The organism is Pseudomonas sp. FP2294 (genome assembly GCF_030687625.1).
Classification (GTDB): Bacteria; Pseudomonadota; Gammaproteobacteria; order Pseudomonadales; family Pseudomonadaceae; genus Aquipseudomonas; species Aquipseudomonas shahriarae.
Genome location: NZ_CP117441.1, coordinates 3263474 through 3320483, shown reverse-complemented (window position 1 = coordinate 3320483; position 57010 = coordinate 3263474). Strand labels below are relative to the sequence as shown.

Sequence of the window (57010 nt, the reverse complement as noted above, 5' to 3'; positions counted from 1 at the left end):
CACTGAGCTGATCCATGCAATTTCTATCCAATACCTACGGCTGTGACGGTTGGGGCGGTGAAATGGCCCAAAGGATTCGTGCCTTTGACTGGTCCACCACTGACCTGGGCCCCATTGACACCTGGTCCACCAGCCTGACCTGCGCGGTGCAGATGCTCCTCGCTTCGCCAGTGCCGATGGTGATGCTCTGGGGCCGCGCCGGGTACATGATCTACAACGACAGCTATTCGGTGTTTGCCGGCGGGCGCCACCCGTTTTTGCTGGGGGTGCCGGTCGAGCAGGGCTGGCCGGAAGTGGCCGAGTTCAACCGGCATGTCATGGACACCTGCCTGGCCGGTGGCACCTTGTCCTATCGCAACAAGGCCTTGATGCTGCTGCGCAATGGCCGCCCCGAGGATTTGTGGCTGGACCTCTATTACAGCCCGGTGGCCGGCGACGACCAGCATCCGGCCGGCGTGTTGGCGATCGTTGTGGAAACCACCGAGCATGTGCTGTCCGAGCGTTTGCGCCAGGAAGCCGAGGGGGCTTACCGGGTGGCGGACGAACGCTTGCAACTGGCCCTCAATGCCGGGGCGTTGCTGGGGTCGTTTGTCTGGGATGTGCTGCCGGATCGCCTCTCGGGCGACGAGCGCTTCGCCCGTACCCTGGGCCTGTCCATGGACGACGTGGAGCGGGGTGTTTCCATTGCAGTCGCCACCCAGGCCATCCACCCCGACGACTTGGCGCGGGTCAACCGCCTGATTGCCCAGACCCTGGCGACGGGTGGGCCATATAACGTCGAGTTTCGCGTGCGACGCCCGGACGCCAGCTATCTGTGGGTACTGGCCAGCGGGCGTTGCGAGCTGGACGCGGGCGGCCAGCCGTTGCGCTTTCCCGGGGTGATCATTGATATCCATGTGCGCAAGATCGCTGAAGAGTCTCTGCTCAAGCTCACCCATAACCTGGAGCAGCGCGTCGCCGCCGAAGTCCAGGCGCGCTCGGCCGCCGAGGAGCAGTTACGCCAGTCGCAAAAGCTCGAGGCCATTGGCGGGCTGACGGGGGGCGTGGCCCATGACTTCAATAATCTGCTGCAGGTGATTGCCGGCAACCTGCACCTGCTGGCCCGCCATGAGCGCGATAACGCCCAGGTCCAACGGCGCGTCGGTGCTGCCCTGGCGGCCGTCGAGCGCGGTGCCAAGCTGTCCTCGCAACTGCTGGCCTTTGCCCGGCGCCAGCCACTGTCACCGGCGGTGTTCAACCCGCGGCGCATTTATGAAGGCCTGGGTGAGTTGCTGCAGCGGGCCCTGGGGGAAACCATCCAGATTGATGTGCAGTTGCCGCAAGACCCGTGGTGCATTCATGTCGATCGCAATCAACTGGAAAACGCCGTGCTCAACCTGGCGATCAACGCCCGGGATGCGATGAAGGGCGAGGGGGTGATCCGCATCACCGGTGAAAACATCACGTTGTCGCCCGAAGATGGCAGCCGCAGCGGGATTGCCCCTGGCGAATATGTGCGCCTGTCGGTCAGCGACACGGGGGCCGGCATGTCGCCGGCGGTGCTGCAGCGGGTCTTCGAGCCGTTCTTTACCACCAAGCCTGACGGTCACGGCACCGGCCTGGGCTTGAGCATGGTGTTTGGCTTCGTCAAGCAAAGTGGCGGGCATGTGCAGATCAGCAGCGAGCCAGGCCAGGGCACCCTGGTGCAGATGTACTTCCCCCACAGCCTTGAGCCGGAAAGCCAGGAAGCGCCCGACCAAGTGGAGCAGCAGGAAGGCGGCCGGGAAACCATCCTGGTGGTGGAGGACAACGAAGGCGTCCGCGGCGCCGCGGTGGAACTGCTGCAACAGGCCGGCTACACGGTACTCACTGCCACCGATGGCGATGACGCCATGCTGATGCTGCGCACCGGCTTGCGGCCGGACCTGATCTTCACCGATGTGGTCATGCCGGGGCGGATCAAAAGTACCGACCTGGCCACTTGGGCCAAGGCGCAACAGCCGCCCATTGCAGTACTGTTCACCTCCGGGCATACCCGTGACATTCTTTCCAGCGACCACCTGCTGGGCAACGACATTCATCTGCTGGGCAAGCCCTACAGCCCCGAGGAACTGGCGCGACAGGTACGCTCGGTATTGACCACGCAGGTGAGCTACTGCGATTGAACGTTTACCCCTGTTGCCGGATCCACCCCTGGACCGCTGACTCTTATAAGGTTGACCATGACTTCATCGCGCCACTTGCCGCCTGCCACTGATCTTCTGGCCGCGCGCCCCGGTTTTGTCCGGGTGCGCGGCGCCCGGGAACATAACCTGCGCAATGTCGATGTGGACATCCCACGGGATGCTCTGGTGGTGTTCACCGGGGTGTCGGGGTCGGGCAAATCATCCCTGGCGTTTTCCACGTTGTACGCCGAGGCGCAGCGGCGTTACTTCGAGTCGGTCGCGCCTTATGCCCGGCGCCTGATTGACCAGGTGGGCGTGCCGGATGTGGACTCCATCGAGGGGCTGCCGCCGGCCGTGGCCCTGCAACAGCAGCGGGGCACGCCGAGCACGCGCTCGTCGGTGGGCAGCGTGACCACCTTGTCCAGCCTGATCCGTATGCTCTATTCCCGTGCCGGCAGTTATCCGCCGGGGCAGCCGATGCTGTATGCCGAAGACTTTTCGCCGAACCTGCCCCAGGGCGCCTGCCCGCAGTGCCACGGCCTGGGCCGCGTGTATGAAGTGACCGAGGCACTGATGGTGCCCGATCCGTCCCTGACCATCCGCCAGCGGGCGGTCGCCGCCTGGCCGCTGGCCTGGCAGGGGCAAAACCTGCGGGACATCCTTGTGACCCTGGGTTACGACGTCGATATCCCCTGGCGCGAGCTGCCGAAAAAACAGCGCGACTGGATCCTCTTCACCGAGGACACGCCCACGGTGCCGGTGTATGCCGGCTTGACCCCGGAGCAGACCCGCGACGCCCTCAAGCGCAAACTCGAACCCAGCTACCAGGGTACTTTCAGCGGCGCCCGTCGCTACATTCTGCATACCTTCACCCACACCCAGAGCGCGCTGATGAAAAAGCGTGTCGCGCAATTTATGCAAGGCAGCCCGTGCCCCTTGTGCGAGGGCAAGCGCCTGACCAAGGCCGCGTTGTCGGTGAAGTTTGCCGGGGTGGATATTGGCGAGCTGTCGCAACTGACATTGTTGCAACTGGCGCAGCTCCTGCGCCCGGTGGCCGAGGGCAAGGGTCGGGTAAAACTCTCGGTGGAAAAACGCCTGGCCGCCCAGCGCATCGCCCAGGATTTGCTGGAGCGGGTCAGCACCCTGACCGACCTGGGCCTGGGCTATCTGTCCCTGGAGCGCAGCACGCCAACCCTGTCCTCTGGCGAATTGCAGCGCCTACGCCTGGCGACGCAACTGGGCTCGCAACTGTTCGGCGTGATCTATGTGCTGGACGAACCGTCGGCCGGCTTGCATCCGGCGGATGGCGAAGCCCTGTTCACGGCGTTGGAGCGCCTGAAAGCCGCCGGCAACTCACTGTTTGTGGTGGAGCACGACCTGGAAACCATGCGCCGTGCCGACTGGTTGATCGACGTCGGCCCGGCGGCGGGCGAGCAGGGTGGCCAGGTCCTGTACAGCGGCCCACCGGCAGGCCTGGCACAGATTGCAGCGTCACAGACCCGCGAATACCTGTTTGCCGAGCCGCGCCCGCTGAACACCTCGCGCCGTGCGCCGAGCGGCTGGCTCAGCCTGGAAGGGGTCAGCCGCAATAACCTCGACGAGGTGAGCGTGGACTTTCCCCTGGGCTGTTTTACTGCTGTGACGGGGATTTCCGGCTCGGGTAAATCCAGCCTGGTCAGCCAGGCCCTGCTGGACCTGGTGGGTGAGGGGCTGGGTCGGGTGGTGGTCAGCGACGACGAGCCCGACCTCGAAGACCCGGCGCCGCAAACCAGCAGTGGCCGCATCCGCGCGGGCCTGGAGCAGATCCGCCGCCTGGTGCAGGTGGACCAGAAGCCCATCGGCCGCACCCCGCGCTCCAACCTCGCGACCTACACTGGCCTGTTCGATAACGTGCGCAAGCTGTTCGCCGCTACCCCAGCGGCGAAAAAACACCACTACGATGCCGGGCAGTTCTCCTTCAACGTCGCCAAGGGTCGTTGCCCGAAGTGCGAGGGTGAGGGGTTTGTCAGCGTCGAATTGTTGTTTATGCCCAGCGTCTACGCACCTTGCCCGACCTGCCACGGCGCGCGCTACAACCCCCAGACCCTGGCGATTACCTGGCAGGGCCTGAACATTGCCCAGGTGCTGGGCTTGACCGTTGAGCAGGCGGTGGACGTCTTCGCCGAACAACCCAGCGTGCTGCGCGCGTTGCGGGTCCTGCGCGACATCGGCCTGGGCTACCTGCGCCTGGGCCAGCCGGCCACCGAGCTGTCCGGTGGCGAGGCCCAGCGGATCAAACTGGCCACCGAACTGCAACGTACCGCACGGGGCGCAACCCTGTATGTCCTCGACGAGCCCACCACCGGCCTGCACCCCCGTGATGTCGACCGCCTGCTGCTGCAACTCAACCACCTGGTGGATGCCGGTCACACAGTGATCGTGGTCGAACACGAAATGCGCGTGGTGGCCCAGAGCGACTGGGTCATCGACATCGGCCCAGGCGCCGGCGACCAGGGCGGCAACGTCGTCGCCAGCGGCACGCCCCAGCACCTCGCCCAGAACCAAACCAGCCGCACTGCCCCCTTCCTCGCACGCGAGCTGGGGCAAGGGAATTGACCTTGGGCATGACAAGAGGCCCCTGGATGGGCTAGCTTCAAGGTGGACCAGTCATTGATTAACTTGCGGAGGTACTTCATGCCAGTGAAACATGATCTTTATCAGGATTTGGGGTTGAGCAAGGAGGATGTCCAGCAGCGTCGGGCAAGCCACCATCGGTTGGATGTATTGCTCACCCAGTATGACGTTGCCGACAAGGAGGTGCTGGAGGCTGAATCTGCAAGTGCCAATGACGATGATGTGGAGAACCTGAAGAAGAAACGCCTGTTGATCAAAGATAAAATCGTCGAACAACTGGAGCAGACCAAGGGGCGTTAGCCAACGCTGGGGAGGGGGGGCCATATTTGTTCAGAATTGCCCCAAGGACAACAACCCCGCCACTGCCTATTATCCCAGCCGTTCGCCCGACCCTGGGGCACGTTGACTGCGCATGGAATGCGTTGTGGTGTCGGGCGAACTCTTTTTCTAGGTGCGCAGCGCCTGCAGGCAGGCGTCGATCGAGCGCTGCTGGGTGTCTGCATACAGCTGCAACTCATCAAGGGTCTGGCGGCCCAGGGCCTGTTCAAACTCAGCCTGGTTGGCGTTGGCCGCGTAGTGACTCTGCGCCGCATCGCCCAGGTTAGACTGGAAAATCCCCGCCGCGCTGACCGGCAAAAAATCTTCATACACCAACGGTTCGATATCGACGTAACCCGCCTCGATCAACGCGTCCAGACTCTGTGGCGCGTCCTTCTCGGCGGCACGGCCCTTGTCGGTCACTCGGTAGCGAAAGTACGCCAAACCTTGCTCGCGCATGGCCCGATGGTTATCCGGGAAGGCCTGGAAGTGCTGTGCCATCAGTTCGGTATAGCGCTGGGCGTTGGCTTCATTGGGAAAGGCACCCAGTTCGTCCCGCGCGGCGTTGAGCAGTTGGTCATAGAGCGCCCGGCCCTTGGGTGTCAGGGCCACGCCACGTTGTTCGATTTCGCCAAAGCGTGCGCTGTGGCTGCCCCTGGCATCGGTAAAGGCAATGGCTTCGTCGAGGGCCTTGAAACTGGTCTGGCGCAGCAGGATCGGGCATTGGCGGCGGGGTGGGCCTTCGATCACGGCTTTGGGGGTGATGCCTTTGCCGGGCATGTCGGCTTGTACGCGGTCGATGTCCAGGGTGCGTGGGGTCAGGTGATTGATATGCGGGCCCTTGAAGGCCACCACGTCGGCAATCAGCCGGTGCTGGTCGCTGAGTTGCTGGTACTGGGCCGCGCTGACCGTGGCGGTGTGGTGCCAGCGAAAGGTTTCCAGGGCTTGCTGGATAAAGGCCTGGGCATCGCTGGTATTCAGGCCGCCGTCGGCTTCGGCCTGTTCGATCAGGGCCAGGGCCCGTGGGGTGAAGATGGAGCGCTTGGCCAGGGCTGATTCGGCAAAGGCCCGCAGTTCAAGGTTTTCGATCAGCTCCAGGCGCAGCAGCGAGGTGAAGACCCGGAACGGGCTGGTCTGCAAGGCGCTTTCATGCACGGCGCGAAAGGCCGTGGAATGCACCGGCACGCCGGCCGGGGTGAGGTCGTAGTAACCCACCGGGTGCATGCCCATTACTGCAAACAGGCGGCTGATGGTTGCCAGCTCATAGGCGCTGCCCAGGCGGATGGCGCCGTGGCGCTCCATGTCCAGGCGCTGGATTTCGCCAGTGTGCTGCAGTTGCTGCGCCAGGTCTGGATCGCTCGCCAGCACCCGGGCATTGGTTTCGGCCACCAACTCCAGCAGCGCGCCATACAGCGGCACTTCCTCGCGGTACATGTCGGACATGGCCTTGGAGAAGTCTTTGCGGATGGCATCGGGGCTGATAAAGCGCGGGGTAGGCATAGAAAAATTCCTGGCTGCGGTAACGGTGGTGTGGGCCGTAAGCCAGATTTTGTTGGGCGCTGCCCGAGGGCGCAAACGAAGATTCCTCTGGACTTCATTCTGCAAATGAATGAGCGCCACAGGCACACACAAAAATCCCGCCTGGGTAGGCGGGATTGGTCAACCCAGGTTGCCCTGGATCAGGCCGGGAACAGTTCGCTCAGTTTCATCGCCAGCATCATGTCGCCTTCGGCGCGCAGTTTGCCGCCCATGAAGGCCTGCATGCCGTCGGTTTCGCCGCTGACGATACCTTTCATGGTTTCAGCGTCCATCACCAGAGTCACCTGGGCGTCAGGGTTCACGCCTTCTTGCAGTTCGCAGGTGTTGTCCTTGACGATCAGGGAGAAGTTCTGGCTCTCGTCGATACGGAAACCGAACACCAGGTCCAGGCCGTCGGCAGCGGCTGGGTTGAATTTGGCTTTCATTGCTTCTACGGCTTTAGCTACGTCAGTCATGGTTCGATCCTTTTATGGGTGGTGCCAGTGACCTTGGGGTCACGGTTGGCCGCAATTCATCGGAAGGTGATGAGCTGCGGCGCCTTCAACAGTTGCAAGTGGGTATGGCTGTTGAAGGAAGCCAGTGCCACTTCGCGTCCACGGAACTTCAAGTGGTTGAGCGAAGTGTTGACAATCTGCCAGTTCAGCTCGAAAGCCTGGGTGGCAGGTATGCGGGTAATCAGGTGGAGCAGGGCGGTGATGGTGCCGCCAGAAGTAAATACGGCGATCTTGTGGGAACTGTCGGCAGTCTCTAGCAGGCGCTGCAGACCACCCTGGACGCGCTCGACAAACCCCAGCCAGCTTTCCAGGCCAGGAGTGTCGTAGGTGCCGCTCAGCCAGCGTTCGATGATCAGGGCGAAGATACGCTGGAACTCGCCACGGTTATTCTGGGCGTTGCGCAGGATATCCAGGGCTTCGGGCTCGCTGTCGAGCAGGTCCGGGAGCAGGGCGCGGATGATCGCGTCGGCGTCGAATTCGTTGAAGGCACTGTCGATTTCCAGGGGCGGCACCGGCAAGCCCTGGGCGCCGATGGACTCGAGCGTGGCATTGGCCGTGTGCTGCTGGCGCCGCAGGTCGCCCGACACACAGCGGTCGAACGTCAGGCCCAGGTCTGCCAGATGGCTGCCCAGTATCTGCGCCTGCTGCACACCCACGGGCGACAGGACATCATAGTCGTCTGCACCGAAGGAGGCCTGGCCATGTCGAATCAAATAGATGCTGCCCACGTCCGTCACCCGGTACGTTGAAAGTCTGGCGAGGTTATGAGGATGCCGGGAAGCTGTCAATGAAAAAACATACGCTTGTTTTAAAAGCCCGTTAGAGGCCGATATCCGTGTGGGAGCTGTCGAGCCTTGGCGAGGCTGCGATGGCAGCGGCACTGTCAGCAGAGATGTTGCCTGGCCCACCGCTATCGCAGCCTCGCCAAGGCTCGACAGCTCCCACAGGGTTTAGCGGTGTTTGTTGGATCCTTTCACGAGCATGAGCCTTGAGAGGCCCGTTTCAAGGGGTTTCAGCTCTGGCTCACCGGCCGTCCCATCGGTATGCTGGGGCAATCGCGCCTGGCGCACCGTTTCTGTAAGGAGTCCCATGGAGTTTTTGGCTGAGTATGCAAGTTTTCTGGCTAAAACCGTCACGTTGGTCGTCGCCATCCTGGTGGTGCTGATCAGTTTTGCGGCGTTGCGCAGCAAGGGCCGGCGCAAGAATGCCGGGCAGTTGCAGGTCAGCAAGCTCAATGACTTTTACAAAGGCCTGCGCGAGCGCCTGGAGCAGACCCTGCTCGACAAGGATCAGCTCAAGGCCCTGCGCAAGTCCCAGGGCAAGGCCGAGAAAAAACAGAAGAAAACCCCCGAAGCCAAGCCACGGGTGTTTGTGCTGGATTTTGACGGGGACATCAAGGCGTCGGCCACCGACAGCCTGCGCCACGAAATCACTGCGCTGCTGAGCCTGGCCACGCCCAAGGATGAAGTGGTACTGCGCCTGGAAAGCGGCGGTGGCATGGTCCACAGCTATGGCCTGGCGTCCTCGCAATTGGCGCGGATCCGCGAGGCGGGCGTGCCGTTGACGGTGTGCATCGACAAGGTCGCGGCCAGCGGCGGCTACATGATGGCGTGCATCGGCGAGAAGATCATCAGCGCACCGTTTGCCATCCTCGGCTCGATTGGCGTGGTGGCCCAGTTGCCCAACGTCAACCGCCTGCTGAAAAAGCACGATATCGACTTTGAAGTACTCACCGCTGGCGAGTACAAGCGCACCCTGACGGTGTTTGGCGAAAACACCGAGAAGGGCCGGGAGAAGTTCCAGGAAGACCTGGATATCACCCATCAACTGTTCAAGAACTTCGTGTCGCGCTATCGCCCGCAACTGGCGATTGATGAAGTGGCTACCGGCGAAGTCTGGTTGGGCGTCGCGGCGCTGGACAAGCAGTTGGTAGACGCGCTGCAGACCAGTGACGAATACCTGGCCACCAAGGCCAAGACCGCCGAGTTGTTCCACCTGCACTATGCCGAGCGTAAAAGCCTGCAGGAGCGGGTGGGCCTGGCGGCCAGCGGCTCGGTGGACCGGGTGCTGCTGACCTGGTGGAGCCGCCTGACTCAACAGCGTTTCTGGTAACTCACCCACCCTGTAGGCGCCGGCAAGCCGGCACCTACAGGGGATCGCGTCGATCCTGCAGCAGTGGAATCGGATGCCTCATCAGCAGGCCCACCACCAGCGCCCCCAGCAGCCCCAATAGCCCCGCCACCCACAACACCCTGGCAAACCCGCCGACAAACGCTTGCCACGCCAAGGGTTGCACCCATCCCTGCGCCGATTCCGGCAGCAGTGCCATGGCCGCTGGCATATCCCCGGCCACCACCCGCGAGGCAATCCCCGGTACCTGGGCCTGCCATTGCGTACCAAGGCTGGTTTGCAGCAGATACTCGCTATGGCTGGCCAATAGCGCGCCATACACCCCAATCGCCAACATGATCGCGCTGAAACGCATCGTGGTGCTCATGCCCGATGCCATGCCCGCGCGGTCCCTTGGCACGCAGGCCATGATGTTTTTCTGGGTGTCGCCATTGAGCAGGCCGGCCCCGGCGCCAGTCACTGCAATCGCCAGGGCGAACGGCAGATAACCGCCGACATTCACCGCCCAGGCGCTGAGCAGGTTGCCGCTGCCCACCAGGGCCAGGCCGGCCGCCATCATGGTCGCGGGGGCGAAGCGGCTGGCCAGGCGTGCGCCGATCCGCGGGCAGATCAGCATGGTCAGGGCAAACGGCAACATCCCCAAGCCCGAAGCAATCGCGGAAAACCCCAGGCCGTTTTGCAGGTAGAACGGCAGCAGCGTCATCATCACCTGGGCACACCCGGCATAGGCAAACATCCCCAGCAAGGCCCCGATAAACCGTGGGTACTGGAACAGTTGCAGGTCCACCATGGGCCGGCGCTGCAAGCGCTCCACCCACACAAACAGGCCCAGCAGCAACGCGCCGCCGAGCAGCCGCGCATAGGTCAGCGGGTTGTCCCAGCCGATGCGATTGGCTTCGATCAGGCCCCAGATCAGGCACAGCAGGCTGGCGCTGAAGGTCAGGCTGCCCCAGGGGTCGAGGCGCGCCGATTGGCTGTCGCGCGATTCCGGGATGGCGTGCAGGACCAGTGCGAGCAAGGCCAGGCCCACTGGCAGGTTGAGGTAGAAAATCCAGCGCCAGCCCATGTAGTGGGTAATCAGGCCGCCAAGGGTCGGCGCGGCGGTCATCGCCACGCCCATGCAGGCGCCCCAGAATGCCCAGGCCTTGGCCCGTTCCAGGTCATCGTGAAAGGCATGGCCGATGGAGGCCAGGGCCGAGGTCAGCAGCAACGCTGCACCGACACCCTTCACGGCGCGGGCGATATCCAGCAGCAGCACGCTGGGCGCGGCGCCACAGCCCAGGGAGGCGAGAATAAAAATCCCCAGGCCCCACACCAGGGTTTTCTTGCGGCCGAAGCGGTCGGCAATGCTCCCGGCTGGCAGCAGCAGGGCGGCGAATGCCAGCATATAGGCGCTGACTACCCATTCGATATCGGCGAAATTGGCGCCCAGGTCGCGAGCAATGGTCGGCAGGGTCACGGCGACGATGTTGGTGTCGAGGACAATCAACGAACAGACCCCGGAGGCGGTCAACAGGGTAAGGCGGGGGCTGACCCGGCTCATGGCAGGATTACCTGGCAGGCAACAGGAAAGACGGATTTGACGGGCATCAGGTGGACTCTCTACTGTGGGTGTTCTGTGAGCTTATCGTCGGCGCCCAGTGATTCTGTTAGCCGAGGCGAAGCACATCATTACCTTTGAGCTAATCCTGTGATGGAAATACGTCATTTCCGCTACTTCCTGGCCGTTGCCCGGCACCGCAACTTCACGCGGGCCGCCGAGCAACTGGATATTGCCCCACCCACCTTGAGCCGACAGATCCAGGATATGGAGCGCGCCCTGGGTACCCGCCTGTTTATCCGGCGTCAGCGGGATGTCAGCCTGACCGAGGCGGGCAGCGCGTTGCTGGGTGAAGCTGAAGCCACCGTGCGCCAGTTCGAGTTCGCCCAGCGCAATGCCCAGCGCGCCGGGCGTGGCGAGATCGGCCATATCGAGTTGGGCTATGTGGCGTCGGCGGTGTATTCCGGCGTGTTGCAACGCCAGGTGCAGGGGTTTTGCGCGGAGTTTGCCGATGTCAGCCTCAGCGTGCGGGAAAGCCCCATGGCCCTGTTGCCGGGGCTGGTGGCCGAAGGGCGCTACGACATTGGCTACATTCGCTCACCCATGACCCTGCCCGACGGCGTGGAGGCCCTACGCCTGGGCAGTGAGGGGTTTGTCCTGGCGCTGCCACAGGGCTCGTGGCTGCTGGGCTTGAAGGCGATCACCTGCGAGCATTTGCAGAACGAGACCTTCATCCTGCCCGAGCAAATCAGCGGCACCTTGCAGGTGGCCGCGCAAGGCGGGTATGCCCCGCGCCTGGGGCCGCAGCCGGGAGGCCTGGTGGCGGTGATTGCCCTGGTATCCCTGGGGCAGGGCGTGGCGGTGGTGCCGGAGTCGGTGGTGGGGCATGTCAGCTTGCCGGGTGTGCACTACCGCACCCTCCAGGGCAGCGATGCGTCGTCGTGGCTGTCGCTGATCTACCGGCGCTTTGAAAAAGCCCCGGCGGTGGCGCGGTATATCCAGCACATCAAACACAACCCCACCCCGTAGCAACTGGCACCTACCGGGTCAGGCGGGGCTGTATCGAGTCTGCCAGCTGCGTGAGGATCAGGCAGCATGACACCGCCCCCGCATCCAGCACCCCCAGCGAGCGTTCGCCCAAACGGCTGGCCCGGCCGATCTTGGCCACCAGGTCCTTGGTCGAGTCGCGGCCCTGGGAGGCGGCGCTTTTCATCGCGTCCAGGGCGTCGCTGAAGGACGCACTCGCCGCCTGTGCCTGCTCAAACGCCTCCACCGCCGGGATCAGGGTGTCCATCAGGCACTTATCGCCGACGCCGGCTTCGGTGATGTCCTGCAGGGAGGTGAGGCCGCCGCGCAGTAGATGGGCGAAGGTCGCGGCGTCGATATTTTCGCTGCCGCGCACTTCATCGGCCATGCCGATAAACAGGCTGCCATACAGCGGGCCCATGGAGCCGCCGATGCCTTCCATCAGGCTCAGGGTCAGTTCATCCAGGGCCTCGGCCAGGGTCAGTTGCCGGCCTTCGAGGGTGCGGCCGCAATGGGCGAAGCCCTTGGCCATGTTGATGCCGTGGTCGCCATCGCCAATCGCGCCATCGACTTCGCTGAGGTATTCACGGTTGGCGACGATCACGCTGACCAGGTCGGTGACAATCGCACTGCCGTCGTGGGTAGAAAAATGCTGGCTCATGGTCTATTCCGCCTGGGTCATGCCGATGGAGCGGCAAGGTTGGTCGATCAGGGTTTTCAGTTCGGCATCCAGGCCCAGCAGGGTCAGGGTCACGCCCATCATTTCCAGGGAAGTGAAGTAGTTGCCGACGTAGCAGCGATGGATCTTCAGGCCCTTGGCCTTGAGCTGGCTTTCGACTTCGGCGTAAAAGATGTACAGCTCCATTACCGGCGTCGCGCCCAGGCCCGAGACCAGCACCACCACGCTGTCATCCTGGCTGAAATCGCGGTCGGCGAGAATCGGTGCCAGCATGCGTTCAGCCATGGCCGCTGCAGACTCGATCGGGATCACCTCGATCCCGGGTTCGCCGTGGTGGCCGATCCCCAACTCCATCTGGCCGTCCGGGATCTGGAAGTTCGGCTTGCCCACCGCGGCAATGGTGCAGGGCGTCAGGCCGATGCCGATGGAGCGGCAGTGATCGACCGCCTTCTGTGCGACGCGGATCACTCCATCCAGGTCATAGTGCTGCGCGGCGGCGGCCCCGCCGATCTTCCACATGAAGATTTCCCCGGCGACCCCGCGGCGCTTGGCGATATCGGCCTTGGGTGCCGACGCCACGTCATCGTTGGCGACCACGGTGCGGATCTGCATGTCCTTGCTGGCGGCCATTTTCATCGCCAGCTTCACGTTCATATTGTCGCCGGCATAGTTGCCGTACAGACAGGCCACGCCGGCGCCGTGATCGGCGACACGAAACGCGTCGAAGAAACTCTTGGCGGTGGGCGACGAGAAGATTTCGCCGACGGCCACCGCGTCCACCAGGCCGGGGCCGACGTAGCCGAGAAACGCCGGCTCATGGCCGGAACCGCCGCCGGTGACGATGCCCACGCGGCCTGGGCCGGAAGGCTTGGCCTTGCTGATCACGCGGGGGTTGCTGTCGCATTGGCGCAGCTCGGGATGGGCGACCAGAATGCCGCGCAGCATGTCCTCGACCACTTGGTCCGGATCGTTGATGACTCGATTCATAACGCGGGTTCCTGTTCTTGTTGTCTTGGGCGCAGTCGTTCAAGTGTGGGAGCGGGCAGGCCCGCTTCCACATTTGGATATGTGTTGGGTTCAGGGCTCGAGCACGACCTTCAAGGACTTGTCCCCGCGCTCCATTACCGCAAACGCCTCCTTGAAATCCGCCAGCGCAAACTTGTGGGTCACCACGTCGCGCATGTCGATCTTGCGCTTGCCGATAAAGTCGATGGCCCGTGGGTACATGTACGGGCCCAGGTGCGAGCCGAGTACGTCCAGCTCCTTGCGGTCGCCGATGATCGACCAATCTACCGTGGCCTCGTCGTTGAACACGCTGAATTCGACGAAACGCCCCAGCTTGCGCAGCATCGCCAGGCCCTGGTTCACCGCTTTGTGGTGCCCGGTGGCTTCGATATAGATATCGCAGCCATAGCCGTCGGTGATTTCGCGGATTTTCGCCAGTACATCAACCTCGGCCGGGTTCCAGACTTCGTCGGCGCCCATGCGCAGGGCCAGTTCGGCGCGTTCGGGTTTCATGTCGAGCACGATCAGGCGTTTGGGGTTGCGCATGCGCACCGCGCCGATGATCCCCAGGCCGAGGGTGCCGGCGCCGGCCACGACCACCACATCGTCGAAATCCACATTGGCCCGTTCCGCCGCGTGCAGCGAGCAGGCCAGCGGCTCGATCAGGATCGCTTCGTCCGGCGCGATGGAGTCCGGCACCTGGTGGATGATGCCTTCCTTGGTGAAAATCATGTACTGGGCCATGGCGCCCTGTACGTTGTTCTGGAAGCCATAGAGGTCGTGCTTCTGGCACATCCAGTACTGGCCGTGGTTGCAGAAACGGCAGCCCCAGCAGGGCACGATCTGCTCGGAAATCACCCGGTCGCCGACCTTCACCCCGCGCTTTTCAGCGCCTGGGCCCAGGGCGACCACGCGGCACACAAACTCATGCCCGGGAATCATCGGCGGCTTGACGTAGCGCGGCTGCTCGGCGTCGCCCCAGAACGACGGCGCGCCGCGATAGGTCTTGATATCGCCCATGCAGATGCCGCACAGCTCGACCTTGGTCAGGATCTCGTCGGGGCCTGGCGTCGGTACATCGACGGTTTCCAGGCGATAGTCTTCCGGGCCATGGCAGACCACGGCCTGCATGGTCTTGGGGATCACTGGGTGGAGGTGTTCGGCGGTACGTTCGGTAGCGATGGACATGACAAACCTCACGACGAATAGAAGGATTACTGAATGCTGTAGCCGCCGTCGATCACCATATTGGCGCCGGTGATCATCTGGGCTGCGTCGCTGAGCAGGTACAACGCCAGCCCGGCGATTTCATCCGGCTGGGCAAAACGGCCCGCCGGGATCTGCAATTTGGCCCGTTCGCCCACTTCGCCGGCCCAGGCTTTTTTGCCCAGGGCGGTCTCGACGATGGTGGGGGAGATGGCATTTACATTAATGTGCGGCGCCCATTCCATGGCCAGGACCTTGGTCATGCCGACAATCGCGGCCTTGCTCGCGCAATAGGCCACATGCCGATCCAGGCCGATCACCGCCGCCTGGGACGCCAGGTTGACGATGCGCCCGCTGCCCTGGGCGAGCATGTGCCGGGCGCAGGCCTGGGCCACGAAAAAACTGGCCTTGAGGTTGATATCCAGGGTGATGTCCCAGGCGTTTTCGCTGACGTCGATGGCCTTGTCCAGCATCACCACGCCGGCGCTGTTGATCAGATAATCCAGACGTTTGAAGTGCGCGAACATGTAGTCGATGCTGCTCTGCACCTGATCGAGCTGGCGCAGGTCGACGGCCAGGCCAAGATGCCCGGCACCGAGGCTGGCGGCTACTTCCACCACGGCCGGATCGCGGTCGAGCAGCGCCACACGCGCGCCACGCTCCACCAGCAGGCTGGCACATGCCAGACCAATCCCCGCAGCCCCACCGGTGATCACGGCGCAGCGGCCGCTGAGGTCGAAGGCTTGGTTCCAGAATCCAGACATTGGTTTAACTCCATTCTCAAAAACAGTGGAGATCGGATGTGGGAGCTGGCTTGCCTGCGATGCGCGCATCTCGGTCTGTCAGGGATTCCGAGGTGAGGCAATCGCAGGCAAGCCAGCTTCCACATTGACCGCGTTGCTATTTAGTGCCGCTGACCTGCTGGTACAGCGCATCCGCATTGGCATTGGTGACCGGCACCCACGGCAGGATGTAGTTCTTCGCGGTGCCGTCGGCCCATTTCACGTCCTTGGCATAGCGCTCCCAAATCACCGACTTGGGCTTGTAGTCTTCGCCCGCCAGTTGCCGCAGGGCTACGTCCAGTGCGCCCTGGGACTGGGCCTGGGCGTCTTGCAGGAAGGTGGTGACTTCATCTCGTTTCGCTGCCTGAATCGCGTCCGGCATGCCGTCGATGGAGGTGACAGGCACCTCCTTGGAGGTCAGTCCATGGGACTTGAGGGCCTGCACGGCGCCGAGGGCCATGTCGTCGTTTTGCGCGATCACCCCATTGATGCCCTTGGGGTGGGCGTTCAGCCAGTCTTCAGTCAGGGTCAGGGCCTGGGCGCGGTCCCAGTTGGCAGTCTTCTTCTCGATGATCTTGATCCCGGGGTGTTTGCCCAGCACTTCCAGCTCGCCTTTTTCCCGGTCGATCTGCGCCGACTGGCCAATCGGGCCCTGGATGATCACCACATTGCCCTTGCCCTGGAGTTTGTCGACCATGGCCTGGGCCTGCAGGCGACCACCCTCGACATCGTCGTTGCCCACGTACGGCACGCTGGCGTCGGCGACCTTGGTGTTGGAGGCGATCACCACCACATCATTGGACATTGCCTGCTTCACCGTGCCGACACCGGCCTTGGTGTCGATGGGCACGAAGAGGATCGCGTCGTAGCGCTGGGTGACCATGTTTTCGATCTGGTTGTTCTGGGTCAGCGCGTCATAGTTGCCGTCGAAGACAGTCAACTGCACGGTGCCATCCTTGACCGCCGGATGCTCCTTCAGCTCGCGCACCCAGTTCTGCATGAACTGGCCCTTGAGCCCGTATACGGCGGCGCCGATTTTGTAGGTCTTGCCATCGGCGGCCAGGGTGATGCTGCTGGCGAGCAGGGAGAGGGCCGCCACGGCGGCAAACGATGTAGCGAATTTCATAATGAGAACCCCGTTTATTGTTGTGGTCGTTCAGTTCGGTTCAGAGCAAAAGCGACTAGCGTTTTTTCTTGCGCCACACGTCAATCAACACCGCGAGTACGATGATCAAGCCCTTGGCGACCTGCTGGTAATAGGAGGACACGCCAAGCAGGTTCAGGCCGTTGTTGATCACCCCGATCAGCAGGGCGCCGAACAGCGTGCCGACGATGGTGCCGACGCCGCCGGACAGGCTGGTGCCGCCGATCACCACGGCGGCAATCGCATCCAGCTCATAGGACATGCCGGCCTGGGGCAGGGCGGAGGTGGTGCGCGCGGACAGCACCACGCCCGCCAGGCCGGCGAGCAAGCCCGAGACCACGTACACCGAGAACGTCACCTTGCGCACACCGATCCCCGAGGTGCGTGCGCTTTTTTCGTTGCCGCCCACCGCGTACACATAGCGCCCGTAGGTGGTGTAGCGCAGCACCATCCAGAAGATCAGCGCGACCACCGCAAAGATAATGACCGGTATGCCAATCGGCCCGAGCTTGCCGATGCCCAGGGCCAGGTAGGCGTCCGGCAGATCGGTGACCGGGCTGCCGTCGTTGAGGATAAAGGTCATGCCCCGGGCCACACTCAGCATGCCCAGCGTGGCAACAAAAGGCGGGATCGACAGGTTGGCCACCATGAAGCCGTTGACCATCCCCAGCATCGCTCCGGCGAACATCCCGGCACTGACGGCGGCGAGCAGTCCGTAGCCCTGGGTCGCGACCAGGGCGCTGCACAGCCCGGCGAAGGCGAGGATCGAACCTACCGACAGGTCGATGCCCTTGGTCAGGATCACGTAGGTCATGCCCACTGCCAGGATGCCGTTGATCGAGGTCTGGCGCAGGATGTCCATCCAGTTGCGCCAGGTCATGAAGTATTCGCTGGAAAACGCCATGACCACGCACAGCAGGATAAACACCAGTGGCAGGCCAAAGCGGTCGAGGGAAAGGCGCAGACGGCTGCGCGCGGGGGGGGTCAGTGGCGTGGCAAGGGTTTTGGCATTCATGAGGCAAGACTCAACAAGGCTTCCTGGGAAAGAGCGGTGTCGCTGCTGATAGTCACCAGCCGGCCGCCCTTGAAGACCGCGATACGGTCACTCAGGTGCAGCAGTTCCGGGGCTTCGGACGACACCACGATGGCCGCGCCACCGGCGCGCACGAACTGGTCGAGCAAGTGATAGATCTCCTGCTTGGCACCTTCGTCGATGCCCCGGGTCGGTTCATCGCACAGCAGGCACACCGGTTGGGTCGACAGGCATTTGGCGAGCACTACCTTTTGCTGGTTGCCGCCGCTCATGGACGCCACTGGCAGATCGAGGGAGGTGGTCTTGATCTGCAGGCGCTTGACCATGTCCTCGGCCAGTTGGGTTTCCTTGCGCGCATTGATCAACGACCAACTCGACAGTTGCTTGTACGCCGACAGCGCGATGTTCGAGAGGATGCTGGAGCTGAGTACCAGGCCGCTTTCCTTGCGGTCTTCGGTGACCAGGGACATGCCGGCGCGGATGGTCGCCTTGGGCAGGCCGATGGGCATCGGCTTGCCTTGCAGGGTGACGCTGCCAGCGTCCGGGGTGGTCAGGCCATAGATGCAGTTGAGGAACTCGCTGCGCCCCGAGCCCATCAGCCCGTAGATGCCGAGGATTTCGCCCTGGCGCACTTGCAGGCTGATGTCCTGGAACTCGCCGCTGCGGCTCAGGCCCTGGACGTCCAGGCAGCAGTCGGCGGCGCTTTCGCGGCAGACCTTGTGGTCGATGCGCGTCAATTCCTGGCCGACGATGCCGCGCACCAGGTGGGCGCGGTCGATATCGGCCATGCGCCCGCTTTCGACGAAGGCGCCATCGCGGAAGATGCTGTAGTCGTCGGCTATCTGCGCAAGCTCGCTGAGGCGATGGGACACATACACGATCCCGGCGCCACGGGCGGTGAGGCGGCGGATGGCCTTGAACAGGGTTTCGGCTTCGCGCTCGCCGATGGCGGACGTGGGCTCGTCCATGATCATCACCTGGCAGTCATGGCTGAACGCCTTGGCGATCTCCACCAGTTGGATCTGCGCCACGCTCAGGCGATGCATGGGGGCGCTGGCGTCGACCTCGAACTCCAGGCTTTCCAGGAGCTCGCGGGTACGCCGGTGCAGTTCCTTGCTGTCGACGATGCAGCCGGCGCGCCGTGGTTCGCGGCCCAGCCAGATGTTTTCGGCGACGCTCATGTAGGGGATCGGTTCCAGCTCCTGGGTGATCATCGCGACCCCCGCCGCCAGCGCTTCGCTGGGACGATTGAAATGTACGGGAGCGCCATTGAGCAGGATGTTGCCGGCATCACGCTGGGTGATGCCCATCAAGATACTGAGGAAGGTGGATTTGCCCGCGCCATTGCCGCCGCACAGGGCGTGCACGCTACCGGCCCGCAGCGAGAGGCGGCCGTCACGCAGGGCAGGGATGCCGGCGTAGGCCTTGGCGACGTGTTCAGCCTGGAGCAGTAATGGCGTGGCCATCGGCGTGTCCTCGTGCTGTGAATTCTTATTAGGTACACAGTCGTGTTGCTGCGTGATCATATGTGTACCAAATGAAATTCTGATCAGTCAATCTCTTTCACTGGAAACTTGTAATCGCCGGCAATTTCTTAATTTTTGGCGTTTTAGAGGGGTTTGACTGGAAGGTCAGTTAAAACGTGCTTGACAGTTGCGAGGGAATATCCGAGAAATGCCTGATCGAAATTTCACTGAGTGATCATATGATCAGTCTTAAGTTTCACCACGGCAGCGGAGCCTAATGCCATGAACACACCTTTTCCGGTGGCTATCGGATGTGACGAAGCGGGTTTTGAGCTCAAGGAGCTGTTGAAGCGCCATATCGAGACGCTGGGGTATCCGGTGACCGACTTTGGTACCCATTCCACGGCGCCGGTGCTGTACCCGGATATTGCGCTGGCGGTGGCCACGGCCATCAACGGCGGGCAGCAGCGCCTGGGAGTGCTGGTGTGTGGCACGGGCATCGGCATGGCCATCTCGGCCAATAAAGTCTTGGGTATTCGCGCGGCTCAGGCCCATGACACCTATTCGGCGGAGCGGGCGCGCAAGAGCAACGATGCGCAGATCCTGTCCATCGGTGCACGGGTGGTGGGGGCGGAGCTGGCCAAGAGCATCGTCACCGCGTTTCTGGCCTCGGAGTTCGAGGCGGCGCGTTCCGGGGCCAAGGTCGAGCGCATCAACGCCATTGAGCGTGATGGGCATCAGTAGTGGACGTAGCGGGGCAAGAGTCGGGAGAATGCGCCTTTGACGCCGAAACGGAAGCCCGTCCCCATGAGTGACAGTACCCTGCGCACCGCCAGCGATATCGATCTGATGACCGAAGTGGCGATGCTCTATTACCTTGAGAACGTCACTCAGGAAGCCATCGCCAAGCGCTTTGACCTGTCCCGGGCCAAAGTCAGCCGGCTGCTCAAGCGTGCGCGCGATGAAGGGATTGTCGAGGTGCGGGTACTGCAGCATCCGGCGATGAACAACGAATTGGAACAGGCGTTGGTGGAGCGCTTCCAGCTGGACCGTGCGTTGATCGCGGTCGATCACAGTGACGCCGACACCCAGCGCTCCGCCGTGGCCAGCCTGGTGGCCAACTACCTGAACAAGACCCTGGGCGACGGCATGATTGTCGCTGTGGGCATGGGGCGCAATGTGGGGGCGGTAGCCGATAACGTGTTTTTGCCGGTGACGCGCAACTGCACATTTGTCTGCGCCATTGGCGGTTCGCTCAAGGCGGGCGAATACATGAACCCCGACCATATCTGCCGACGCCTGGCCCTGCGTTTTGGCGGCGAGAGCGAAAGCCTGTACGCCCCGGCGCTGGTGGCCAACCCGGAACTGCGCAGCGTGTTGATCAGCAACGACACCGTACGCTCCACCCTCGACCGCGCACGGCGCGCCGATATGGCGCTGATCGGCATCGGCGACATGAGCGAGAACAGCAATATGGTGCGCATGGGCTGGTTCTCACCCCAGGAAATCGCCCAGGCGCGCTTGTCCGGCACGGTGGGTGACATGATGGGTTACGACTTTATCGACATTCATGGCCAGCCGGCGGTCAACGCCATCCAGGGGCGGGTGATCGGCTTGACGGTGCAGGAGTTATTCCGCATTCCCGATGTGGTGGCGATTGCCAGTGAAAACACCAAGGCGGCGGCGACCCTGGGGGCGTTGCGCTCGGGGGTGATCAATACGCTGGCGACCACGGTAACCAATGCCCACACCATCCTGGCGCTGGACGACGCTACCCGCAAAACCTGACCTGTCGCCTCTCAAAATATGGGCACTGGCGTGTGGGGGGGGCTGGCTTGTGTGGGAGCTGGCTTGCCTGCGATAGCATCGCCTCGATCTAACTGATACACCGAGGTGCCTGCATCGCAGGCAAGCCAGCTCCCACACAAGCCACCACGCAAGACCACGGCACAGGCTTTCGAGGGGCGGCTTTTACAGATCTTGTAATGGTTTTAAATTGTAGGGAATTTGTATTTTTCATGTAGGATTAACGTCCTTTTCTCACTGCAGGATTTGCATGAACACCCTCTCGGAGCCCCCCAGTCGTCTTTCTCCAAGACCGCTACTGCCGACGTTCCCGCTGAAACATCCTCTATTTAGGCTGCTAACCTTTTCCCGGTCATCGGACCGCGTTTTGTTGTGCCCGGCATTCTGAAAATCAATAAAGAGACAGAGACTTCTATATGGAATGGTTAGCGGATCCAACGGCCTGGCTCGGCCTGTTGACCTTGATTGTGTTGGAACTGGTACTGGGTATAGACAACCTGGTGTTTATCGCGATCCTGGCGGACAAGCTGCCACCGGAGCAGCGTGACCGTGCGCGGTTGATCGGCCTGTCCCTGGCGTTGATCATGCGCCTGGGCCTGTTGGCGAGTATTTCCTGGTTGGTGACCCTGACCCAGCCGTTGTTCGAGGTGTTCGACAAGAGCTTCTCCGGACGTGACCTGATCATGCTGTTTGGTGGTGTGTTCCTGTTGTTCAAGGCCACCATGGAGTTGCATGAGCGGCTCGAAGGGCATGTCACCGAGCGCACCGGCAATGCCGCCTACGCGATGTTCTGGCCGATTGTGGCGCAGATCGTGGTGCTGGACGCTGTGTTCTCCCTCGACGCGGTGATTACTGCGGTCGGCATGGTTGACGAGCTGGCGGTGATGATGATCGCGGTAATCGTGTCCATCGGCGTAATGATCGTGGCCAGCAAGCCGCTGACTCGCTTCGTCAATGCGCACCCGACGGTGATCATGCTGTGCCTGGGCTTCTTGATGATGATCGGTTTCGCCCTGACCGCCGAAGGTCTGGGCTTCCACATCCCGAAAGGCTACCTGTACGCGGCCATCGGCTTCTCGATCCTGATCGAGGTGTTCAACCAGATCGCCCGGGCGCGCCGCAAGAAGTCGGCGCAAGGCCTGCGGCCGATCCGTGAGCGCACTGCTCATGCGGTGATGCGTCTGCTGGGCGGTCGCAGCCTGGCGGTGGAAGAAGTGGGTGAGGACGTTACGGACCTGTTGGGCGACTCGCAGGACCATCAAGGCCCGCTGTTCGACCGTCGCGAACGGATCATGATCAGTGGTGTGCTGCAACTGGCCGAGCGGCCGATCCGCACCTTGATGACCCCGCGGGCGAATGTCGACTACATCGACTTGGCCGACGACCCTGAGACGATCCGCCTGAAACTGATGCACTCGTCCTACTCGCGCTTGCCGTTGATCCGTAACGGCGCGGTGGATGAGCCCCTGGGCTTCGTGCATAAGAAGGAGTTGCTCAAGGAGTACCTGGCCGGCAATGAGCCGAACCTGGAACACCTGGCGCGGCGGGCGATCAACCTGCTGGACAGCTTCTCGATCCTCAACGCCCTGGAGCAGATGCGCCAGGAGTCGACGCACATTGCCTTTGTGATCAACGAATTTGGCGATTTCATGGGGGTGTTGAGCATGACCGACATCCTTGAGTCCATCGCCGGTGAGTTGCCCGATGCCAGTGAAGTCGAAGGTCCGGACATCGTCGAAGAGCAGGGCGGTTATCGCGCCAATGGTGCGTTGAACCTGAACCTGATTCGCCAGCGCACCGGGTTCAAGGCTGTGGCCACCGAGGATTACCAGACCCTCGCCGGCCTGGTCATGAGCCTGTTGGATCGCCTGCCAGTGGTCGGTGACAGCCTGGAATACGAAGGCTGGCGCCTGACCGTGGCGGCGGTGGAGGAGCGGCGGGTGACGCAGGTACTGCTGATCCCTGTCGCGCTGGGTTAACGGGGCTTTGCCCGTTTGGTCGGCACACCCCGGGTGTGCCGCTCGAAGGTTCTTTTCAGGGTCTGCTCCTGGGTCTCCCAGGGGCCGAACCCCTTGAGCTTCTCTACCAGCCTGCCGTTTTTCAAGATCAGCAGCGTCGGCGTGCCGGTCACCTCGGGATGCCGTGGGGTCTGGCTGGTGTCCAGTACATAAAGCGCCGCCTGGCGTCGATAGCGACCGGCCACTTTGCTGAACAGTGGCTTGGCCGCGCCGCACGCCGCGCACTGGGGCGATACAAACAGCATAAACACCGTGCGGGGCGTCTGCAGCGCACGTCTATACGCCTGTGCGTCGTCGATCACCGTGTTGATCGGTCCCATGACAGTCTCCTTGTAGGCACTTGGCCAAACCCTAAGTCGGGTGGGCCGGACGGTCTACTGTGAGAATTCACAGGTAACGCACCCAAATGGGATGGACCGCAACGGATTGTGGCGCACGGTAGCAGTGTGTCTGCCGGCGCTGGCGGCGCGGTGATTCGTCGGTGCCTTCTTATCTCTCTGATTTAAAAACACTTGCGCGCTTCAATAGGCTTCTGCTGCTGGCTGTGGCACACTTTCTGCTGTCTATTCCGTTGTTACATACCTGATTCCGGTATAGCGGAATACACAACTTCTGGAGTGCTTGCCATGCATCGCCGACCTTCCGTGTTTAAAGCCTGTGTTTTTCTCTTCGCCGCATCGGCTTGCCTCGCCAGCCAAGTGCAGGCGGACAGCAAGCTCGATGAAGTGCTCAAACGTGGGCATCTGCTCGTCGGTACAGGCAGTACCAATGCGCCGTGGCACTTCCAGGGAGCGGATGGCAAGTTGCAGGGGTTTGATATTGATATCGGGCGCATCGTCGCCAAAGGCCTGTTCAACGACCCGAGCAAGGTCGAGTTTGTGGTGCAGTCGTCCGATGCGCGGATTCCCAACCTGTTGACCAACAAAGTCGATATGAGCTGCCAGTTCATCACCGTCACCGCCAGCCGCGCGCAGCAGGTGGCGTTCACCCTGCCGTACTACCGCGAAGGTGTGGGCCTGTTGTTGCCGGCCAACAGCAAATACCAGCAAATCGAAGACCTGCAGGCAGCGGGGGATGACGTCACTGTGGCGGTGCTGCAAAACGTCTACGCCGAAGAGCTGGTGCACCAGGCGCTGCCCAAGGCCAAGGTGGATCAATACGACAGCGTCGACCTGATGTACCAGGCGGTGAACTCCGGGCGTGCCGACGCGGCGGCCACCGACCAGTCCTCGGTCAAGTACCTGATGGTGCAGAACCCCGGCCGCTACCGCAGCCCGAGCTACGCCTGGAGCCCGCAAACCTATGCGTGCGCGGTCAAACGTGGCGATCAGGACTGGCTGAACTTCGTCAACACCGCCCTGCACGAGGCGATGACCGGCGTCGAGTTTCCGACCTATGCAGCCTCGTTCAAGCAGTGGTTTGGCGTTGATCTGCCGACCCCGGCGATTGGTTTTCCGGTGGAATTCAAATGATTGTTGAGCGCGGGGCGTCGCAGCGGGCGCCCCAATCAAGGTAGTGCCGACCATGAACTATCAGCTGAATTTTGCCGCAGTCTGGCGCGATTTCGACACCTTGCTGGCGGGCCTCGGCCTGGGCCTGCAACTGGCCTTGCTGTCGATTGCCATCGGCTGCGTGATCGGCCTTTTGATGGCTTTTGCCATGCTGTCCAGGCACCGTGCGCTGCGGATTCTGGCCTCGGTGTATGTGACGGTGGTGCGCAACACGCCGATCCTGGTGCTGATCCTGTTGATCTACTTTGCCTTGCCCAGCCTGGGCATCCGCCTGGACAAGATCCCCTCGTTCATCATCACCCTGTCGTTGTACGCCGGGGCCTACTTGACCGAAGTGTTCCGTGCCGGCCTGTTGAATATTCCCAAGGGCCTGCGCGAAGCCGGCCTGGCGATTGGCCTGGGGGAGTGGCAGATCCGCGCCTACATCACGGTGCCGGTGATGCTGCGCAACGTGCTGCCGGCGCTGTCGAACAACTTTATCTCGCTGTTCAAGGACACCTCTCTGGCGGCGGCGATTGCCGTGCCGGAACTGACCTATTACGCCCGCAAGATCAACGTCGAAAGCTACCGGGTGATTGAAACCTGGCTGGTGACGACCGCGCTCTACGTGGCGGCCTGCTACCTCATCGCCATGCTGCTGCGTTACCTGGAGCAGCGCCTGGCGATTCGTCGATAAGAGGGGTTTTCCATGTATTGGCTGCATGAGTTGTGGATCGCCCGGGCAACCCTGTGGGCAGGGTTCCAGACCAGCGTGTATTGCTCGGTGCTGGCGATTATCTTCGGCACCCTGATCGGCATCGTCGCCGGGTTGGTGCTGACCTACGGCAAGTTCTGGATGCGCGCGCCGTTTCGTCTGTACGTTGACCTGATCCGTGGCACCCCGGTGTTTGTGCTGGTACTGGCCTGCTTCTACATGGCCCCGGCGCTGGGTTGGCAGATCAGTGCGTTCCAGGCCGGTGCCCTGGGCCTCACGCTGTTTTGCGGCTCTCATGTCGCCGAGATTGTGCGCGGTGCGTTGCAAGCCATTCCCCGTGGGCAACTGGAAGCGGGCAAGGCCATCGGCCTGACCTTCTATCAGTCCCTGGGCTATGTGTTGCTGCCCCAGGCACTGCGGCAGATTTTGCCGACCTGGGTCAATTCCTCCACCGAGATCGTCAAGGCCTCGACCCTGCTGTCGGTGATTGGTGTTGCCGAGTTGCTGTTGAGCACCCAGCAAGTGATCGCCCGGACCTTTATGACCCTGGAGTTCTACCTGTTTGCCGGCTTTCTGTTCTTTGTCATCAACTACGCCATCGAGTTATTCGGGCGCTACATTGAAAAGCGGGTGGCCTTGCCATGAATCAACCATTGCTCAACATCAGCGGCCTGCGCAAGCAATACGGTGCGGTGGAAGTCCTCAAGGGCGTTGACCTGTCGCTGCAGCGCGGCAACGTGGTGACCTTGATCGGCTCCAGCGGCTCGGGCAAGACCACGCTACTGCGCTGCGTCAACCTGCTGGAAGAGTTCCAGGGCGGGCAGATCACCCTCGACGGCGAGTCCATTGGCTATGCCGATGTTGCCGGCAAGCGCGTGCGTCACCCGGAAAAACTCATTGCCCAACACCGCGCCATGACTGGCATGGCGTTCCAGCAATTCAACCTGTTCCCCCATCTGACGGCGTTGCAGAACATCACCCTGGGCCTGCTCAAGGTCAAGCATATGGGCAAGGACGAGGCGGTGGCCCTCGCGGAAAAATGGCTGGAGCGCGTCGGCCTGCTGGAACGGCGCAACCACTTCCCCGGTCAGTTGTCCGGCGGCCAGCAACAGCGGGTGGCGATTGCCCGGGCGATTGCAATGAACCCCAGTCTGATGCTGTTCGACGAAGTGACCTCAGCGCTGGACCCGGAGTTGGTCGGCGAGGTGCTCAGTGTGATCAAGGGCCTGGCGCAAGAGGGCATGACCATGTTGCTGGTGACCCACGAAATGCGCTTTGCCTACGAGGTTTCGGACAACATCGTGTTTATGAACCAGGGGCGGATTGAAGAGCAGGGCCCGCCCAAAGCGGTCTTTGAGCGCCCGCAATCGCCACGCCTGGCGGAATTTCTGAAAAATATTCGTTTTTAATCAAGGAGCAACTTTATGAGCATTACTCGTTACGGCGCCGGCAGCACTGCCGGCGGTGGCCAACCCCGCCCATTTGCCCGTGCAGTGGAGGCTGATGGCTGGTTGTACGTGTCGGGCCAGGTGCCGGCGGTGGATGGCGAGATTATCAACGGCGGGATTGTCGAGCAGACCCACCAGACCATGAAGAACGTGGTAGCGATCCTTGAAGAGGCCGGCTACGGGCTTGAAGACGTGGTCCGGGTCGGCGTATGGCTGGAAGACCCGCGGGATTTCTGGAGTTTCAACAAAGTCTTCGGCGAATACTTCACCCCCGAACACGCCCCGGCGCGGGCCTGTGTGCAGGCGAATATGATGGTCGATTGCAAGGTTGAGATTGATTGCGTGGCCTACAAGAAAAAAGGCTAAATGCCCGATCTCAAGACCACTAAAAATTCAATGTGAGAGTGAATTCGGGTGGGAGCTGGCTTGCTCGCGAAAGCGGTGTATCAGTGCCAGATTTGTTGGCTGGCACGCCGCTTTCGCGAGCAAGCCCGCTCCCACACAAAGCGACTCTTACATGGACCTCTTACGCTGATGAAGACCGCCATGACCGAAGACACCATCAAGCGCCGCGCAAAAGGCCTGGACCGAGCGTTCGATATCCTCGATTTTCTCAAGGAAGTCGGCCAGCCCCTGCGCCCCAATGATATTGCCAGTGGCATCGGCAGCCCTAAGTCCACGGTCTATGAACTGGTCGCCTCCCTGCTGGAGCGGCGGATTCTCGAAACCGTGGGCAAGGATGGGCACGTGTACCTGGGGCGCCAGCTGTACTTCCTCGGCCAGGCCCACTTGCGCCATTTCGACCTGACCCGCGAGGCCGATCACGCCTTGCAGGAGATCGTCAGCCAAACCCACGAGACGGCGCAGATGTGCCTGCTCAACGGGCGCAAGTACACGGTGGCGCTGATGCGCGAGGGCGAGCGGCACTTCCGGATTTCTTCGGATATCGGTGAAAACGCGCCCATCCCCTGGACTGCGTCCGGGCGCCTGTTGCTGGGGCATTTGAGCGACCAGCAGATCATCGACCTGATCGACCACGACGACTTTATCCTGCCGGACGGCCAGCGTTTACCCCTGGACACCTTCCTCGGGCAGATCCGCCAGGCCAGCGTCGATGGCTTCTTTTCCTTCGATAGTGTTGCCGACACCTTTACCCACTGCTTTGCCGCCCCGGTGCGTGACGCCCAGGGTGTCGCCATTGCGACCCTGTGCATCGTCGCCCCACGGGCCGACGCCAAGAACAATTACGACGACTACCGCCGGGTGCTGATCGAAAGCGCCAATAACCTGGCCCGTCGCATCAATGAATAGCGAAACGGAGTAACCCCATGTCTGCCTTCAATGCCGTTGAAAAAGGCGCCGCCGCCAGCGGTGCCCACCTGGTACGCGACGTCAGCCTGCCCGCCCTGGTGCTGCACCGCGCGGCCCTGGAACACAACATCCGCTGGATGCAGGACTTTGTCAGCAACAGCGGCGCGCAACTGGCGCCCCATGGCAAGACCAGCATGATGCCGGCGCTGTTTCAGCGTCAGTTGGCACAAGGCGCCTGGGGCATCACCCTGGCTACCGCAGTGCAGACCCGCGCGGCCTATGCCGGTGGCGTGCGCCGGGTATTGATGGCCAACCAACTGGTGGGCGGGCCGAACATGGCGCTGATCGCCGAGCTGCTGGCTGACCCCGAGTTTGACTTCCATTGCCTGGTCGATCACCCGGACAACGTCGCTGACCTGGGCGCATTCTTCGCCGCCCGTGGCCTGCGCCTGAACGTGATGATCGAATACGGCGTGGTCGGCGGCCGCTGCGGTTGCCGCAGCGAGCAAGAGGTGCTGGACCTGGCGCGGGCAATCAAGGCCCAGCCGGCCCTGGCACTTACCGGGATCGAAGGTTATGAAGGGGTGATCCACGGCGAGCATGCCATCAGCGGAATCCGCGAGTTTGCTGCGTCCCTGGTGCGCCTGGCGGTGGATATGCAGAACAGCGGGGCCTTTGACCTGGGCAAGCCGATCATCACCGCGTCGGGTTCGGCCTGGTATGACCTGATCGCCGAGTCTTTCGCCGCGCAAAACGCCGAAGGGCGCTTCCTCAGCGTGCTGCGCCCCGGCAGCTATGTGGCCCACGACCACGGCATCTACAAGGAGGCGCAATGCTGCGTGCTGGACCGGCGCAGCGACCTCACGGAGGGCCTGCGCCCGGCCCTGGAAGTCTGGGCCCATGTGCAGTCGTTGCCGCAGCCGGGGTTTGCAGTGATCGCCCTGGGCAAGCGCGACGTGGCCTACGACGCCGGCCTGCCGGTGCCCCTCAAGCGCTACAAGGCTGGCGTGCTGCCGGCGGTGGGCGATGACGTGAGTGCCTGCAAGGTCACGGCGGTGATGGACCAGCATGCCTTCATGAGCGTGGCGGCGGGGGTTGAACTGCGTATTGGCGACATCATCTCGTTTGGCACCTCGCACCCGTGCCTGACCTTTGATAAGTGGCAGGTGGGGTGTTTGGTGGATGAGCAGTTGCAGGTGATCGGGACATTGCACACCTGTTTCTAGACCGCGTCGCGGCCATCGCGGGCAAGCCAGCTCCCACATTGGGATTTGTGAACACATTCAAATGTGGGAGCTGGCGGGCCTGGGATGAGGCCCCAAAACCCAGCCGAGAATCCAAATATGACCCCACACCCGCGCATCGCCCTGATCGGCGAATGCATGATCGAACTGCAACACCGCGCCGACGGCAGCCTGCAACAGAGCTTCGGTGGCGACACCCTGAACACCGCCGTCTACCTGCGCCGCGAGCTGGGGGCCAGCAGCACGGTGGATTACGTCACCGCCCTGGGCGATGACAGTTTCAGCGATGCCATGTGCCAGCAATGGGCCGCCGAAGGCCTTGGCCTGGACCGGGTCCAGCGCTTGCCGGGGCGCCTGCCGGGTTTGTACTGCATCCAGACCGATGCCCACGGCGAGCGCAAATTCCTCTATTGGCGCAACGAAGCGGCGGTGCGCGATTGCTTCACCACGCTAGGGGCCGAGCCGGTCCTGGCGGCCTTGCCGTGTTATGACGTGCTGTATTTCAGCGGTATCACCCTGGCTGTATTGGGCGAAGTGGGGCGCGTGCGCCTGTTGGCCGCGTTGCTGGAAGCCCGCCAGCGTGGCGCCCGGGTGGTGTTCGACAACAACTACCGGCCGCGTCTGTGGGCCAGTGTCGAAGCCGCTCGTGAGGCCTATCAGCAGGTGTTGGCGCAGGTGGATATGGCCTTGCTCACCGAAGACGACGAGCGTGCCCTGTTTGGCTATGCCGACAGTGAGCAGGTGTTCGCCGCTTATCCAGGGATCGAGGAAGTGGTGCTCAAGCGCGGCGCGGATGACTGCCTGATTCGCCAGGGCGGCGAGCGTTTTGCGGTGCCGGCGCAGGTAGTCGAAAAGGTGGTGGACACCACGGCAGCGGGGGATTCGTTCAGTGCGGCGTATCTGGCCAGCCGGCTCAGGGGTGGTTCGCCGCAAGAGGCGGCCTTGGCGGGGCATCGGTTGGCCAGCCGGGTGATCCAGATTCCGGGTGCGCTGATTCCCAGGGACTGATCGTTCCCACGCGGAGCGTGGGAACGATCAGGGTGCTCTAGTCGCGGTAGAACACCTGCACCAGGTGATACCCAAACTTGCTCTTGATCGGCCCATGCACCACCCGCAGCGGTTTCTTGAAAATCACCGCATCAATCACCCCGACCATCTGCCCCGGCCGCACTTCACCCAGATCGCCGCCGCGCTTGCCGGACGGGCAGGTGGAGAACTTCTTGGCCAGCACATCAAAGGCTTCGCCCTTGGCAATACGCTGCTTGAGTTGTTCGGCTTCTTCGCTGGTCTTGACCAGGATATGGCGGGCTTGGGCTTTCATCGGGCAGTTACCTTGCAACGGTCGGGCTTGAAGGCGCGGGATTATGCATCAACTTGGCCTTTGACGCCGATCATGCTGCGGATTTTCGTGGCCAACTGGTCAATGGAAAACGGCTTGGCCACCATGTCCATGCCGTCCTCCAGAAAACCCTGGCGCTCGGCGGCGGTCTCGGCGTAGCCGGTCATGAACAGCACCTTGAGTGTCGGGCGGTGCTGGCGAGCGATTTCCGCCAGTTGTCGGCCGTTCATGCCGGGCAGGCCGACATCGGTCACCAGCAAGTCCACCCGCAGGTCAGACTCCAGCAGTGGCAGGGCTGCGCGTGCGTCGGCCGCCTGGTGGGCGGTGTAGCCCAATTCATCCAGCAGGTTGACCACCAGCATGCGCACCGCCGCATCGTCCTCGACCACCACCACGGCTTCGCCGTCCAGCGCCAGGGGGGCTTCCACGGGGACCTGCGGCGGGACTTTTTCCAGGGCGGTGCCATGCAGGCGCGGCAGGTACAGGCGCACGCAGGTGCCCCGGCCCGGTTCACTGTGGATCGTGACGTGGCCGCCCGATTGCTGGGCAAAACCATAGATCATCGACAACCCCAGGCCGGTGCCCTGGCCGATGGGCTTGGTGGTAAAGAACGGGTCGAAGGCCTTGGCCAGGATTTTCGGGGTCATGCCGGCGCCGTTGTCGCACACGCCGAGCATCACGTAGTCGCCGGCCTTGACCGGCTCCAGGGTGGTGATGTCGGTGCCGTCGAGGTAGCTGTTGGCGGTCTCGATGCTCAGTAGCCCACCATCAGGCATGGCATCGCGGGCGTTGATCACCAGGTTGAGCAGGGCGTTTTCCAGTTGGCTGGCGTCGGTGTTTACCGGCCAGATATCGCTGCCCAGCTGCACCTTCAGTTCGATATGGGCGCCTTTGGTACGGCGGAACAGGTCTTCCAGGGACGCGACCAACTGGTTCGGGTCCAGGGGCCGGCGGTCCAGGGACTGGCGCCGGGAGAAGGCCAGCAGGCGATGGGTCAGGGCGGCGGCGCGATGGGCCGAGGACACGGCGGCGTCGGTGAAGTGGCCGATCTCATCGCTACGGCCGGCGGCGATGTAGCGCTGCATCAGGTCCAGGCTGCCGATGATCCCGGTGAGCATATTGTTGAAGTCATGGGCGATCCCACCGGTAAGCTGGCCGACCGCTTCCATTTTTTGCGCATGGCGCAGCGCGTCTTCGGCACGTTCGCGCTCGAACATCTCGTTTTGCAGGCGCTGGTTGGCTTCGGCCAGGGCCTGGGTACGCTGGGCCACGCGTTCTTCGAGGTTGTCGTTGAGGTGGCGCAGGGCTTCCTCGGTGAGTTTGCGTTCGGTCTCATCAATCACAAAGATGTAGAAACCATTGACCGAGCCATCGGCGCTGAAGCGTGGCAGGTACTTCATCAGCGCATGCCGGGGCCGGCCATCGCGATGGGGGGTGACGGTAATGAAGCTGCAGGCCTTGCCCTTGAGTGCGGCGGCGATCTTATCGGCGCGCCCGGCATAGATCTCGGCGCCGATCACTTCGCGGATGGTCTTGCCATACAGCTCTTGCGGGGTCAGGCCATACCAGTCGAGGTAGGCGCTGTTGTTCAGGCGAAAGCGCTCTTCGTGATCGACATAACCGATCAGCACCGGCATCGCGTTGATGATCAACTGCAGCTCGGTCTGGCTCTGGCGCAGGGCTTGCTCGGTGTGCTTGCGTTCGGTCAGGTCCAGGGCCGCCCCGAGAAAGCGCGTCGGCCGGCCGTGGTGATCCTTGTAGCAGCGGCCACGGGCAAACACCCAGCGCACCTGGCCGTCGGCCTGGAGCAGGCGATATTCCTCGGCGTACTCGGAGCCATGGCTGATGCAATGCTTGATGCTGCGGGCCACCATGCCACGGTCTTCCGGGTGCACGCCTTGCAGGTAGTCACTGATGGGCAACTGCCGGGATTTAGCCGGATCAACCCCATGCAGCTGGGCAAAATGGCTGTCGGCGATAAAGCGGTCTTCGCTGATATCCCAGTCCCAGGTGCCCACTGCATCGGTGGCGGCCAGGGCCAGTTGCAAGCGTTGCTCGGTATCGTGCTGGGCCTTGAGGCTGGCCTCGGAGCGTTGTTGCAGCTCCTGGGCGAGTTGCCGGCGCTCGTTGGTTTCAATCGCCGTCACCAGGACCCCGGCGACCTGGCCGCGTTCGTCGCGGATCGGGCTGTAGGTCAGGTCCAGCCAGATTTCCGTATCACGGTGATTGCGCTGCAGGATAAAACGCTGCTCGCTGAAGGTGCGCACCTGGCCGGACAGTACGGCGCTGTAGATCGGGGCGGTGAAGTGTTGCATCTCCGGCCAGACCTGGTGGGTCGGCTGGCCGAAGGCCTGGGGGTGCTTGTTGCCGGCCAGCAGGGCGAAGCCATCGTTGTAGATCTGCGTGAGTTCGTCGCCCCACAGCAACAGCATCGGCATCGGTGAGTGGATGACGATATCGACTGCCGTGCGCAGGCTTTGTGGCCAATGGCTGGCATCACCGAGGGGGCTTGTGGCCCAGTCCAGCCGTGCGATCAGGGCCGCGGCCTGGCTGCCGGTGGGTGATCCGTTCATGTGTAAGTGTCCCGCGCGTAACGCTTGAAGAATGACAGAGGCCGATTATCCCGTGCTGCGGAAACGGCTGCCTACCCCTCGAAAAATAGCATGCTTGAGGGGTTTATCTTCAAATGAGTGTGTGGGCGCTGAAACCTTTCATCCTTTATGCCAGCTCAGGGCGGTCGCGAAACTGCTCCAGGGCTTCGGGGTTGGCCAGGGCATCGGTGTTTTTCACCGGTTCGCCATGCACGACATTCCTTACCGCCAACTCGACGATCTTGCCGCTGATGGTGCGCGGGATGTCGCTGACACTCAGGATCTTCGCCGGCACATGGCGCGGCGTGGTGTTGGCGCGGATCACCTCGCGGATCTGCTGCTCAAGCGCGGCGTCCAGGTGTTCGCCGTCATTGAGGCGCACAAACAGCACCACGCGCACATCGTCCTGCCAGCGTTGGCCGATGGCCAGGCTTTCCAGGACCTGGGGGACTTTTTCCACCTGGCGGTAGATTTCCGCCGTACCGATGCGCACGCCACCGGGGTTGAGCACCGCATCCGAACGGCCATGGATCAGCAGGCTGCCATTGGCGCGTTGCTCGGCATAGTCGCCCTGGGCCCAGACGCCGGGGAACTGGCTGAAATACGAGGCGCGCAGTTTTTCCCCCTGTGGGTCATTCCACAGGCCAATGGGCATGGCCGGGAAGTGCCGGGTGCACACCAGTTCGCCTTTTTCACCGACCAGCGCCTGGCCCTGGTCGTCCCACACTTCGATGGCCATCGCCAGGCTCTTGCACTGCATTTCGCCGCGCCGTACCGGCAGCACCGGGTTGCCGATGACAAAGCAGGAGACGATATCGGTCCCGCCCGACATCGACGACAGGCACAGCTCCTGTTTGATGTCGCGGTACACGTAGTCGTAGCTCTGGGGCGACAGTGGCGAGCCGGTCGAGATCAGGCCCTTGAGGCTACCCAGGTCATGGCTACGACGCGGTTGCAGGCCGGCCTTTTCCAGGGTGGCGAGGAATTTCGGGCTGGTGCCGAACACGCTGATGCGCTCCTGGTCGATCAGGTCAATCAGACGCTCCGGCCCCGGATGAAACGGTGAGCCGTCGTACAGCACTACCGTGGCGCCGATGGCCAGGACCGAGACCAGCCAGTTCCACATCATCCAGCCGCAGGTGGTGTAGTAAAACAGGCAGTCGTCGCGTGACAGGTCGGCGTGCAGGCCATGTTCCTTGAGGTGAGTCAGCAGCACGCCGCCGGTACCGTGGATGATGCATTTGGGCACGCCGGTGGTGCCGCTGGAGTAGAGGATGTACAACGGATGGTCGAAGGGTACGGCGACAAACTGCGGTTCGCCGCCGGGGCGGTAGAAGTCATCCCACAGGGCGACGTTGGCCTGGGTCGGGTAATCCTCGACGCGCGCCTCGGGTCGGGCGTAGGGCACGATGATCAGGTGTTGCAGGGACGGCAGGCGGTCGAGGATTTCATTGAGCTTGGCGCTCTGGTCGATCAGCTTGCCGGCATAGCGATAACCGGCGCAGGTGATCAGCACCTTGGGCTCGATCTGGCCGAAGCGGTCGATCACCCCTTGGGTGCCGAAGTCCGGCGAGGAACACGACCAGATCGCCCCGAGGCTGGTAGTGGCAAGCATGCCCACCAGGGTTTGCCAGGTATTGGGCATGCACGCCGCCACCCGATCACCCAGGCCCACGCCCGCCGCTTGCAGGCTGCGTTGCAGGCCGGCGACGTGGCGGGCCAGTTCGGCATAGCTCAGTTGTTCGCGCTGGCCGTCTTCGCCGATAGCGACCACGGCGGGGTGGTCATCGCGGCGGCGCAGCAGGTGCTCGGCAAAGTTCAGGGTGGCGCCGGGAAACCACTGGGCGCTGGGCATCGGCGTGCCTTCCACCAGCACGGTGCTGGGTGGCGTACGAAACTGCACGTCGAAGAACTCGACAATCGCCGCCCAGAAATCCGGGCGCTGGTCGATGCTCCATTGGTGCAGGGTGGGGTAATCGTTGATCTGCAAGGCGTGGCGATCATTGATAAAGCGCCGGAACTGGTCCATCCGGGTGGTGTGGATGCGTTCCGGGCTGGGTTGCCAGAGGATATCGGACATGGCGCACTCTCTTGTTCTTGTATGAAATCTGCCAGGCACCACACATCCAAACTGTGGGCGCAGGCTTGCCTGCGCCTACAGGGGATTTGCGATGTTTGGGTTACTGGGCCAACCACCCACCATCAATGTTCCACGCCGCGCCACGCACCTGGCTGCCGGCTTCACTGCACAGGAACAGTACCAGTTCACCCAGTTGCGGTGGGGTGACGAACTCCAGGGAGGGCTGCTTCTCGGCCAGCAGATCATGCTGGGCCTGTTGCGGGTCTACGCCTGTAGCAATGCGATCGTCGATCTGCTTTTGCACCAGCGGGGTCAGGACCCAGCCGGGGCAGATGGCATTGCAGGTCACATTGCTGGTGGCGGTTTCCAGGCCGACCACTTTGGTCAGGCCGATCACCCCGTGCTTGGCCGCGACGTACGCGGCCTTGCCGACCGAGCCGACCTGGCCGTGTACCGAGGCGATATTGACGATCCGCCCCCAGCCCTTGGCCTTCATGCCCGGCAGGCTCAGGCGCGTGCTGTGGAACACCGACGACAGGTTGATCGCGATGATCGAGTCCCAGCGCTCCACCGGGAAGTCTTCCACTGCCGCCACATGCTGAATGCCCGCGTTGTTCACCAGGATGTCGATGCCGCCGAACTCGCGCTCGGCGTAGGCGACCATCTCGGCGATTTGCGCCGGGTCGCTGACATCCGCCGGGTGATGGCCGACTTTTCCGCCGAAGGCTTGCACCTGGGCGATCACCGCGCTGGCATCGCCGAACCCATTGAGGATCAGATTGGCGCCGGCCTTGGCCAGGCTCAGGGCAATCCCCAGGCCGATGCCGCTGGTGGAGCCGGTGACCAGGGCGGTCTTGCCGTTCAATGTCGTCATGAAAACCTCACACAATGCCGGTGGCGTAGAAAGTACCGATCACCACGAACACCGCGAGGGTCTTGATGATCGTGATGCCGAAAATATCCTTGTAGGCTTCGCGGTGGGTCAGCCCGGTGACCGCCAACAGGGTGATGACCGCGCCGTTGTGCGGCAGGGTGTCCATGCCGCCGCTGGCCATGGCCGCGACCCGGTGCAGCACTTCCAGGGGGATATTGGCGGCATGGGCCGCGGAAATAAAGCTCTCGGACATGGCCGCCAGGGCGATGCTCATGCCGCCGGACGCCGAGCCGGTGATGCCGGCCAGCAGGGTCACGGTAATCGCTTCATTGACCAGCGGGTTGGGGATGCCCTTGAGCCAGTCCGCCAGCACCAGGAAGCCTGGCAACGAGGCGATGACCGCGCCGAAGCCGTATTCCGAAGCGGTGTTCATCGCCGCCAGCAGCGCGCCGCTGACTGCGCTTTTACTGCCTTCGGCCAGCTTGCTCTTGATCGCCTGGAAGCCGAACACCAGGACCATGATGATCCCCACCAGCAAGGCCGCCTGCACCGCCCAGATCGCGGTGAGCTTGGCGATTTCGGTGGTCACCGGTGCGCTCATGCCCGGCAGGGCGAGGCTGTGGGTCTTGCCGTACCACTGCGGGATCCAGTGGGTGAACAGCAGGTTCATCACCCCCACCAGAATCAGCGGCGACAGGGCGATCCACGGGTTGGGCAGGCTCAGGTCTTCGGCGGTTTCCGGCTCGTTGCGCAAGTCGGTGCCATAGCCTTCACCGGCACGCTGGGCCTTGTTGCGCTGGCGCGCCAGGTACAGCATGCCGGCGCAGAACACAAAGATCGTGCCGATCACGCCCAGCCAGGGCGCAGCCCAGGCGGTGGTGTTGAAAAAGGTGCTGGGGATGATGTTCTGAATCTGCGGCGTGCCGGGCAGGGCGTCCATGGTGAACGAGAACGCGCCCAGGGCAATGGTCGCCGGGATCAGGCGCTTGGGGATATTGCTCTGGCGGAACATCTCGGCGGCGAACGGGTACACCGCAAACACCACCACAAACAGCGACACGCCGCCGTAGGTCAGCAAGGCACACACCAGCACGATCACCAGCATCGCCTGGCGGGTGCCGAGCAAGCGGATGGCGGCCGCGACAATCGAGCGCGAAAAGCCCGACAGCTCGATCAGCTTGCCGAACACCGCGCCGAGCAGGAACACCGGGAAATACAGTTTGATAAAGCCGACCATTTTTTCCATGAACACCCCGGTAAAGGCTGGGGCGACGGCGGAAGGGTCAGTGAGCAACACCGCGCCGAGGGCGGCGATAGGGGCAAACAGGATGACGCTATAGCCACGGTAGGCAGCCAGCATCAGCAGCGCGAGCGCCGCCAGGGCAATGATCACACTCATGGTGTGTCTCCATCGGATTGTTATTGTTGTGGGGTGTAGCTGTAGGAAGGGGCTATAGCGGGAAGCGTGCCAAGTTTGTAACTTATTGATATATATGGATATTTATAATTACTGTGCGATGGCTTTCATACTGAGTCTCTATTTCAAGACAGATGAAATTCCAATGTGGGAGCGGGCTTGCTCGCGAAGGCGCTGTGTCAGGCAATGATTTTGTTGCTGATAGACCGCATTCGCGGGCAAGCCCGCTCCCACATGGAGGTGTCTTTGTTGTGAGATTTATGTCTCTTTATTGAGATTGCTCGATGCCCAGCGCCACCATCTTCTTGTACAGCGTCGAACGCCCGAGCCCCAATTGCTTGGCGGCCTCGATCACATTGCCCCCGCATTGGCGCAACGCTGCACCAATCAACTGCCGGTCAAACCGCTCCCGCGCCACGCTGAAGGTTTCGACCTCTACGGGCGCCACAGCGCTACGCTCCACCGGGCTGAAGGTGCCGATCGCCGCACGAATCTCCTGCGCATCCAACACCAGGTCATCACTGAGCAACGCGGCGCGCTCCAGTACGTTGCGCAGCTCGCGGATATTCCCTGGCCAGGCATGCTGGGCCAGCAGTGCCAGGGCTTCGCGGTCCAGTTCATGCTGGCTGCGCAGTTCTTCGAGGATTGCTTCACTCAACGCCGGGATATCGTCCAGGCGTTCGCGCAGGGGCGGGACCTGGATCGGCAACACGTTGAGGCGGTAATACAAGTCGGCGCGAAACTCGCCACGCTTGATCGCCGCTTCCAGGTCGGTGGAGGTCGCGGCAATCACCCGCACGTCGCTGTGGATCATCTCGTTGGAGCCCACCGGCTCAAATTCTTTCTCCTGCAGCACCCGCAGCAGTTTGCTTTGCAGGGGCAATGGCATGTCGCCGATTTCATCGAGGAACAACGTCCCGCCCTGGGCGATTTGCAATTTGCCGGGGCGGCCCTTGCGGTCGGCGCCGGTGAAGGCGCCGGGCGCGGTGCCGAAGAACTCGGCTTCCAGAAGGTCATGGGGGATGGCGGCGCTGTTGATGCTGACAAACGCTTTGTTGGCTCGGGGTGACGCACCATGGATGGCCTGGGCCAGCAGCTCCTTGCCGGTGCCGGTCTCGCCCAGCAGCAACACCGGCGACTCGGCACTCGCGCTGCGCCGCGCCCGGCGCTTGACCTCGAGGCTGGCAGCGCTGGTGCCGATAAAGTGCGCGAAGTTGTACTTGCTCTGGCGTGAGCGCAGCAGCGAACGGGTCGAAGCCAGTTCCTGTTGCATGCTCAGGTAGCGCTCGATCATCGGCGAGAGGTTGCGCAACTCATCGAACAGGGCAAAGCCGATGGCGCCGATGACCTTGCCGGCATCGTCGTGGATCGGCAGGCGCATCACCACCAACGGGCCTTTGGGCGTGTCCTGGATATCCAGGAGGATCGGCTGGTCACTGCGCACCACCTGGCGTAACAGGCTGTTGGAGATCACCTGCTCGCAAGGTTGGCCGATGGCCTGGTCGGCGCTTTTCAGGCCGAAGCGCTTGGCGTAGCGCTCGTTCATCCACACGATGTTGGCGTCGCGGTCGACAATCACCGTGCCTTCGCTGGACTGCTCGATGATCTCGAACAGGGACTGGATCGCCAGGCCGCGAACGTGCGGGTAGTCCTTGAGGCTTTCGGTGGTGTTCATGGTCGGGGCGCCAAAAATAAAGGATGAGTTCAATGGTAGGAGCCGGCTCCTACAGGGGAGCGTGCGCGGCAGCAAGCAGCTCTTGAGTGTAGGGGTGCTGTGGCGCGGCAAAGACGTCAGCGCATGGCCCGCGCTCAACCACCTGGCCATCCTTGATCACGATCATATCGTGGGCCATGGCCCGTACCACGGCCAGGTCATGGCTGATAAACAGGTAGGTCAGTGCGTATTTTTCCTGCAGTTCACGCAGCAGCGCCACCACTTGTTTTTGCACGGTGCGGTCCAGGGCCGAAGTCGGCTCGTCCAGCAGCATCAAGGCCGGGCGCAGCACCAGGGCGCGGGCGATGGCGATGCGTTGGCGCTGGCCGCCGGAAAATTCGTGGGGGTAGCGGTGACGGCTGGCCGGGTCGAGCCCCACATCCTGCAGCACTTTGATCACCTGGGCGTCACGCTCCTGTGGGCTGCATGGCGCGTGTACTTCCAGGCCTTCGCTGATGATCTGCTGCACCGACATGCGCGGGCTGAGGCTGCCGTAGGGGTCCTGGAATACCACCTGCATCTGCTTGCGCCACGGGCGCATCTGTTTCTGGCTGAGGCTGTCGAGGGCCTCGCCCTGGAAGCGGATGCTGCCGCTGGAGTCGAGCAGACGCAGGATCGCCTGGCCCAGGGTGGACTTGCCGGAGCCGGACTCGCCGACGATCCCCAGGGTCTTGCCCCGTTGTAGGTCCAGGCTGATGCCGTCCACCGCCTGCAGGTACTGCTTGCGCCGGAACAGCCCGCCACCGATGGGGAAGCGCACACTCAGGCCGGCGACCTGCAACACCGTCTCGCGCTGATCCTGGCACAGCGCGGTACCGACCGGTTCGGCATCCAGCAGCAGGCGGCTGTAGGGATGTTGCGGGGCATTGAACAGGGTTTGGCAGTCGGCCTGCTCGACAATTTCCCCGGCCTGCATCACGCACACGCGCTGGGCAATGCTGCGCACCAGGTTGAGGTCGTGGCTGATCAGCAGCAGCGACATGCCCAGGCGTTGCTGCAAGGATTTGAGCAGCAGCAGAATCTTGCGTTGCACCGTCACATCCAGGGCGGTGGTCGGCTCATCGGCGATCAGCAGTTCCGGTTCGCAGGCCAGGGCCATGGCAATCATCACCCGCTGGCGCTGGCCACCCGATAACTGGTGGGGGTAGGACTTGAGGCGTTCCTGGGGGTTGCGGATGCCCACCAGGTCCAGCAGTTCGAGGATGCGTGCCTGCGCCGCCTTGCCGCCCAGGCCCTTGTGCAGCAGCAGGGTTTCGCCGATCTGCTTTTCGATGCTATGCAAGGGGTTGAGGGAGGTCATCGGCTCCTGGAAGATCATCGCGATGCGGTTGCCGCGCAGCTTTTGCAGGGTGCCGGCCTCGGCGCCGATCAGCTCCTGGCCGCGATAGCGCACCGACCCTGTGGTAACGGTGCCGGCCTGAGGCAGCAGTTGCAGGATCGAATGGGCGGTCACCGACTTGCCCGAGCCCGACTCGCCCACCAGTGCCAGGCACTCGCCGGGGCGCACATCCAGGCTCAGGTTGCGCACCACGGTCTGGCCGCTGAAGGCGACGCACAGGTCGCGGATCTCGATCAGGTTGTCAGTCATGGATGCATCGCCCTTCATGATCGTGGGTCGAAGGCGTCACGCAGCGCCTCGCCGATAAATACCAGCAGTGACAGAATCAGCGCCAGGGTGAAAAAGGCCGTGAGCCCGAGCCACGGTGCTTGCAGGTTCTGCTTGCCCTGGGCGATCAACTCACCGAGGGACGCGCTGCCCGCCGGCATGCCGAAGCCGAGAAAGTCCAGGGCGCTGAGGGTGGAAATCGCCCCGGTCAGGATAAAAGGCAGGTAGCTCAGGGTGGCGGTCATCGCGTTCGGCAGGATGTGCCGGCGAATGATCTTGCCGTCGCCCAGGCCCAGGGCGCGTGCGGCTTTCACGTACTCCAGGTTGCGCCCGCGCAGGAACTCGGCACGCACCACATCCACCAGGGCCAGCCAGGAAAACAGCGCCATGATCCCCAGCAGCCACCAGAAGTTCGGCTCGACAAACCCCGAGAGGATGATCAGCAGGTACAGGACCGGCAGCCCCGACCACACTTCAAGAATGCGCTGGCCGAGCAGGTCGACCCAGCCGCCGTAATAGCCCTGCAAGGCGCCGGCGGCAATGCCGATGACGGCGCTGATCAGGGTCAGGCCGAGGGCGAACAGGATCGACACCCGCGCGCCGAAGATCACCCGCGCCAGCACATCGCGGGACTGGTCGTCGGTGCCCAGCCAGTTCACCGTGGACGGCGGGCTGGGGGCTGGGCGGGTCAGCTCGTAGTTGGGCGTGTCGTCGCTGAAGGGGATCGGCGGGAACAGCATCCAGCCGCCGTCTTGCTTGATCAGTTGCTGCACGTAGTCACTGCGGTAGTCGGCCTGGAATGGCAGTTGCCCGCCGAACTGCTGCTCGGTGTAGCGCTTGAACACCGGGAAATACAACTGGTCCTGATAGCTGAGCACCAGGGGTTTGTCGTTGGCGATCAACTCGCCGCCCAGGGTCAGGATAAACAGGCCGATAAACAGCCACAGCGACCACCAGCCCCGGCGGTTTTGCTTGAAACGTTCGAAGCGGCGACGGGCCACGGGAGACAGATTGAGCATCAGGCGTTCCTCGCGGCGAAGTCGATACGCGGGTCCACCAGGGTGTAGCAGAGGTCGCCGATCAGTTTTATCAGCAGGCCAAACAGGGTGAAGATAAACAGCGAACCAAACACCACCGGATAGTCCCGCGACACCGCCGCTTCGTAGCTCATGCGGCCCAGACCGTCGAGGGAGAAGATCACCTCGATCAGCAGCGAGCCGGCGAAGAACACACTGATAAACGCCTGGGGGATCCCGGAGATCACCAGCAGCATGGCGTTGCGAAACACATGGCAGTAGAGCACGCGCCGCTCGCTCAGGCCTTTGGCGCGTGCCGTGACCACGTACTGACGCGTGATTTCATTGAGGAACGAGTTTTTGGTGAGGATGGTCAAGGTGGCGAAACCACCGATCACCAGGGCGCTGACCGGCAGCACAAGGTGCCAGAAGTAATCGGCGATCTTGCCCAGGGTGCTCAGTTGCTCGAAGTTCTCCGACACCAGGCCGCGCACCGGGAACCAGTTCAAGGTGCTGCCGCCGGCAAAGACCACGATCAAAAACATCGCAAACAGGAAGGCCGGCATCGCGTAGCCAATGACGATGGCGGTGCTGCTCCATACATCGAAACTGCTGCCGTGGCGCACCGCCTTGCGGATCCCCAGGGGGATCGACACCAGGTAGGTGATCAGGGTTGCCCAGAGGCCGAGGGAAAGGGTCACCGGCAACTTTTCCAGGATCAGGTCGATCACCGTGGCGCCGCGAAAGAAGCTGTTGCCGAAATCCAGCTGGGCATAGTTCTTGAGCATCAGCCACAGGCGTTCGGGGGCGGACTTGTCGAAGCCGTATTGTTTTTCGATGTCTTTGATCAGCTTGGGGTCAAGGCCGCGACTGGCGCGGGAGCCACTGCTGACGCCGTCGCCGGCCGAGCCGCCGACGCCCCCGCCGCCAATCCCCTGCAAGTGGGCGATGGCTTGCTCCACCGGCCCGCCGGGCGCGGCCTGGACGATCACAAAGTTCACCAGCAGGATAATCACCAGGGTCGGGATGATCAGCAGCAGGCGCCGCACGATATAGGCAAACATCAGTGGGCACCTCGCGGCTTGCTCAGTTCGGCTTTCATCTGCTCATTGGTCAGTGGCGTGGGGCTGACTTCCCACCACGATTCCAGTGCTTCGTCGTTGCTGGCCTCGATGGCCGGGCGACCGAAGCGGTTCCACCACGCGGCCGAGGTGCCGGGCGGGTAGTAATTGGGGATCCAGTAGTAATTCCATTGCAGCACCCGGTCCAGGGCATGGGCGTAGCTGAGCATCTGTGCCTGGGTGGTGGCGCGTACCAGGCCGGTGACCAGGGTATCGACCGCCGGGTTTTGCAGGACGATGTAGTTGTTGCTGCCCGGGTCGAACGCCGACGACGAACCGAAGTAGTTGTACAGCTCCATGCCCGGCGAGGTGGTGACCGGGAAGCCGGTGACGATCATGTCGTAGTCCCGGGTCATCAGGCGGTTGACGTACTGGGACGAGTCGATGCGCCGGATGTTGAGGGTGATGCCGATCTGCGCCAGGTTGCGTTTATAGGGCAGCAGCAGGCGTTCCAGGCCGTTTTGCACATTGAGGAAGGTGAACTCCAGGGGCTCGCCGGCGGCATTCACCAGTTTGTCGCCCTTGGGCGTCCAGCCGGCGTCTTCCAGCAGGGCCAGGGCTTGTAGCTGCTTGTCGCGGATCATGCCGCTGCCGTCGGTGGTCGGCGCCTTGAACACCTGGGTAAAGACTTCGTCGGGGATCTGCCCGCGCAGGGGCTCGAGAATCGCCAGCTCCTGGGCGTCGGGCAATTGAGTGGCGGCCAGTGGGCTGTTGGAAAAGTAGCTTTGCTGGCGGATATACAGGTTGCGCATCATCTGCCGGTTGGCCCACTCGAAATCCCAGAGCATGGCCAGGGCCTGGCGCACGCGGCGGTCCTGGAACATCGGTTTTTGCACATTGAACACATAGCCCTGGGCTGTTTGCGGGGCGTGTTTGGCCAGGTGCGCGCGTTGCAGGCGGCCATCGTCCAGGGCCGGGCCGTTGTAGCCGATGGAATAGCCGGTGGCGGAGAACTCGCGATTGAAGTCGTAGGCACCGCCGCGCAGGACCTGGCGCGCGACTTCGGTATCGCCGAAGTACTCCAGACTCAGGCGGTCGAAGTTGTACAGGCCGCGGCTGACGGGCAAGTCCTTGCCCCACCAGTCGGGATCGCGCTGGAAGGTGATGGTACTGCCGGCATTGATTTTGCTGACCTTGTACGGGCCGCTGCCCAGAGGCGCTTCATAGTCGCCACCATTGGCAAAGTCGCGGCTCTTCCACCAATGCTCGGGGAACACCGGCAGGGTCGCGAGATCCAGGGGCAGGGTGCGGTTTTCATTGCTGGCGAAGTCAAAGCGCACTTGCAGCGGGCCTTCGACCTCGACGTGCTTGACGTCGGCAAACAGTGTGCGAAAGCGCAGGCTGCCCTGGGTCATCAGCAGGTTGTAGCTGTAGCGCACATCTTCTGCGGTGATCGGCTTGCCGTCGGCAAAACGTGCCTTGGGGTTGAGGAAAAATCGCAGGTACAGGCCGTCCTCGGCGCGCTCCATCTTTTGCGCGACCAGGCCGTAGACGGTATAGGGTTCATCCAGTGAGCGGTAGGCCAGGGGCGAATACACCCAGCCGTCCAACTGGCTGACGCCGATGCCTTTGTCGATATACGGCAGCACATGGTCGAAGCGACCGACCTCGAGGGCCGAGCGCTTGAGGCTGCCGCCCTTGGGGGCGTCGGGGTTTACATAGTCAAAATGGCTGAAGCCGGCAGGGTACTTGGCTGGCTCGCCGTAGACGGTCAATGCATGTTGCGGGGCTGCGAACGAGGCGGTACTCGCCAGCAGCAGGGCCAGGGTAGAGCCAACGAACGTGAGGAAATCCAGTCGCATTATCAGCCTTGAGCACCGGGTGAAGAAGGAAGGGGACTTGTACCCTAACCGTGCGCGGGTCGCCAGTCACCTGGTGACCCCGCAAACACAACGGCCCACCAAAAGGCGGGCCGTTGAGTGCTGCGAAGACGTAGATCAGTCCTGGCGGCTGGTCACTTCCAGCAGGTGATAACCGAACTGGGTTTTCACTGGGCCTTGCACGGTATTGACCGGTGCGCTGAATACGACCGCGTCGAATTCCTTGACCATCTGGCCAGGACCGAACGAACCCAGGTTGCCGCCGTCGCGGCTCGATGGGCAGCTGGAGTTGGCTTTGGCGACTACTGCGAAATCAGCGCCGCCTTCGATCTGGACTTTCAGTTCGTTGCACTTGTCTTCGGTGGCAACCAGGATGTGACGGGCGGTGGCTTTGGCCATGGTGGGTAACTCCTTGAATAAAAAAGGTGAGCGTACCGGATTCAGGCGGTTATTTCCCGGCAAAGTTCCGCTGATTTACGTCAGGCTTGATCGCGCAGACGTGCGGCTGCTTCACGCAGCAACTGCTCAGTCCCGTCCCAACCCAGGCAGCCGTCGGTCACCGAGACGCCGTAGCGCATCGACGGGCTGAGGGGCTGGCAGCCTTCGAACAAATGACTCTCCAGCATCATGCCGATCAGCGAGGTGTCGCCCTGCAAGCGTTGCTCCAGCACGTCATTGAATACCGCCGGTTGGCGCATCGGGTCCTTGCCGCTGTTGGCGTGGCTGCAATCGACCATGATCCGCGTGGCCACTTTGCTTTTGGCCAGGTCGGTCTTGACTTGGGCCACGCTCTGGCGATCGTAGTTCGGGCCACGGTGGCCGCCGCGCAACACCAGGTGGGTGTCGGCGTTGCCCGGGGTCTGGATGATCGCCGGATGGCCCTGGCTGTCGACGCCGAAGTGGCGGTGCGGGTGGGCCGCCGAACGCATGGCGTCACAGGCGATGGCTACGCCGCCGTCGGTACCGTTCTTGAAGCCGACGGGCATGCCCAGGCCGCTGGCCATTTCCCGGTGGATCTGCGATTCGGTGGTGCGGGCGCCAATGGCCACCCAACTGAGCACATCGTCGAAGTAGCCGGCGGCCATCGGTTGCAACAGTTCGGTGGCGACCGGCAGGCCCAGGCGCAGCATTTCGCGCATCAGTTCCCGCGACAGCGTGAGGCCGGCGGCCATGTCATCGCTGCCATCCAGGTGCGGGTCGTAGGCCAGGCCTTTCCAGCCGATGGTGGTGCGCGGTTTTTCGACGTAGGCGCGGATCACCAGCAGCATCTGGTCACTGACGTCATTGGCCAGCTTCTTCAGATTGCGCGCGTATTCCATGGCGGATTCGGGATCATGGATCGAGCAGGGGCCGACGATGACGAGCAGGCGGGAGTCTTGACCATTGAGAATCGCGCGGATGGCCTGGCGATGAGCGTTGACTTGCTCGGTCAGGAACGGGCTCAGGGGCAATTGGTGCTTGAGCTCAAGGGCGCTGGGCAAACGCTGGGTCAGCGCTTCATTGGCGCTGGACAGGGTGGTAACGGGCAGTGCGGCGATAGAGGAGTTCATGATTTCTGCTTCCTGGGCAAGCGGCGGGCTGTTCCCGCGCGCTCTGCCCTACTGGGGTGTTCGACAATTGGCCGTATTGGCTGCGTGTGTTGGCTTGCCACCAATAGGTGACCGATCGGAGGCGGCAGGCTGTCCCGAACGGAGCTTGCTAAATCGCCAGGCGGTGCAGGTGTCGTAACGGTAATAAGTGGTGAAGTTCATGGTGTGATTTCCTTTAAGTTCGGTGTGTAGCAAAAATTGTTCAGGGCTGGAAAAACAAAACCCCCGGTCGGGGAGCCGACCGGGGGTTAGATTTCTCTGGCAGGCGACCCCTTGAGTAGTGGGCGCCGATTTCAGGTATCAGGCGCGCCAGTGGCTAAACCAATACCCAAAATAAAAGCTGACCAGTGCGCTCAAACCGTTCACGCGGGTAGCCACGACCGAACGCTGGGCGTTGGCAGTAGGGCAGGCCTGGGTGAGGGTGAGTGGCAACATGGTGTTTCTCCAAATGATGGGGTGGAGCTTAACTGAGGGATGCCGCTGGATTCAATCAGTAATTTCTATCGCGATGAGCGACTTAGCGCTATGGCGCAAGTCCCGATATGCTGGATGGATAGTCCCAATGATTGCCAGGATGCGAGCATGACCGCTTTGATTATTGCCAGTGCCCAGACCTGTTCCATTGCTGGCGACCTGGCGGCCAATATCCAGCGTCACCTGGCGTTGATGGTTGCGGCCGCCGAGCACGGCGTACAACTGCTGGTGTTTGCGGAGTTGTCCCTGACCGGTTACGAGCCCGCGCTGGCGCGGGAGCTGGCGATTGCGCCGGACGATACGGTGCTTGCGCCCCTGCGAGAGCTGGCGCGTGAGCTGCAGATGACGGTGGTGGTGGGTATGCCGATTCGCTTGGCGTCGAGCAGCGGGGTGCTGATTGGTGCGCTGGTGTTGGCGGCGGATGGCTCATTGGCGGTGTACAGCAAGCAGCATCTGCACCCCGGTGAAGACGCGGCATTTGTGCCGGGCTCGGGTGGCAAGGCGTTGGTGTGGGGCGAGGACCGGATTGCCCTGGCGGTTTGCGCTGACTTTTCCCACGCCAGCCATCCGCGTGATGCGGCGGCGCTTGGGGCTACAGTCTATGCAGCGGGTGTATTGATCAGCGAGGGCGGTTACGCCGCAGATAGTGCGTTGCTTCAGGGGTACGCCAGCGAACACTCGATGGTGGTGCTGATGGCCAATCATGGCGGGCCGTCCGGTGGCTGGGTGTGTGCCGGGCGCAGCGCAATCTGGGGGCCTGATGGCGAGTTGATTGCGGCTGCGCCGGGGGTGGGCGACGCCTTGGTAATAGCCCGCAGGGAGGCCGGCAACTGGAGTGGTTGGCAGGTCATGCTGTAACGCAATGGAGTACGCCGCGATGGCATTCACCCTCAAGGCCGCATCGGATCAGCACTTGGCCTTTGCACGCAGCCTGACGCATCAGGCGATGGGCCATTACTATCGGCAGTACGATCTGACATGGTCCGACAAAGGCTTCGACACCGCCTGGGCCGGGCGGGAAAACTGGTTGATTTGCCAAGAGGACAGGCTGGTGGGGTTCGTCAGTCTGAGCCGCGATGACAACGCGCTGTATATTCGCGAGCTGCACATACTCGAGGATTTTCGCCGCCAGGGCGCTGGCAGTTGGGTGCTGGAGCAGATGTTCGCCAAGGCTCGGGCCGAAAGCCGGGGTTATTTGCGATTGACGGTGTTCAAGACCAATCCGGCAAAAAGGCTGTATCAGCGTCGGGGCCTGAGTATTGTCGGTGAGGAGGGCTGTTTCTGGCGGATGGAGTCTGTTTGTCTGTCAGCGCAGTCGTCCCGGTAAACCTCGCGCTCAACTTGAATCGGTGCATACTGCTCTTTAGGAGCCGATCTCCTGATCATTGCACAGGCTTTGCGCCTCGTTAAGGATGATCCCCTCTTTCATGCCCAGAAGGACCGCCACCTTATGGGCTTCTCCACGCCGCCCCTTTTTGCGCCCAGCGAGCACTTGATAGGTGGTCGCCGGGTCCACGCCATGTTCCCTGGCGAATGCCTGAACCGACTTGCCTTGATGTTCCAGCCAGGCTTTGGCTTGTGCAGCAGTACGGATTCCGGGCATAGTTCAAAACCGTTCAAGTTTGTGTAAAACGAGATGACATCGTCACCTCTTGGGGTGTGCCATAAAGGATATTACATCCAAATGAGTGGAATAGGTTCGCGCTTAAGGCAAGAAAGAGAGCGACTGGGCTTGTCGCAAAAGGTTTTTGGTGAAATAGGAGGTGTGGAGGCAAACGCACAGGGAAAATACGAAAGCGGTGGGCGCGCGCCGAAGGCCGATTACCTATCCCGCGTGGCAGAGAAGGGTGTCGATATTCTGTTTGTTTTGACAGGTAGCCCGACGCCCATCCACTTGGACAACCTGAGCCAGATCGAAGAAAAGGTCTTGGGTAACTACCGTGCGATGTTTAAAGAGGACCAGGATGCAATCCGCAGACTGACCAGCACCTTGGCAGAGCATTCCTCAGCGGCGAGTGGAAAACCCCGGTCGATCCTCAAGGAATCCTGACCTTTTGCCCAGGAAACACCCCCGCCTGCCGCTCGGCAGGCGTTCGTAGTGTATTGAAACTCTATATATATGACGCGTTCAGCTAGGTCTGTGCCTTGGTTTTTTGCTAAGGTGCTCAGCAACCTATAAGACCATTTCGCGAGGTGTCTGCTTGATTAGGGTGCTAGTAGTCGATGACCATGATCTCGTTCGTACAGGCATTACACGAATGCTGGCTGACATCGATGGCCTGCAAGTAGTCGGTCAGGCCGAGTCGGGGGAGGAATCCCTGATCAAAGCGCGTGAATTGAAACCCGATGTGGTCTTGATGGACGTCAAGATGCCGGGGATTGGTGGTCTTGGTGCGACCTGCAAACTGTTGCGCAGTCATCCGGACATCAAGGTCGTGGTTGTTACGGTCTGCGAAGAAGACCCTTTTCCTACCCGGCTTCTGCAGGCTGGCGCAGCAGGTTATCTGACAAAAGGCGCGGGGCTCGCGGAAATGGTCCAGGCTATCCGCCTGGTATTTGCCGGCCAGCGCTACATCAGTCCGCAGATTGCCCAGCAATTGGCGATCAAGTCCTTTCAGCCGGTCAGCGACTCGCCGTTTGATGCCTTGTCCGAGCGCGAGATTCAGATCGCCCTGATGATCGTCGGCTGCCAGAAGGTCCAGTCGATTTCCGACAAGCTTTGCCTGTCGCCGAAAACCGTGAACACCTACCGTTATCGAATTTTCGAGAAGCTATCAATCAGCAGTGATGTTGAACTGACCTTGCTGGCGGTTCGCCACGGCATGGTGGACGCCAGCGCCTGAAATGCAAGCCTCTGAAATAAACACCGTGTTTGATCCGAGTGCATTTCTTGCGACCTGCAGCGGCCGGCCAGGCGTGTATCGCATGTTCGACAGCGAGGCGCGCCTGCTGTACGTGGGCAAGGCCAAGAACCTCAAGAAGCGCCTGGCCAGCTACTTCCGCAAAACCGGCCTGGCGCCGAAGACGGCCGCCCTCGTGGGGCGTATCGCCCAGGTCGAAACCACCATCACGGCCAACGAAACCGAGGCGCTGCTGCTTGAGCAGACGCTGATCAAGGAATGGCGGCCGCCCTACAATATTCTGCTGCGTGACGATAAGTCCTACCCGTATGTGTTTCTGTCGGACGGTGACTTTCCGCGCCTGAGCATCCATCGCGGGGCGAAGAAGCACAAGGGTAAGTATTTTGGCCCTTACCCCAGCGCGGGGGCGATCCGCGAGAGCCTGAGCCTGCTGCAAAAGACCTTCTTCGTGCGCCAGTGCGAAGACAGCTTCTACAAGAACCGCACCCGCCCGTGCCTGCAATACCAGATCAAGCGTTGCAAGGCGCCCTGCGTCGGGCTGGTCGAGCCTCAGGAATATGCCGAAGACGTACGTCACTCGGTGATGTTCCTCGAAGGGCGCAGCAACGCCCTGGCCGGCGAACTGTCCGGCGCCATGGAGCAGGCAGCCAGTGTCCTGGACTTCGAGCGGGCCGCCGAACTGCGTGACCAGGTGTCCCTGTTGCGACGGGTGCAGGACCAGCAGAGCATGGAAGGCGGTACCGGTGATGTCGACGTGATTGCGGCCTTCGTCAATCCGGGCGGGGCTTGTGTGCACCTGATCAGCGTGCGTGGCGGCCGGGTGCTGGGCAGCAAGAACTTCTTTCCCCAGACCGGGATCGAGGAGGAAGTGGCCGAGGTCATGGCCGCGTTTCTCGGCCAGTACTACGTCAGCAGTCCCGAGCGCGACTTGCCGGGTGAACTGATCGTCAACGTGGTTCACGAAGACTTCCCCGCATTGATTGACGCCATTCACGCCCTGCGCGGCCGCGAGCTGGACATCAGCCACCGCGTGCGCGGCACCCGTGCGCGCTGGCAGCAACTGGCGGTGACCAACGCCGAACAGGCCCTGAGCGCGCGCCTGGCCAACCGCCAGCACGTTGCCGCACGCTTTGAAGCGCTGGCCGACGTGCTCAAGCTTGACGAGCCACCGCAACGCCTGGAGTGCTACGACATCAGCCATTCCAGCGGCGAGGCGACCGTGGCGTCCTGCGTGGTCTTTGGTCCGGAAGGGCCGATCAAGTCCGATTATCGACGCTATAACATCGAAGGCGTCACCCCAGGCGATGACTATGCGGCCATGCACCAGGCCCTGACCCGGCGCTTCAGCAAATTGAAGGACGGCGAGGGCAAGCTGCCGGATATCCTGCTGGTGGACGGCGGCAAGGGCCAGTTATCCATGGCCCGTGACGTGCTCAACGAGCTGGCGGTGCCCGACCTGATCCTGCTCGGCGTGGCCAAGGGCACGACGCGCAAGGCCGGTTTCGAAACGTTGTACTTGAATGATGCCGCCCATGAGTTCACTTTGAAGGGCGATTCACCGGCATTGCACCTGATTCAGCAGATTCGCGACGAAGCCCACCGTTTTGCCATTACCGGTCACCGCGCCCGACGTGGTAAAACCCGGCGTACCTCCACCCTGGAAGGGGTGGCGGGGGTAGGGCCGAAGCGGCGACGCGAACTGTTGAAACATTTTGGTGGATTGCAGGAATTGTCCCGTGCCAGCATTGAAGAAATAGCCAAAGCCCCCGGAATCAGTAAAAAGCTCGCTGAGTTGATTTATGCAAACCTACACAGCGAGTAGAATGCCTTCTCACCTCGTAGCCAGTTGTGCCGATGAATATCCCTAATCTGATCACCGTTCTACGCGTTCTGCTCATACCGATTTTCATTTTGCTGTTTTACCTGCCTTATGATTGGAGCTACATGGCCTCCAGTTCGGTCTTTGCCTTTGCGGCCGCGACCGACTGGCTGGACGGCTACCTGGCACGACGCCTGGAGCAAAGCACGCCGTTTGGCGCGTTCCTCGACCCCGTGGCCGACAAGCTGATGGTTGCGGTGGCGCTGGTGCTGCTCGTGCAGGAGCACGGCAACCTGTGGCTGACCCTGCCGGCGGCCGTGATCATCGGTCGCGAGATCGTCGTCTCGGCCTTGCGTGAATGGATGGCCGAAATCGGCGCACGCGCCCACGTGGCCGTGTCAAACATGGGCAAATGGAAAACCGCTGCGCAGATGCTGGCGCTGGTCATCCTGCTGGCCAACCCGTCGAGCTTCACCTTCTGGGTGCTGCTGGGTTATGCCTTGCTACTGATCGCCGCCGGCCTGACCCTGTGGTCCATGCTGCAATACCTGCGCGCCGCCTGGCCCCATCTGCGCACGACCGTGGAAAAGAAATAAAACTTTTTTGAATCAAGGGGTTGACGGGTGGTGAGGATTCTATAGAATGCGCATCACCAAGACGCGGGAATAGCTCAGTTGGTAGAGCACGACCTTGCCAAGGTCGGGGTCGCGAGTTCGAGTCTCGTTTCCCGCTCCAAACATAGCACTGCAGAGTTACACTGAATTCTGCAAGTGATTGAAATAAGGACCTTCGGGTCCTTTTTTCGTTGTGGCGCGAACCACTGAAATCCAGCTCCATCCAGTGCGTTAAGTCCCGAATGAGGATCTTGGATTTGGATGTGCACTGAATCGGTTTTTTGCTGGAGCAGCTTGGATAGCGAGACGAGCATCTGGCCCTGACTCTGTTCAGGAGTTCGCTATGGCACTCTCGGATACGACCGTTCGGCAAGCCCGAATCACTGGCAATGACTGCACGATACTTCACTGGTTCTGCAGGCCGTCAGGATGGTAAACGGAGGGCTTTAGCGCTGAGCGCTTCTGCTTTTTCGAGGGTCTTCATGAAGGCGGGAAGCTCTGTCCATGCCAATGCTGCATGGTGCTTCACTGCACGTACTTCGGCGCGAGGAGGCAGCAGTTTGTCCCCATCGAGCAGGATTCTCACCTTCGCGCAGCCCCACGGCTTTGACCGCATCTACAACCCGTTCGATGCGGTTGCGCACACGGCTAGCGGTTTCGGGTATCACTGTCCAAATCGGCTTAAGAATTTTCAGTACGTGTTGAGTGCCAATTTCCTGCGTTGGAAGTTTGCCTATTTCTGCGAACGCATAGGGTGTCCTGCCATTGCTGTGCATGCTTGGTATTTTTCCAGCCTGGTTTGTGATCGACGATGTAGCCGAGTGCGACCTCTTTGAAAGTGGTTGCTTTCGCCTTGGCGGCATCCTGCGCTAAACGCTCAGCCTCTTTTTAGAGCCGTCGCCTTTCCAGTTCTTCATTCCGATGGGCAAGCGGATCGACGGCAGACTTGCCTCGGGGTGCCTGCCCAGTCCCATATCTCGACTCTTACCAGCCAATTTGTACCGAAAAACCCAGCTGGCGGCTGCCACCCGTTTTCGTTCCTGTCCATTCAGGCGAGGTTGTGCTCATACGCACTGTTACTTTGAGCATACAGAGCAAAATCACCCTGCTCTGCGAGTCTCTGCTTGATTTTGGTGGTAATCCTGCTGGTGGGCCTTTCTCTTTATCAGAGCAGTGTCAAACGCTGCTCCTACTTACAAGTCGTTTTTTCTGGTTTTTCGGCCGATACAAAGCAGGTATTCGATAGTTGGTAAATGAGAATCCCTGTTAAATGTGAACGATTGGTATATTGTGTGCTGCAAATTTTTTGGCAGGTTTACTTTCCATTCGGCTTATCCATTAGGTCTAACTTCCATGCGTCGTACCTTGATTTCCCTTTGCGTGCTTCAGGCGTTTTCTCCTTTTGTCTGTACGCAGGTTGCCGCTTCCGAAAATGCCAGCCTTGAGCTGCAAGCCATCAATGTCACGGGCGAAATAGACGCTGAGACGGCTCAAGGGCCGGTCAAAGGGTATCGCGCTACACGTTCTGCAAGTGCGACACGCACCGATACCGCTATCCATGAGACACCTCAGTCCATCAGCGTGGTGCCCAAAGACGTGGTAGAGGATATTGGTGCAACCCGCTTGCAGGAGGCCTTGGACTATGCCGGTGGCGTCGGCCGGGCGAACAACTTCGGTGGGCAAGGGCTTACCAGTTTCACCGTGCGGGGCTTTACAACCGCAGAGTTCTACCGCAACGGTTTTCCGATTAACCGGGGCTATCCAAGCATGCCGGACGCCAACAGCATTGAGCGTCTCGAAGTGCTTCGCGGGCCAGCGACCATGCTTTATGGCCGGGGCGATCCCGGCGGTACCTTCAACGTGGTCTCCAAGCAGCCTTTACCTGAGCGTACGGTCACATTGGGTAGCCAGTTGGACGATCAGGGTATGAAACGTGGCACCCTTGATGCTTCAGGCCCGCTGGATGAGCAAGGGCGTCTGGCTTATCGCCTGAACCTGGTGGGTGAGGGAGGAGACACCTTTCGCGACCATGTATCCACCGAGCGCTATGGGGTGACGCCTGTCCTGAGCTGGCAGGTCACGGACGACACCAAGGTGATTTTCGAAGGCGACTTCATGCGCAACAACCAGCCGCTTGACCGAGGCCTGACCCGCTTCGCCAACCAGCACGGTACGCCGTCCCGCGACACCTTCTGGGGTGAAAGATACGCCGGCAATCTGCACAACGATAACAACATGGCTCAGCTGCGTTTCGAGCATATGCTCAACGACAACTGGACCCTGGGCGGTGGTTTCCAGTGGCTGGACGGGACTATGAAGGGTAATGCTGTTGAGGCTAACGGTGCCAACAGCTTGAATGCCGATGGTCGAACACTCCAGCGCAACTTCAACTACCGCAAGCTGGACTGGACCGATAAAGACTATCAACTGAACCTGACTGGGCACTTTTCTACGGGTGGCCTTGATCACACGTTGCTGACTGGCGTCGAGTACGAAGATTACGACTACAAGTCGATCATTCGACGCTCCAGCGGCGATTTTCCAATTGACATCTTCAACCCGGTCTATGGCCAGCCACGTCCGGCGCTGACTCGTACGCCGACCCACGACAAAGAAAACCTCAAGACTTACGCAGCTTTCGTACAGGATCAAGTGGCTCTGACCGAGCGTTTAAAGGTGCTCGCTGGTGCGCGCTTTGAGCGCTTCGAGCACGAGTACGAATCCTACGTGCCCGGCGTAAAAAACTGGAACTCTGCTGACAACGCCGTCACCCCGCGCGTCGGCGTGATGTATGACCTCACTGACACTGTCGCGATCTACGCGAATGCCGCGCGCTCGTTCAAGCCCAACGCGGGTGCCAGCCGCCAAGGCGGCGGGTTTGAGCCGGAGAAGGGCAAGTCTTACGAGATGGGCGTGAAGTGGGAAGCGCTTGACCAGCAGCTGAGCGTCGACGCGGCGATCTACCAGATCGACAAGAGAAATGTCCAGGGGGACGACCCCGTTGACTCAGCCTTCAAAGTCGCTACAGGCCAGGTACGCAGTCGCGGCTTCGATTTGAATATAGCCGGCAACCTGACGCCCGAGTGGCGGGTGATCGGCGGCTATGCCTATGTGGATGCTGCAGTGACCAAAGACACTACAGTACGTACCGGGACGCGCTTGGCGAACATTCCGCGCAACAGCTTCAGCCTGCTCAATGTGTATGAATTCCAGGATGGCGCGCTGAAAGGGTTGGGCCTCGGCGGGGGAGGTAAATACGTGGCCGAGCGTGCCGGCCAGACCGCCAACAACACGTTCTCGATGGGGGCTTACACGGTCGTAGACTTGCTTGGCTACTACAAGGTCAACGAAAAGGTCAGGCTCAATCTCGACATAAAGAACCTGTTCAATCGTGAGTACGAAGAAGGTTCATTCCTGAATTTCTACGCCTACCCGGGTGAGCCACGTACGGTGCAAGTGGGGATTTCTTACACCCTTTAGCCAAATCAGAACGCTGCTCGCTGGGGCATTATCGAAAATCTCAAGTCCACCTTTGCTCAGGTGGGCTTACACCTATCGATGAAAGCGCTTTGCGCAATGGTCTGCCCCGCGTGCCTTGGCCTCTCGCATTGAACCGCAATCAGCGAAAAACGAAAAAAGAGAATCTCTGTCGGTCCCTATGCGCTGTTTAATGTAAGGAATAGGGCTTGTGTGGCCTCCTTATACCAATACGAAATCATCAACAGCCCCAGCACAAATGTAGCTCGCCGGCGACATCCCCGGGCACCGGGCGTAGCAGACCGCCGACGATGCCGCTGATGCCGGCGATACGTCCATTGAACAGTATCAACAGCACGGCGCCCGTACCGATCAATAAGCCACCGCCCCATGCACTCATCGGTGTGGCTCATATCGATCATAGCGATTTCCTTTTAGGGACCTCGCGGAGGATGCCTGGTTGGGGAGGGCGGGCATTAATTCATGCCCAGCCAGTTGGGCAGTGCCAGTGCAATCCAGGGTACATAGGTAATCAGCACCAGGAACAGCAGCAACAGCACCAGCCAGGGCATGGCTGCCTTGATGGTGGCAGGCACTGACATGCCGGTCACCGCGGACGTCACGAACAAGTTCAGACCGACCGGGGGTGTGATCAAGCCGATCTCCAGATTGACCACCATGATGATCCCAAGGTGAATCGGGTCGATACCCAGCTTTATGGCAATTGGAAAAAGGATCGGCGCCAGGATCAGGATAATGGCCGAGGGCTCCATAAAGGCGCCAGCCACCAACAAGACAATGTTCACCACCAGCAGGAAGGTCACCGGTGTCAGCCCCGCCTCGATCACCCAGGCCGTGATTTGTTGGGGTAACTGCTCGGTGGTTAATACATGAGCAAAGAGCATGGCGTTGGCAATGATGAACATCAGCATGATGCTCAACTTGGCGGCGTCCAGCAGCACTTTAGGGGTCTCGCGAAACGTCAGATCCTTATAGACGAACAAGGCGATGAACGCTGAATACACGGCAGCAACGGCGGCGGCTTCCGTCGGCGTGAACATCCCGGTGTAAATGCCACCCAGGATGATCAGCATCAACAGCAATCCCCAGATGGCTTTACGCGCAGCACTCAGAAACTCACGCAGGGTTGCACGTGGCAGGGCCGGTAAGTTTTTCTTAACGGCGACGATGTAGATCGCCACCATCAGCGTTATCCCCAGCAACAGGCCTGGTATGACGCCGGCCATGAACAGCTTGCCAACGGATGTCTCGGTGGCGGCGGCATAAACCACCATCACAATTGAGGGTGGTATCAGGATACCCAGTGTGCCCGCGTTACAGACGATTCCCGCGCCGAATGCCTGCGGGTAGCCAGAGCGCACCATGCCGGCAATGGCGATCGAACCTACCGCCGCAACCGTCGCGGGGCTGGAGCCGGAAAGGGCTG

Annotated in this window: 50 protein-coding genes and 1 tRNA gene (1 of these 51 only partly in view); 24 read left to right on the top strand and 27 right to left on the bottom strand. The window is 61.6% G+C overall.

The window, feature by feature from the left end; translation table 11 throughout:
• Positions 1-14 precede the first annotated feature (14 nt).
• The 3 genes from PSH73_RS14645 to PSH73_RS14635 all read left to right on the top strand — a co-directional run bounded on the left by PSH73_RS14645 (position 15) and on the right by PSH73_RS14635 (position 5057).
• Positions 15-2144 carry a PAS domain-containing hybrid sensor histidine kinase/response regulator gene (locus PSH73_RS14645; protein WP_057959233.1) on the top strand — a complete coding sequence of 710 codons (2130 nt, stop codon included), beginning with the start codon at positions 15-17 and terminating at the stop codon, positions 2142-2144.
• A 57-nt stretch (positions 2145-2201) separates the two neighbouring features.
• Positions 2202-4739 carry an excinuclease ABC subunit UvrA gene (locus tag PSH73_RS14640; RefSeq protein WP_128592936.1) on the top strand — a complete coding sequence of 846 codons (2538 nt, stop codon included), beginning with the start codon at positions 2202-2204 and terminating at the stop codon, positions 4737-4739.
• 78 nt (positions 4740-4817) lie between these two features.
• Positions 4818-5057, top strand: coding sequence for a DUF465 domain-containing protein (locus tag PSH73_RS14635; RefSeq protein ID WP_120733422.1), 240 nt, complete (start codon positions 4818-4820; stop codon positions 5055-5057).
• Positions 5058-5204: 147 nt separating this feature from the next.
• On the opposite strand, the gene PSH73_RS14630 is transcribed toward PSH73_RS14635, so the two are convergent.
• The 3 genes from PSH73_RS14630 to PSH73_RS14620 all read right to left on the bottom strand — a co-directional run bounded on the left by PSH73_RS14630 (position 5205) and on the right by PSH73_RS14620 (position 7836).
• On the bottom strand, positions 5205-6575 hold the full coding sequence (locus PSH73_RS14630) for a VOC family protein (protein ID WP_120733421.1): 1371 nt from the start codon (positions 6573-6575) through the stop codon (positions 5205-5207).
• Between the two features lie 179 nt (positions 6576-6754).
• Positions 6755-7069 carry an SCP2 sterol-binding domain-containing protein gene (locus PSH73_RS14625; RefSeq protein WP_057440819.1) on the bottom strand — a complete coding sequence of 105 codons (315 nt, stop codon included), beginning with the start codon at positions 7067-7069 and terminating at the stop codon, positions 6755-6757.
• Positions 7070-7125: 56 nt separating this feature from the next.
• Positions 7126-7836, bottom strand: a complete 711-nt coding sequence (locus PSH73_RS14620) for a histidine phosphatase family protein (RefSeq protein WP_305460809.1) — start codon at positions 7834-7836, stop codon at positions 7126-7128.
• 361 nt (positions 7837-8197) lie between these two features.
• On the opposite strand from PSH73_RS14620, the gene sohB reads away from it, so the two are divergent.
• Positions 8198-9220: a protease SohB gene (gene sohB / locus PSH73_RS14615; RefSeq protein WP_057959237.1), complete on the top strand. Its 1023-nt coding sequence runs from the start codon at positions 8198-8200 to the stop codon at positions 9218-9220.
• A 34-nt stretch (positions 9221-9254) separates the two neighbouring features.
• On the opposite strand, the gene PSH73_RS14610 is transcribed toward sohB, so the two are convergent.
• Complete coding sequence (locus PSH73_RS14610; RefSeq protein ID WP_057440823.1) at positions 9255-10781, bottom strand: MFS transporter; 1527 nt, start codon at positions 10779-10781, stop codon at positions 9255-9257.
• Positions 10782-10931: 150 nt separating this feature from the next.
• Between PSH73_RS14610 and PSH73_RS14605 the strand changes: the two genes are divergently transcribed.
• Positions 10932-11807: a LysR family transcriptional regulator gene (locus tag PSH73_RS14605; protein WP_057959238.1), complete on the top strand. Its 876-nt coding sequence runs from the start codon at positions 10932-10934 to the stop codon at positions 11805-11807.
• 10 nt (positions 11808-11817) lie between these two features.
• Here PSH73_RS14605 and dhaL read toward each other — a convergent pair whose 3' ends face one another.
• The 7 genes from dhaL to PSH73_RS14570 form a co-directional block, all read right to left on the bottom strand.
• On the bottom strand, positions 11818-12465 hold the full coding sequence (dhaL, locus tag PSH73_RS14600) for a dihydroxyacetone kinase subunit DhaL (RefSeq protein ID WP_057440828.1): 648 nt from the start codon (positions 12463-12465) through the stop codon (positions 11818-11820).
• A gap of 3 nt (positions 12466-12468) precedes the next feature.
• Entirely contained in the window at positions 12469-13470 is a 1002-nt protein-coding gene (locus PSH73_RS14595) for a dihydroxyacetone kinase subunit DhaK (RefSeq protein WP_057440830.1), read from the bottom strand.
• A gap of 90 nt (positions 13471-13560) precedes the next feature.
• Entirely contained in the window at positions 13561-14676 is a 1116-nt protein-coding gene (locus PSH73_RS14590) for an alcohol dehydrogenase catalytic domain-containing protein (protein ID WP_057959239.1), read from the bottom strand.
• A 26-nt stretch (positions 14677-14702) separates the two neighbouring features.
• Entirely contained in the window at positions 14703-15458 is a 756-nt protein-coding gene (locus PSH73_RS14585) for an SDR family oxidoreductase (protein ID WP_198817458.1), read from the bottom strand.
• 136 nt (positions 15459-15594) lie between these two features.
• Positions 15595-16602 carry a substrate-binding domain-containing protein gene (locus PSH73_RS14580; RefSeq protein WP_057959241.1) on the bottom strand — a complete coding sequence of 336 codons (1008 nt, stop codon included), beginning with the start codon at positions 16600-16602 and terminating at the stop codon, positions 15595-15597.
• 55 nt (positions 16603-16657) lie between these two features.
• Positions 16658-17635 carry an ABC transporter permease gene (locus PSH73_RS14575; RefSeq protein ID WP_057959242.1) on the bottom strand — a complete coding sequence of 326 codons (978 nt, stop codon included), beginning with the start codon at positions 17633-17635 and terminating at the stop codon, positions 16658-16660.
• On the bottom strand, positions 17632-19119 hold the full coding sequence (locus PSH73_RS14570) for a sugar ABC transporter ATP-binding protein (protein ID WP_305460805.1): 1488 nt from the start codon (positions 19117-19119) through the stop codon (positions 17632-17634). Before PSH73_RS14570 ends, PSH73_RS14575 begins: the two co-directional genes overlap by 4 nt.
• Before the next feature lie 282 nt (positions 19120-19401).
• On the opposite strand from PSH73_RS14570, the gene rpiB reads away from it, so the two are divergent.
• From rpiB to PSH73_RS14555, 3 genes are all read left to right on the top strand, one after another.
• Positions 19402-19863, top strand: a complete 462-nt coding sequence (rpiB, locus tag PSH73_RS14565) for a ribose 5-phosphate isomerase B (protein WP_057959243.1) — start codon at positions 19402-19404, stop codon at positions 19861-19863.
• Between the two features lie 63 nt (positions 19864-19926).
• Positions 19927-20907: a sugar-binding transcriptional regulator gene (locus tag PSH73_RS14560; RefSeq protein WP_029293725.1), complete on the top strand. Its 981-nt coding sequence runs from the start codon at positions 19927-19929 to the stop codon at positions 20905-20907.
• Between the two features lie 434 nt (positions 20908-21341).
• Entirely contained in the window at positions 21342-22904 is a 1563-nt protein-coding gene (locus PSH73_RS14555; protein ID WP_057959244.1) for a TerC family protein, read from the top strand.
• Here PSH73_RS14555 and PSH73_RS14550 read toward each other — a convergent pair.
• Complete coding sequence (locus PSH73_RS14550) at positions 22901-23263, bottom strand: co-chaperone YbbN (protein WP_057959245.1); 363 nt, start codon at positions 23261-23263, stop codon at positions 22901-22903. The genes PSH73_RS14555 and PSH73_RS14550 overlap by 4 nt on opposite strands.
• Positions 23264-23569: 306 nt before the next feature.
• Here PSH73_RS14550 and PSH73_RS14545 point away from each other — a divergent pair, with 306 nt between their 5' ends.
• The 8 genes from PSH73_RS14545 (at position 23570) to PSH73_RS14510 (ending at position 30159) form a co-directional block, all read left to right on the top strand.
• Complete coding sequence (locus tag PSH73_RS14545; RefSeq protein WP_057440842.1) at positions 23570-24415, top strand: transporter substrate-binding domain-containing protein; 846 nt, start codon at positions 23570-23572, stop codon at positions 24413-24415.
• A 52-nt stretch (positions 24416-24467) separates the two neighbouring features.
• Positions 24468-25130, top strand: coding sequence for an amino acid ABC transporter permease (locus PSH73_RS14540; protein WP_057440843.1), 663 nt, complete (start codon positions 24468-24470; stop codon positions 25128-25130).
• A 12-nt stretch (positions 25131-25142) separates the two neighbouring features.
• Positions 25143-25793, top strand: a complete 651-nt coding sequence (locus tag PSH73_RS14535) for an amino acid ABC transporter permease (RefSeq protein WP_057440845.1) — start codon at positions 25143-25145, stop codon at positions 25791-25793.
• Positions 25790-26557, top strand: a complete 768-nt coding sequence (locus PSH73_RS14530) for an amino acid ABC transporter ATP-binding protein (RefSeq protein WP_057440847.1) — start codon at positions 25790-25792, stop codon at positions 26555-26557. Before PSH73_RS14535 ends, PSH73_RS14530 begins: the two co-directional genes overlap by 4 nt.
• 15 nt (positions 26558-26572) lie before the next feature.
• Positions 26573-26962 (top strand): RidA family protein, encoded by a 390-nt coding sequence (locus tag PSH73_RS14525; protein WP_057959246.1) that lies wholly within the window; start codon positions 26573-26575, stop codon positions 26960-26962.
• 180 nt (positions 26963-27142) lie between these two features.
• Entirely contained in the window at positions 27143-27907 is a 765-nt protein-coding gene (locus PSH73_RS14520) for an IclR family transcriptional regulator (protein WP_057440989.1), read from the top strand.
• 17 nt (positions 27908-27924) lie between these two features.
• On the top strand, positions 27925-29133 hold the full coding sequence (locus PSH73_RS14515) for an amino acid deaminase (RefSeq protein WP_282405396.1): 1209 nt from the start codon (positions 27925-27927) through the stop codon (positions 29131-29133).
• A gap of 117 nt (positions 29134-29250) precedes the next feature.
• Positions 29251-30159 carry a sugar kinase gene (locus tag PSH73_RS14510; RefSeq protein WP_198817460.1) on the top strand — a complete coding sequence of 303 codons (909 nt, stop codon included), beginning with the start codon at positions 29251-29253 and terminating at the stop codon, positions 30157-30159.
• A gap of 37 nt (positions 30160-30196) precedes the next feature.
• On the opposite strand, the gene PSH73_RS14505 is transcribed toward PSH73_RS14510, so the two are convergent.
• The 12 genes from PSH73_RS14505 to PSH73_RS14450 all read right to left on the bottom strand — a co-directional run bounded on the left by PSH73_RS14505 (position 30197) and on the right by PSH73_RS14450 (position 46279).
• Positions 30197-30472: a peptidylprolyl isomerase gene (locus PSH73_RS14505; RefSeq protein WP_029293742.1), complete on the bottom strand. Its 276-nt coding sequence runs from the start codon at positions 30470-30472 to the stop codon at positions 30197-30199.
• A gap of 41 nt (positions 30473-30513) precedes the next feature.
• Complete coding sequence (locus PSH73_RS14500) at positions 30514-33063, bottom strand: PAS domain-containing protein (protein WP_305460801.1); 2550 nt, start codon at positions 33061-33063, stop codon at positions 30514-30516.
• A 145-nt stretch (positions 33064-33208) separates the two neighbouring features.
• On the bottom strand, positions 33209-35161 hold the full coding sequence (locus PSH73_RS14495) for an acetoacetate--CoA ligase (RefSeq protein WP_305460798.1): 1953 nt from the start codon (positions 35159-35161) through the stop codon (positions 33209-33211).
• 100 nt (positions 35162-35261) lie between these two features.
• Positions 35262-36035 (bottom strand): 3-hydroxybutyrate dehydrogenase, encoded by a 774-nt coding sequence (locus tag PSH73_RS14490; RefSeq protein WP_273866597.1) that lies wholly within the window; start codon positions 36033-36035, stop codon positions 35262-35264.
• 7 nt (positions 36036-36042) lie between these two features.
• Entirely contained in the window at positions 36043-37434 is a 1392-nt protein-coding gene (locus PSH73_RS14485) for a GntP family permease (protein WP_057959253.1), read from the bottom strand.
• 286 nt (positions 37435-37720) lie between these two features.
• Positions 37721-39127 (bottom strand): sigma-54-dependent Fis family transcriptional regulator, encoded by a 1407-nt coding sequence (locus PSH73_RS14480; RefSeq protein WP_115128434.1) that lies wholly within the window; start codon positions 39125-39127, stop codon positions 37721-37723.
• A gap of 49 nt (positions 39128-39176) precedes the next feature.
• Positions 39177-40754: an ABC transporter ATP-binding protein gene (locus PSH73_RS14475; protein ID WP_057440859.1), complete on the bottom strand. Its 1578-nt coding sequence runs from the start codon at positions 40752-40754 to the stop codon at positions 39177-39179.
• A gap of 14 nt (positions 40755-40768) precedes the next feature.
• Positions 40769-41791 carry an ABC transporter permease gene (locus PSH73_RS14470; protein WP_169989979.1) on the bottom strand — a complete coding sequence of 341 codons (1023 nt, stop codon included), beginning with the start codon at positions 41789-41791 and terminating at the stop codon, positions 40769-40771.
• Positions 41791-42852, bottom strand: coding sequence for a microcin C ABC transporter permease YejB (locus PSH73_RS14465; protein WP_057959256.1), 1062 nt, complete (start codon positions 42850-42852; stop codon positions 41791-41793). The genes PSH73_RS14470 and PSH73_RS14465 overlap by 1 nt, the downstream gene beginning before the upstream one ends.
• Positions 42852-44711 (bottom strand): extracellular solute-binding protein, encoded by a 1860-nt coding sequence (locus tag PSH73_RS14460; RefSeq protein WP_305460792.1) that lies wholly within the window; start codon positions 44709-44711, stop codon positions 42852-42854. Before PSH73_RS14460 ends, PSH73_RS14465 begins: the two co-directional genes overlap by 1 nt.
• Before the next feature lie 135 nt (positions 44712-44846).
• Positions 44847-45128, bottom strand: a complete 282-nt coding sequence (locus PSH73_RS14455; RefSeq protein WP_128592944.1) for a peptidylprolyl isomerase — start codon at positions 45126-45128, stop codon at positions 44847-44849.
• An 80-nt stretch (positions 45129-45208) separates the two neighbouring features.
• A complete protein-coding gene (locus PSH73_RS14450) occupies positions 45209-46279 on the bottom strand; it encodes a 3-deoxy-7-phosphoheptulonate synthase (protein ID WP_057959258.1) in 1071 nt (356 codons plus the stop codon).
• Positions 46280-46900: 621 nt separating this feature from the next.
• Here PSH73_RS14450 and PSH73_RS14445 point away from each other — a divergent pair.
• Together PSH73_RS14445 and PSH73_RS14440 are read left to right on the top strand one after the other, a co-directional pair.
• Positions 46901-47650 (top strand): carbon-nitrogen hydrolase family protein, encoded by a 750-nt coding sequence (locus PSH73_RS14445; RefSeq protein WP_220172287.1) that lies wholly within the window; start codon positions 46901-46903, stop codon positions 47648-47650.
• A gap of 19 nt (positions 47651-47669) precedes the next feature.
• Positions 47670-48119, top strand: coding sequence for a GNAT family N-acetyltransferase (locus PSH73_RS14440; protein WP_120734439.1), 450 nt, complete (start codon positions 47670-47672; stop codon positions 48117-48119).
• A 36-nt stretch (positions 48120-48155) separates the two neighbouring features.
• Here PSH73_RS14440 and PSH73_RS14435 read toward each other — a convergent pair whose 3' ends face one another.
• Entirely contained in the window at positions 48156-48395 is a 240-nt protein-coding gene (locus PSH73_RS14435; RefSeq protein ID WP_057440874.1) for a DNA-binding protein, read from the bottom strand.
• A gap of 81 nt (positions 48396-48476) precedes the next feature.
• On the opposite strand from PSH73_RS14435, the gene PSH73_RS14430 reads away from it, so the two are divergent.
• The 6 genes from PSH73_RS14430 (at position 48477) to PSH73_RS14405 (ending at position 55566) form a co-directional block, all read left to right on the top strand.
• Positions 48477-48842 (top strand): helix-turn-helix domain-containing protein, encoded by a 366-nt coding sequence (locus PSH73_RS14430; RefSeq protein WP_057959260.1) that lies wholly within the window; start codon positions 48477-48479, stop codon positions 48840-48842.
• Positions 48843-48993: 151 nt separating this feature from the next.
• Positions 48994-49635, top strand: a complete 642-nt coding sequence (gene uvrY, locus PSH73_RS14425) for a UvrY/SirA/GacA family response regulator transcription factor (RefSeq protein WP_029293774.1) — start codon at positions 48994-48996, stop codon at positions 49633-49635.
• 16 nt (positions 49636-49651) lie between these two features.
• On the top strand, positions 49652-51475 hold the full coding sequence (uvrC, locus tag PSH73_RS14420) for an excinuclease ABC subunit UvrC (RefSeq protein ID WP_305462718.1): 1824 nt from the start codon (positions 49652-49654) through the stop codon (positions 51473-51475).
• Positions 51476-51507: 32 nt separating this feature from the next.
• Entirely contained in the window at positions 51508-52068 is a 561-nt protein-coding gene (pgsA, locus tag PSH73_RS14415; RefSeq protein ID WP_057959261.1) for a CDP-diacylglycerol--glycerol-3-phosphate 3-phosphatidyltransferase, read from the top strand.
• 63 nt (positions 52069-52131) lie between these two features.
• Positions 52132-52207: transfer RNA gene (locus PSH73_RS14410), tRNA-Gly, on the top strand.
• A 1232-nt stretch (positions 52208-53439) separates the two neighbouring features.
• Complete coding sequence (locus PSH73_RS14405) at positions 53440-55566, top strand: TonB-dependent siderophore receptor (RefSeq protein WP_305460790.1); 2127 nt, start codon at positions 53440-53442, stop codon at positions 55564-55566.
• A 238-nt stretch (positions 55567-55804) separates the two neighbouring features.
• Here PSH73_RS14405 and PSH73_RS14400 read toward each other — a convergent pair whose 3' ends face one another.
• On the bottom strand, positions 55805-55963 hold the full coding sequence (locus PSH73_RS14400; protein ID WP_178118094.1) for a YeeE/YedE family protein: 159 nt from the start codon (positions 55961-55963) through the stop codon (positions 55805-55807).
• Positions 55964-56039: 76 nt separating this feature from the next.
• Positions 56040-57010, bottom strand: partial view of a C4-dicarboxylate TRAP transporter large permease protein DctM gene (gene dctM / locus PSH73_RS14395; RefSeq protein ID WP_057959263.1) — the 3' portion only. It continues 313 nt past the right edge of the window; only the last 971 of its 1284 coding nucleotides appear in the window; its start codon lies beyond the right edge, outside the window; it ends in the stop codon at positions 56040-56042.

Bases quoted from the DNA above. Each gene is read 5' to 3' on its own strand.
- PSH73_RS14645 (WP_057959233.1), top strand. From the start codon at position 15: ATGCAATTTCTATCCAATACCTACGGCTGTGACGGTTGGGGCGGTGAA.
- PSH73_RS14640 (WP_128592936.1), top strand. From the start codon at position 2,202: ATGACTTCATCGCGCCACTTGCCGCCTGCCACTGATCTTCTGGCCGCG.
- PSH73_RS14635 (WP_120733422.1), top strand. From the start codon at position 4,818: ATGCCAGTGAAACATGATCTTTATCAGGATTTGGGGTTGAGCAAGGAG.
- PSH73_RS14630 (WP_120733421.1), bottom strand. From the start codon at position 6,575: ATGCCTACCCCGCGCTTTATCAGCCCCGATGCCATCCGCAAAGACTTC.
- PSH73_RS14625 (WP_057440819.1), bottom strand. From the start codon at position 7,069: ATGACTGACGTAGCTAAAGCCGTAGAAGCAATGAAAGCCAAATTCAAC.
- sohB (WP_057959237.1), top strand. From the start codon at position 8,198: ATGGAGTTTTTGGCTGAGTATGCAAGTTTTCTGGCTAAAACCGTCACG.
- PSH73_RS14610 (WP_057440823.1), bottom strand. From the start codon at position 10,781: ATGAGCCGGGTCAGCCCCCGCCTTACCCTGTTGACCGCCTCCGGGGTC.
- PSH73_RS14605 (WP_057959238.1), top strand. From the start codon at position 10,932: ATGGAAATACGTCATTTCCGCTACTTCCTGGCCGTTGCCCGGCACCGC.
- dhaL (WP_057440828.1), bottom strand. From the start codon at position 12,465: ATGAGCCAGCATTTTTCTACCCACGACGGCAGTGCGATTGTCACCGAC.
- PSH73_RS14595 (WP_057440830.1), bottom strand. From the start codon at position 13,470: ATGAATCGAGTCATCAACGATCCGGACCAAGTGGTCGAGGACATGCTG.
- PSH73_RS14590 (WP_057959239.1), bottom strand. From the start codon at position 14,676: ATGTCCATCGCTACCGAACGTACCGCCGAACACCTCCACCCAGTGATC.
- PSH73_RS14585 (WP_198817458.1), bottom strand. From the start codon at position 15,458: ATGTCTGGATTCTGGAACCAAGCCTTCGACCTCAGCGGCCGCTGCGCC.
- PSH73_RS14580 (WP_057959241.1), bottom strand. From the start codon at position 16,602: ATGAAATTCGCTACATCGTTTGCCGCCGTGGCGGCCCTCTCCCTGCTC.
- PSH73_RS14575 (WP_057959242.1), bottom strand. From the start codon at position 17,635: ATGAATGCCAAAACCCTTGCCACGCCACTGACCCCCCCCGCGCGCAGC.
- PSH73_RS14570 (WP_305460805.1), bottom strand. From the start codon at position 19,119: ATGGCCACGCCATTACTGCTCCAGGCTGAACACGTCGCCAAGGCCTAC.
- rpiB (WP_057959243.1), top strand. From the start codon at position 19,402: ATGAACACACCTTTTCCGGTGGCTATCGGATGTGACGAAGCGGGTTTT.
- PSH73_RS14560 (WP_029293725.1), top strand. From the start codon at position 19,927: ATGAGTGACAGTACCCTGCGCACCGCCAGCGATATCGATCTGATGACC.
- PSH73_RS14555 (WP_057959244.1), top strand. From the start codon at position 21,342: ATGGAATGGTTAGCGGATCCAACGGCCTGGCTCGGCCTGTTGACCTTG.
- PSH73_RS14550 (WP_057959245.1), bottom strand. From the start codon at position 23,263: ATGGGACCGATCAACACGGTGATCGACGACGCACAGGCGTATAGACGT.
- PSH73_RS14545 (WP_057440842.1), top strand. From the start codon at position 23,570: ATGCATCGCCGACCTTCCGTGTTTAAAGCCTGTGTTTTTCTCTTCGCC.
- PSH73_RS14540 (WP_057440843.1), top strand. From the start codon at position 24,468: ATGAACTATCAGCTGAATTTTGCCGCAGTCTGGCGCGATTTCGACACC.
- PSH73_RS14535 (WP_057440845.1), top strand. From the start codon at position 25,143: ATGTATTGGCTGCATGAGTTGTGGATCGCCCGGGCAACCCTGTGGGCA.
- PSH73_RS14530 (WP_057440847.1), top strand. From the start codon at position 25,790: ATGAATCAACCATTGCTCAACATCAGCGGCCTGCGCAAGCAATACGGT.
- PSH73_RS14525 (WP_057959246.1), top strand. From the start codon at position 26,573: ATGAGCATTACTCGTTACGGCGCCGGCAGCACTGCCGGCGGTGGCCAA.
- PSH73_RS14520 (WP_057440989.1), top strand. From the start codon at position 27,143: ATGACCGAAGACACCATCAAGCGCCGCGCAAAAGGCCTGGACCGAGCG.
- PSH73_RS14515 (WP_282405396.1), top strand. From the start codon at position 27,925: ATGTCTGCCTTCAATGCCGTTGAAAAAGGCGCCGCCGCCAGCGGTGCC.
- PSH73_RS14510 (WP_198817460.1), top strand. From the start codon at position 29,251: ATGACCCCACACCCGCGCATCGCCCTGATCGGCGAATGCATGATCGAA.
- PSH73_RS14505 (WP_029293742.1), bottom strand. From the start codon at position 30,472: ATGAAAGCCCAAGCCCGCCATATCCTGGTCAAGACCAGCGAAGAAGCC.
- PSH73_RS14500 (WP_305460801.1), bottom strand. From the start codon at position 33,063: ATGAACGGATCACCCACCGGCAGCCAGGCCGCGGCCCTGATCGCACGG.
- PSH73_RS14495 (WP_305460798.1), bottom strand. From the start codon at position 35,161: ATGTCCGATATCCTCTGGCAACCCAGCCCGGAACGCATCCACACCACC.
- PSH73_RS14490 (WP_273866597.1), bottom strand. From the start codon at position 36,035: ATGACGACATTGAACGGCAAGACCGCCCTGGTCACCGGCTCCACCAGC.
- PSH73_RS14485 (WP_057959253.1), bottom strand. From the start codon at position 37,434: ATGAGTGTGATCATTGCCCTGGCGGCGCTCGCGCTGCTGATGCTGGCT.
- PSH73_RS14480 (WP_115128434.1), bottom strand. From the start codon at position 39,127: ATGAACACCACCGAAAGCCTCAAGGACTACCCGCACGTTCGCGGCCTG.
- PSH73_RS14475 (WP_057440859.1), bottom strand. From the start codon at position 40,754: ATGACTGACAACCTGATCGAGATCCGCGACCTGTGCGTCGCCTTCAGC.
- PSH73_RS14470 (WP_169989979.1), bottom strand. From the start codon at position 41,791: ATGCTCAATCTGTCTCCCGTGGCCCGTCGCCGCTTCGAACGTTTCAAG.
- PSH73_RS14465 (WP_057959256.1), bottom strand. From the start codon at position 42,852: ATGTTTGCCTATATCGTGCGGCGCCTGCTGCTGATCATCCCGACCCTG.
- PSH73_RS14460 (WP_305460792.1), bottom strand. From the start codon at position 44,711: ATGCGACTGGATTTCCTCACGTTCGTTGGCTCTACCCTGGCCCTGCTG.
- PSH73_RS14455 (WP_128592944.1), bottom strand. From the start codon at position 45,128: ATGGCCAAAGCCACCGCCCGTCACATCCTGGTTGCCACCGAAGACAAG.
- PSH73_RS14450 (WP_057959258.1), bottom strand. From the start codon at position 46,279: ATGAACTCCTCTATCGCCGCACTGCCCGTTACCACCCTGTCCAGCGCC.
- PSH73_RS14445 (WP_220172287.1), top strand. From the start codon at position 46,901: ATGACCGCTTTGATTATTGCCAGTGCCCAGACCTGTTCCATTGCTGGC.
- PSH73_RS14440 (WP_120734439.1), top strand. From the start codon at position 47,670: ATGGCATTCACCCTCAAGGCCGCATCGGATCAGCACTTGGCCTTTGCA.
- PSH73_RS14435 (WP_057440874.1), bottom strand. From the start codon at position 48,395: ATGCCCGGAATCCGTACTGCTGCACAAGCCAAAGCCTGGCTGGAACAT.
- PSH73_RS14430 (WP_057959260.1), top strand. From the start codon at position 48,477: ATGAGTGGAATAGGTTCGCGCTTAAGGCAAGAAAGAGAGCGACTGGGC.
- pgsA (WP_057959261.1), top strand. From the start codon at position 51,508: ATGAATATCCCTAATCTGATCACCGTTCTACGCGTTCTGCTCATACCG.
- PSH73_RS14405 (WP_305460790.1), top strand. From the start codon at position 53,440: ATGCGTCGTACCTTGATTTCCCTTTGCGTGCTTCAGGCGTTTTCTCCT.
- PSH73_RS14400 (WP_178118094.1), bottom strand. From the start codon at position 55,963: ATGAGTGCATGGGGCGGTGGCTTATTGATCGGTACGGGCGCCGTGCTG.